The organism is Timaviella obliquedivisa GSE-PSE-MK23-08B, from assembly GCA_019358855.1.
GTDB lineage: Bacteria > Cyanobacteriota > Cyanobacteriia > Elainellales > Elainellaceae > Timaviella > Timaviella obliquedivisa.
On record JAHHII010000011.1, the window covers coordinates 1 to 57,671 of the forward strand.

General features: G+C 47.3%; 56 protein-coding genes, 1 other RNA gene, 2 pseudogenes and 1 riboswitch (1 of these 60 running past the window's edge). Of the genes and pseudogenes, 38 read left to right on the forward strand and 21 right to left on the reverse strand.

Annotation, left to right across the window (positions count from 1 at the left end; translation table 11 throughout):
- The 4 genes from KME11_17380 to KME11_17395 form a co-directional block, all read left to right on the forward strand.
- Window positions 1-87, forward strand: an 87-nt coding sequence (locus KME11_17380) for a transposase (GenBank protein ID MBW4516985.1), incomplete at its 5' end; no start/stop codon positions are given.
- A gap of 358 nt (window positions 88-445) precedes the next feature.
- Window positions 446-2,062, forward strand: coding sequence for an NAD(P)/FAD-dependent oxidoreductase (locus KME11_17385; protein ID MBW4516986.1), 1,617 nt, complete (start codon window positions 446-448; stop codon window positions 2,060-2,062).
- Window positions 2,063-2,152: 90 nt separating this feature from the next.
- Complete coding sequence (locus KME11_17390) at window positions 2,153-2,347, forward strand: hypothetical protein (protein ID MBW4516987.1); 195 nt, start codon at window positions 2,153-2,155, stop codon at window positions 2,345-2,347.
- Entirely contained in the window at window positions 2,328-2,609 is a 282-nt protein-coding gene (locus KME11_17395; GenBank protein ID MBW4516988.1) for a ribbon-helix-helix protein, CopG family, read from the forward strand. The genes KME11_17390 and KME11_17395 overlap by 20 nt, the downstream gene beginning before the upstream one ends.
- A 7-nt stretch (window positions 2,610-2,616) precedes the next feature.
- Here KME11_17395 and KME11_17400 read toward each other — a convergent pair whose 3' ends face one another.
- Window positions 2,617-4,455, reverse strand: coding sequence for an AAA family ATPase (locus KME11_17400; GenBank protein MBW4516989.1), 1,839 nt, complete (start codon window positions 4,453-4,455; stop codon window positions 2,617-2,619).
- A 126-nt stretch (window positions 4,456-4,581) separates the two neighbouring features.
- Between KME11_17400 and KME11_17405 the strand changes: the two genes are divergently transcribed.
- From KME11_17405 to KME11_17420, 4 genes are all read left to right on the forward strand, one after another.
- The gene (locus KME11_17405) at window positions 4,582-6,384 is read left to right on the forward strand and encodes an ArsA family ATPase (protein MBW4516990.1); all 1,803 of its coding nucleotides are present in this window, start codon (window positions 4,582-4,584) and stop codon (window positions 6,382-6,384) included.
- A 62-nt stretch (window positions 6,385-6,446) separates the two neighbouring features.
- The gene (locus tag KME11_17410) at window positions 6,447-7,085 is read left to right on the forward strand and encodes a histidine phosphatase family protein (GenBank protein MBW4516991.1); all 639 of its coding nucleotides are present in this window, start codon (window positions 6,447-6,449) and stop codon (window positions 7,083-7,085) included.
- 157 nt (window positions 7,086-7,242) lie between these two features.
- On the forward strand, window positions 7,243-7,662 hold the full coding sequence (locus KME11_17415) for a hypothetical protein (protein MBW4516992.1): 420 nt from the start codon (window positions 7,243-7,245) through the stop codon (window positions 7,660-7,662).
- Between the two features lie 499 nt (window positions 7,663-8,161).
- Entirely contained in the window at window positions 8,162-10,132 is a 1,971-nt protein-coding gene (locus tag KME11_17420) for a hypothetical protein (protein MBW4516993.1), read from the forward strand.
- Window positions 10,133-10,150: 18 nt separating this feature from the next.
- Here KME11_17420 and KME11_17425 read toward each other — a convergent pair whose 3' ends face one another.
- Both KME11_17425 and KME11_17430 read right to left on the reverse strand, forming a co-directional pair.
- On the reverse strand, window positions 10,151-10,519 hold the full coding sequence (locus tag KME11_17425; protein MBW4516994.1) for a VOC family protein: 369 nt from the start codon (window positions 10,517-10,519) through the stop codon (window positions 10,151-10,153).
- Between the two features lie 199 nt (window positions 10,520-10,718).
- Complete coding sequence (locus KME11_17430; protein MBW4516995.1) at window positions 10,719-13,772, reverse strand: ExeM/NucH family extracellular endonuclease; 3,054 nt, start codon at window positions 13,770-13,772, stop codon at window positions 10,719-10,721.
- 587 nt (window positions 13,773-14,359) lie between these two features.
- On the opposite strand from KME11_17430, the gene KME11_17435 reads away from it, so the two are divergent.
- Genes KME11_17435 through cysW form a run of 3 tightly spaced genes read left to right on the forward strand, consistent with a single transcriptional unit; the run spans window position 14,360 to window position 17,198 of the window.
- Window positions 14,360-15,436: a sulfate ABC transporter substrate-binding protein gene (locus KME11_17435; GenBank protein ID MBW4516996.1), complete on the forward strand. Its 1,077-nt coding sequence runs from the start codon at window positions 14,360-14,362 to the stop codon at window positions 15,434-15,436.
- Window positions 15,437-15,463: 27 nt separating this feature from the next.
- Entirely contained in the window at window positions 15,464-16,324 is an 861-nt protein-coding gene (cysT, locus tag KME11_17440) for a sulfate ABC transporter permease subunit CysT (GenBank protein ID MBW4516997.1), read from the forward strand.
- Window positions 16,314-17,198, forward strand: coding sequence for a sulfate ABC transporter permease subunit CysW (gene cysW / locus KME11_17445; GenBank protein MBW4516998.1), 885 nt, complete (start codon window positions 16,314-16,316; stop codon window positions 17,196-17,198). Before cysT ends, cysW begins: the two co-directional genes overlap by 11 nt.
- Window positions 17,199-17,312: 114 nt before the next feature.
- Here the strand turns inward: cysW and KME11_17450 are convergent, their stop codons facing one another.
- From KME11_17450 to KME11_17460, 3 genes are all read right to left on the reverse strand, one after another.
- Window positions 17,313-18,314: a sucrase ferredoxin gene (locus tag KME11_17450; GenBank protein ID MBW4516999.1), complete on the reverse strand. Its 1,002-nt coding sequence runs from the start codon at window positions 18,312-18,314 to the stop codon at window positions 17,313-17,315.
- A 115-nt stretch (window positions 18,315-18,429) separates the two neighbouring features.
- Window positions 18,430-19,524, reverse strand: coding sequence for a glutamate--cysteine ligase (locus tag KME11_17455; protein ID MBW4517000.1), 1,095 nt, complete (start codon window positions 19,522-19,524; stop codon window positions 18,430-18,432).
- A gap of 128 nt (window positions 19,525-19,652) precedes the next feature.
- Complete coding sequence (locus KME11_17460; protein ID MBW4517001.1) at window positions 19,653-19,790, reverse strand: hypothetical protein; 138 nt, start codon at window positions 19,788-19,790, stop codon at window positions 19,653-19,655.
- A gap of 278 nt (window positions 19,791-20,068) precedes the next feature.
- Here KME11_17460 and KME11_17465 point away from each other — a divergent pair, with 278 nt between their 5' ends.
- Complete coding sequence (locus KME11_17465; protein ID MBW4517002.1) at window positions 20,069-20,761, forward strand: histidine phosphatase family protein; 693 nt, start codon at window positions 20,069-20,071, stop codon at window positions 20,759-20,761.
- Window positions 20,762-20,977: 216 nt separating this feature from the next.
- On the opposite strand, the gene KME11_17470 is transcribed toward KME11_17465, so the two are convergent.
- Complete coding sequence (locus tag KME11_17470) at window positions 20,978-22,471, reverse strand: energy transducer TonB (protein ID MBW4517003.1); 1,494 nt, start codon at window positions 22,469-22,471, stop codon at window positions 20,978-20,980.
- 408 nt (window positions 22,472-22,879) lie between these two features.
- Here KME11_17470 and KME11_17475 point away from each other — a divergent pair, with 408 nt between their 5' ends.
- From KME11_17475 to KME11_17495, 5 genes are all read left to right on the forward strand, one after another.
- Window positions 22,880-23,545 (forward strand): MotA/TolQ/ExbB proton channel family protein, encoded by a 666-nt coding sequence (locus KME11_17475; protein ID MBW4517004.1) that lies wholly within the window; start codon window positions 22,880-22,882, stop codon window positions 23,543-23,545.
- Window positions 23,546-23,608: 63 nt separating this feature from the next.
- Window positions 23,609-24,022 carry a biopolymer transporter ExbD gene (locus tag KME11_17480; GenBank protein ID MBW4517005.1) on the forward strand — a complete coding sequence of 138 codons (414 nt, stop codon included), beginning with the start codon at window positions 23,609-23,611 and terminating at the stop codon, window positions 24,020-24,022.
- A complete protein-coding gene (locus KME11_17485) occupies window positions 24,022-25,059 on the forward strand; it encodes an iron ABC transporter permease (protein ID MBW4517006.1) in 1,038 nt (345 codons plus the stop codon). Before KME11_17480 ends, KME11_17485 begins: the two co-directional genes overlap by 1 nt.
- 67 nt (window positions 25,060-25,126) lie before the next feature.
- Window positions 25,127-26,173 (forward strand): iron ABC transporter permease, encoded by a 1,047-nt coding sequence (locus tag KME11_17490; GenBank protein MBW4517007.1) that lies wholly within the window; start codon window positions 25,127-25,129, stop codon window positions 26,171-26,173.
- Window positions 26,174-26,175: 2 nt separating this feature from the next.
- On the forward strand, window positions 26,176-27,027 hold the full coding sequence (locus tag KME11_17495) for an ABC transporter ATP-binding protein (protein ID MBW4517008.1): 852 nt from the start codon (window positions 26,176-26,178) through the stop codon (window positions 27,025-27,027).
- Window positions 27,028-27,245: 218 nt separating this feature from the next.
- Here the strand turns inward: KME11_17495 and KME11_17500 are convergent, their stop codons facing one another.
- Together KME11_17500 and KME11_17505 are read right to left on the reverse strand one after the other, a co-directional pair.
- Window positions 27,246-27,833 carry a hypothetical protein gene (locus KME11_17500; protein MBW4517009.1) on the reverse strand — a complete coding sequence of 196 codons (588 nt, stop codon included), beginning with the start codon at window positions 27,831-27,833 and terminating at the stop codon, window positions 27,246-27,248.
- A gap of 1 nt (window position 27,834) precedes the next feature.
- Window positions 27,835-28,425, reverse strand: coding sequence for a phycobiliprotein lyase (locus tag KME11_17505; GenBank protein ID MBW4517010.1), 591 nt, complete (start codon window positions 28,423-28,425; stop codon window positions 27,835-27,837).
- Between the two features lie 240 nt (window positions 28,426-28,665).
- Here KME11_17505 and KME11_17510 point away from each other — a divergent pair, with 240 nt between their 5' ends.
- The 4 genes and pseudogenes from KME11_17510 to KME11_17525 all read left to right on the forward strand — a co-directional run bounded on the left by KME11_17510 (window position 28,666) and on the right by KME11_17525 (window position 30,554).
- A complete protein-coding gene (locus tag KME11_17510; protein ID MBW4517011.1) occupies window positions 28,666-28,830 on the forward strand; it encodes an NblA/ycf18 family protein in 165 nt (54 codons plus the stop codon).
- 193 nt (window positions 28,831-29,023) lie between these two features.
- Window positions 29,024-29,245: pseudogene (locus KME11_17515) on the forward strand (bleomycin hydrolase).
- 119 nt (window positions 29,246-29,364) lie between these two features.
- Window positions 29,365-29,820, forward strand: a complete 456-nt coding sequence (locus tag KME11_17520; protein ID MBW4517012.1) for a hypothetical protein — start codon at window positions 29,365-29,367, stop codon at window positions 29,818-29,820.
- A 14-nt stretch (window positions 29,821-29,834) separates the two neighbouring features.
- A complete protein-coding gene (locus tag KME11_17525; protein MBW4517013.1) occupies window positions 29,835-30,554 on the forward strand; it encodes a HEAT repeat domain-containing protein in 720 nt (239 codons plus the stop codon).
- Between the two features lie 4 nt (window positions 30,555-30,558).
- Here KME11_17525 and KME11_17530 read toward each other — a convergent pair whose 3' ends face one another.
- Window positions 30,559-31,653: an S-layer homology domain-containing protein gene (locus tag KME11_17530; protein MBW4517014.1), complete on the reverse strand. Its 1,095-nt coding sequence runs from the start codon at window positions 31,651-31,653 to the stop codon at window positions 30,559-30,561.
- Window positions 31,654-31,694: 41 nt separating this feature from the next.
- A complete protein-coding gene (locus KME11_17535) occupies window positions 31,695-33,062 on the reverse strand; it encodes an MATE family efflux transporter (protein MBW4517015.1) in 1,368 nt (455 codons plus the stop codon).
- Window positions 33,063-33,135: 73 nt separating this feature from the next.
- Here KME11_17535 and KME11_17540 point away from each other — a divergent pair, with 73 nt between their 5' ends.
- The 7 genes and pseudogenes from KME11_17540 to KME11_17570 all read left to right on the forward strand — a co-directional run bounded on the left by KME11_17540 (window position 33,136) and on the right by KME11_17570 (window position 40,166).
- Window positions 33,136-33,915 carry a photosystem II S4 domain protein gene (locus KME11_17540; protein MBW4517016.1) on the forward strand — a complete coding sequence of 260 codons (780 nt, stop codon included), beginning with the start codon at window positions 33,136-33,138 and terminating at the stop codon, window positions 33,913-33,915.
- A 1,008-nt stretch (window positions 33,916-34,923) separates the two neighbouring features.
- Window positions 34,924-35,073, forward strand: a pseudogene (locus KME11_17545) (IS1 family transposase).
- A gap of 191 nt (window positions 35,074-35,264) precedes the next feature.
- Window positions 35,265-35,646, forward strand: a transfer-messenger RNA (tmRNA) gene (ssrA, locus tag KME11_17550).
- 91 nt (window positions 35,647-35,737) lie between these two features.
- Window positions 35,738-36,133, forward strand: a complete 396-nt coding sequence (locus KME11_17555; protein ID MBW4517017.1) for a DNA-binding protein — start codon at window positions 35,738-35,740, stop codon at window positions 36,131-36,133.
- A gap of 780 nt (window positions 36,134-36,913) precedes the next feature.
- Complete coding sequence (locus tag KME11_17560; protein MBW4517018.1) at window positions 36,914-38,041, forward strand: DUF4168 domain-containing protein; 1,128 nt, start codon at window positions 36,914-36,916, stop codon at window positions 38,039-38,041.
- A gap of 161 nt (window positions 38,042-38,202) precedes the next feature.
- Window positions 38,203-38,892 (forward strand): response regulator transcription factor, encoded by a 690-nt coding sequence (locus tag KME11_17565; GenBank protein ID MBW4517019.1) that lies wholly within the window; start codon window positions 38,203-38,205, stop codon window positions 38,890-38,892.
- A 44-nt stretch (window positions 38,893-38,936) separates the two neighbouring features.
- On the forward strand, window positions 38,937-40,166 hold the full coding sequence (locus KME11_17570) for a HAMP domain-containing histidine kinase (GenBank protein ID MBW4517020.1): 1,230 nt from the start codon (window positions 38,937-38,939) through the stop codon (window positions 40,164-40,166).
- A gap of 3 nt (window positions 40,167-40,169) precedes the next feature.
- Here KME11_17570 and KME11_17575 read toward each other — a convergent pair whose 3' ends face one another.
- Both KME11_17575 and KME11_17580 read right to left on the reverse strand, forming a co-directional pair.
- Window positions 40,170-40,838, reverse strand: coding sequence for a GAP family protein (locus KME11_17575; GenBank protein MBW4517021.1), 669 nt, complete (start codon window positions 40,836-40,838; stop codon window positions 40,170-40,172).
- 35 nt (window positions 40,839-40,873) lie between these two features.
- Window positions 40,874-41,326 carry a DUF5367 domain-containing protein gene (locus KME11_17580; GenBank protein MBW4517022.1) on the reverse strand — a complete coding sequence of 151 codons (453 nt, stop codon included), beginning with the start codon at window positions 41,324-41,326 and terminating at the stop codon, window positions 40,874-40,876.
- A gap of 103 nt (window positions 41,327-41,429) precedes the next feature.
- Between KME11_17580 and KME11_17585 the strand changes: the two genes are divergently transcribed.
- On the forward strand, window positions 41,430-42,071 hold the full coding sequence (locus KME11_17585) for a TetR/AcrR family transcriptional regulator (protein MBW4517023.1): 642 nt from the start codon (window positions 41,430-41,432) through the stop codon (window positions 42,069-42,071).
- A 121-nt stretch (window positions 42,072-42,192) separates the two neighbouring features.
- Here the strand turns inward: KME11_17585 and KME11_17590 are convergent, their stop codons facing one another.
- Window positions 42,193-43,005, reverse strand: a complete 813-nt coding sequence (locus tag KME11_17590) for a fatty acid desaturase (protein ID MBW4517024.1) — start codon at window positions 43,003-43,005, stop codon at window positions 42,193-42,195.
- The gene (locus KME11_17595) at window positions 42,995-43,474 is read right to left on the reverse strand and encodes a hypothetical protein (GenBank protein ID MBW4517025.1); all 480 of its coding nucleotides are present in this window, start codon (window positions 43,472-43,474) and stop codon (window positions 42,995-42,997) included. The genes KME11_17590 and KME11_17595 overlap by 11 nt, the downstream gene beginning before the upstream one ends.
- A 276-nt stretch (window positions 43,475-43,750) precedes the next feature.
- Window positions 43,751-43,929, reverse strand: a riboswitch (cobalamin riboswitch).
- 97 nt (window positions 43,930-44,026) lie between these two features.
- On the opposite strand from KME11_17595, the gene KME11_17600 reads away from it, so the two are divergent.
- Entirely contained in the window at window positions 44,027-44,680 is a 654-nt protein-coding gene (locus KME11_17600) for a hypothetical protein (protein ID MBW4517026.1), read from the forward strand.
- A 256-nt stretch (window positions 44,681-44,936) separates the two neighbouring features.
- Entirely contained in the window at window positions 44,937-46,190 is a 1,254-nt protein-coding gene (locus KME11_17605; protein ID MBW4517027.1) for a class I SAM-dependent methyltransferase, read from the forward strand.
- A 106-nt stretch (window positions 46,191-46,296) separates the two neighbouring features.
- Here the strand turns inward: KME11_17605 and KME11_17610 are convergent, their stop codons facing one another.
- From KME11_17610 to KME11_17625, 4 genes are all read right to left on the reverse strand, one after another.
- Window positions 46,297-47,118: a cistern family PEP-CTERM protein gene (locus KME11_17610; GenBank protein MBW4517028.1), complete on the reverse strand. Its 822-nt coding sequence runs from the start codon at window positions 47,116-47,118 to the stop codon at window positions 46,297-46,299.
- Window positions 47,119-47,437: 319 nt separating this feature from the next.
- Window positions 47,438-48,916 carry a PQQ-dependent sugar dehydrogenase gene (locus KME11_17615; protein MBW4517029.1) on the reverse strand — a complete coding sequence of 493 codons (1,479 nt, stop codon included), beginning with the start codon at window positions 48,914-48,916 and terminating at the stop codon, window positions 47,438-47,440.
- A gap of 26 nt (window positions 48,917-48,942) precedes the next feature.
- On the reverse strand, window positions 48,943-49,917 hold the full coding sequence (locus tag KME11_17620; protein MBW4517030.1) for a cysteine synthase A: 975 nt from the start codon (window positions 49,915-49,917) through the stop codon (window positions 48,943-48,945).
- 90 nt (window positions 49,918-50,007) lie between these two features.
- Window positions 50,008-50,217, reverse strand: a complete 210-nt coding sequence (locus KME11_17625) for a helix-turn-helix transcriptional regulator (GenBank protein MBW4517031.1) — start codon at window positions 50,215-50,217, stop codon at window positions 50,008-50,010.
- Window positions 50,218-50,451: 234 nt separating this feature from the next.
- On the opposite strand from KME11_17625, the gene KME11_17630 reads away from it, so the two are divergent.
- The 7 genes from KME11_17630 (at window position 50,452) to KME11_17660 (ending at window position 56,583) form a co-directional block, all read left to right on the forward strand.
- The gene (locus KME11_17630) at window positions 50,452-50,661 is read left to right on the forward strand and encodes a hypothetical protein (protein MBW4517032.1); all 210 of its coding nucleotides are present in this window, start codon (window positions 50,452-50,454) and stop codon (window positions 50,659-50,661) included.
- 409 nt (window positions 50,662-51,070) lie between these two features.
- The gene (locus KME11_17635; protein MBW4517033.1) at window positions 51,071-52,153 is read left to right on the forward strand and encodes an amino acid ABC transporter substrate-binding protein; all 1,083 of its coding nucleotides are present in this window, start codon (window positions 51,071-51,073) and stop codon (window positions 52,151-52,153) included.
- 114 nt (window positions 52,154-52,267) lie between these two features.
- Window positions 52,268-53,425, forward strand: coding sequence for an ABC transporter permease subunit (locus KME11_17640; protein ID MBW4517034.1), 1,158 nt, complete (start codon window positions 52,268-52,270; stop codon window positions 53,423-53,425).
- 57 nt (window positions 53,426-53,482) lie between these two features.
- A complete protein-coding gene (locus KME11_17645; protein MBW4517035.1) occupies window positions 53,483-54,694 on the forward strand; it encodes an amino acid ABC transporter permease in 1,212 nt (403 codons plus the stop codon).
- A gap of 102 nt (window positions 54,695-54,796) precedes the next feature.
- The gene (locus KME11_17650) at window positions 54,797-55,552 is read left to right on the forward strand and encodes an amino acid ABC transporter ATP-binding protein (GenBank protein MBW4517036.1); all 756 of its coding nucleotides are present in this window, start codon (window positions 54,797-54,799) and stop codon (window positions 55,550-55,552) included.
- A gap of 87 nt (window positions 55,553-55,639) precedes the next feature.
- The gene (locus KME11_17655) at window positions 55,640-56,038 is read left to right on the forward strand and encodes a hypothetical protein (protein ID MBW4517037.1); all 399 of its coding nucleotides are present in this window, start codon (window positions 55,640-55,642) and stop codon (window positions 56,036-56,038) included.
- 104 nt (window positions 56,039-56,142) lie between these two features.
- On the forward strand, window positions 56,143-56,583 hold the full coding sequence (locus KME11_17660) for a dTDP-4-dehydrorhamnose 3,5-epimerase (protein ID MBW4517038.1): 441 nt from the start codon (window positions 56,143-56,145) through the stop codon (window positions 56,581-56,583).
- A gap of 15 nt (window positions 56,584-56,598) precedes the next feature.
- On the opposite strand, the gene KME11_17665 is transcribed toward KME11_17660, so the two are convergent.
- Together KME11_17665 and argH are read right to left on the reverse strand one after the other, a co-directional pair.
- Window positions 56,599-57,324 (reverse strand): hypothetical protein, encoded by a 726-nt coding sequence (locus tag KME11_17665; protein MBW4517039.1) that lies wholly within the window; start codon window positions 57,322-57,324, stop codon window positions 56,599-56,601.
- 67 nt (window positions 57,325-57,391) lie between these two features.
- Window positions 57,392-57,671, reverse strand: the 3' end of a protein-coding gene (gene argH / locus KME11_17670) for an argininosuccinate lyase (protein ID MBW4517040.1). 1,106 nt of this gene lie beyond the right edge of the window; the window shows 280 of its 1,386 coding nt (coding positions 1,107-1,386); its start codon lies beyond the right edge, outside the window; the stop codon is at window positions 57,392-57,394.

Genomic DNA, 57,671 nt, shown 5'->3' on the forward strand with positions numbered 1-57,671 from the left:
AACAAAGATTATGAACACCTTCCGCAGACCTCAGAGACTCTGATCTATCTGGCGATGATCCGGATTATGGTGAGGCGATTGGCGTAAAATCTGACTTGCCATAACTTTTCAAACATCCTCTAAGGCTCGATTATAAGTAGGAATGACAATTGAAAGTAGCTTATTCATAGGTAAGTGAGTTTTTCTTCAAGGCACTTGAACTTTGACAAAAGTCTGAACAATAGCCAACTAGCAACATTCGTGAGCTATCTCTCAACAGATTACGGACTTGAACTATTCAGATCCCTGGAATTCCTGCTATCTTCACGGATTTTTATGAAAAAAGGCAATTTTATGAAGCCTTTTCTAGAGAATTAAATTGTTCCGGACAGAGTTGAAGCAAGACTAGACAGAATTGATTAAGATGTAATTCCTATCAACTTCCGCGTGTCCAGGATACAGAGTTATGTTACGCATCGCTGAAATAAAACTACCCCTCGACCATGCTGAAGATGCCCTTAAAACCGCAATTCTCCAAAAGTTAAATATCCCACCCGAAGAACTGCTTCACTACTCCATTTTTAAGCGTAGTTATGATGCGCGAAGGCGAGAGCAAATTATTTTGGTCTATATTCTGGATGTAGAAACAACCCGCGATACCCATCATCTGCAACGATTGAGAAAAGATCCCTATGTGATTGCTACACCTGACACGAGCTATCGCACCGTTGCCCAAGCTCCTAGTGGTTTAACGACCCGCCCGATCGTTATTGGGACAGGGCCTTGCGGACTTTTTGCCGGACTAATGTTAGCCAGAATGGGATTTCGACCGATCATTCTTGAACGCGGTAAATCTGTGCGCGATCGCACCGCAGATACGTTTGGCTTTTGGAAGAAAAAAGCGAGCTTCAACCCCGAATCTAACGCTCAGTTTGGTGAAGGCGGCGCGGGCACCTTCTCTGATGGTAAGCTCTATAGCCAAGTTCGTGATTCTCACCATTACGGGCGCAAAGTTCTAACCGAACTGGTTAATGCAGGAGCTAACCCCGAAATTTTATATATTAATAAGCCGCACATTGGCACCTTCAAACTCGTCGGCGTTGTCGAAAAAATGCGTGCCACCATCCAATCATTGGGCGGTGAAATTCGCTTTCAGAGCCGCGTGGTAGATGTGGCGATTGAACAAAGACAAGTGCGAGGAGTCACTCTTGCCAGTGGCGAGTTTATCAGCAGTGATCATGTAATTCTTGCTATAGGTCATAGTGCCAGAGATACGTTCCAAATGCTTCTAGAACGAGGCGTTTATATTGAACCAAAACCATTCTCTGTTGGCTTCCGAGTCGAGCATCCTCAGACGTTAATCGATCGCTGCCGTTTTGGTGAACAAGCTGGTCATCCGGTCTTGGGTTCGGCTGATTATAAACTAGTGCACCACTGTAAGAATGGGCGATCGGTCTATAGTTTTTGTATGTGTCCGGGTGGCTTGGTGGTTGCCGCTGCATCCGAGCCAGGACGACTAGTGACCAATGGCATGAGCCAGTATTCTCGCAACGAACGCAACGCCAACAGCGCCATTGTTGTCGGCATTACCCCCGAAGATTATCCGGGTAGCCCTTTAGCTGGAATCGATTTTCAACGGCGCTTAGAAGAACAGGCTTTTGTATTAGGCGGCAGCAATTATGAAGCACCGGGGCAACTGGTGGGTGACTTTATTGTCAATCGCCCTTCTACAGCATTGGGCAGCGTCAGACCTTCGTATCAACCGGGGGTGAAATTGGGCGATTTGAGCCAGAGCCTACCCGATTATGCGATCGCTGCTATCCGCGAAGCCTTACCTGCATTCGACAAGCAAATCAAAGGCTTTGCCATGGAAGATGCCGTTCTAACTGGTGTGGAAACTCGCACGTCATCGCCCCTTCGCATCAAACGAAAAGAGGATAGACAAAGTGTTAATACCACAGGGCTTTATCCGGCGGGAGAAGGCGCAGGATATGCAGGGGGAATTCTTTCGGCAGGAATTGACGGTATTAAAGTAGCTGAGGCTGTTGCTTTGAGTTTGCTGCAAAGCGCAAGCATTTTGTAGAGGCGAAAGATGTGATTTGACTAGGATAATTACAAAAGTCAGCTTCTTAAGAAAAATAGAGGGCATTATCTTGAAGAAGTTGCTGCTATTTTGGCTGGCGAATATGTAGAGCAGGTAAAACGAGACGACCTAGAACAAGTTATTGCGATCGGGTATTTGGGAAGTAGTCTTTTATCGGTCATTTACGAAGTTCGCTATGATGATGAAGGGGAATACATCTGGTTAATTACCTACTGGAAAAGTACTAAAAGGGAAAGGGAAATTTATGAGCAATATTTCTACTGAAGAACTTGAACAGAAAATTGAAGCAGGGGAAGAAGTCATCGATCGCTATTTCGATTCCACCACTACAAGAATCGGAACACCTCGTTCAATGACTTCACGTAGATTGCAAAACTTTGTAGCAACAAACCTGGAAATGCCTCGTCCAATGCTCAACGAACTTGATCAACTGGCTGAAGAACTCAACATCAGCCGTCAAGCCGTGATCAAAATGATGCTAAGACGTGCCTTGGATGAACATTCTCTTGCTAAGCGAGCCGTTTAAGAAATAATCATTGTCTTATTTTTTGTTCAGAGAGCAGTTGAAAAGCCGTTCCAAAATCATCACTTGTAATTTGAATTGTGCTGGGATCAATTTGTTCTTGGGCACGGTGACGACGAATGGATTCTAGCGCAGCTTGGTTACTCAAAAGTGCCAGGTCTGCTCCATTCCATCCTTCAGTTTTCTCTGCCCATTCTGCTAAATTAACCTCAGCGATCGGGCGGCTCTGATTATGAACTTGCAAGATGGAGAGACGACTGCTAGCATCTGGCAAATCGACCTTGATCTGAAGGTCTAACCGCCCGGCTCGGAGTAATGCAGGATCGAGAGCATCGGGGCGATTGGTAGCTCCTACCAAAAGAACGTTGGTGCAGCCTTGCAGCCCATCCAGTTCGGTGAGCAGTTGCCCCACCACACGATCGCTCACTCCCGAATCTCCTTGAGCGCTGCCGCGTGCCGGAGCCAAGGTGTCAATTTCATCGATAAATATAACGCAAGGAGCGGCTTGTCTTGCTTTAGTAAATAATTCTCGCACTGCCTGTTCTGCTGCACCGACCCAACGGCTCATTAATTCGAGACCATTGACTGCAATAAAGTTTGCCCGTGCCTGGGATGCAACAGCTTTTGCTAGCAGCGTTTTGCCTGTGCCGGGAGGCCCCCAAAGCAGAATGCCGCGTGGCGCTTTTGCTCCCGTTTGTTGATAGAGTTCGGGGTAGAGCAATGCGCCTTCAACGGATTCTTGCAGGGTTTGTTTAATGGTTTCTAACCCCCCAATTTCATCCCAAGTGACTTTAGGCGATTCTATTTCAACCGATCGCAATACCGAAGGCTTTATTTCTTTAACGGCTTGCAATAAATCTGTCTGGGTCAGCGTCATATTTTCAGGAATGGGCAATCGCAAATCGGGCACTTGGCGACGAAGGGCTGAGTAAGCCGCCTTTTGGCAGATGGCTTTAAGGTCAGCGCCTACAAGTCCGACTGCCAGATCGGCGATCGCGCCTAGTTCTACCGATTCATCTAAGGGCATGGCGTGGGAAAGAATCTGGAGAATTTCTAATCTTCCATTGCGATCGGGGACGCGGAACTGCACTTCGCGATCGAATCGACCAGGGCGACGAAGCGCCGGATCAAGGTGGTCGGGGCGATTGGTGGCGGCGAGGACAATGACACCGTTGGTTTTGGCGAATCCATCCATCAGCCCGAGAAGCTGTGCGACTAATCGCTTCTCAACTTCGCCTTCTACTTTGGAGCGATCGGGCGCGAGGCTATCAATTTCGTCAATGAAGATAATACAGGGAGCCGCTTTAGCCGCTTTTTCAAAAATACTGCGGAGACGAGTTTCGGCTTCACCGTAATATTTGCCCATCACTTCGGGCCCCACAATAGCAATGTAATTAACGCCTAATTCTTCAGCAAGCGATCGGGCGGTCAACGTTTTGCCTGTTCCCGGTGGCCCTACTAACAAAACTCCACGAGGCGCCTCTAGTCCTAGCTGGGTTAGTAACTCTGGACGCTTGAGTGGAATTTCGATCGCTTCCCGAAGTTCCTTAAGCACTTCAGATAAGCCGCCCACATCCTTAAGAGAAATTAATGGAGCGCTATCATTAGGGGCTGAGTTGGCAGGGGGTGGTGTGATGATTACGTCATCGTTGGCTGGGGTCGAAGCAGCAGGATTGGGACGAATGCGGCTGGTGCCCAGACCTGAGGGCATTCCACTAGCGCGAGGGATACTGCTCAAGCGGCGAGAATTGATTTGCACATCGGCTTTCAGTTCTCCCTTTTCCATTTTTTCTTCTAAGGCTTTTGCAATTTCTAGAAGCTGCTCAAATCCTTTAAATAAGTCGCTCATGTGTTCTGCCTCGCCCAACACCTTATAGTCATCCCGATTTGGTGGGCATCCTAACGAGCAAGGGCTTTCTTGAGGTTTAATATGAGCCAACTTGATAATTTGCAACTAACTAACTTACAGCTAACTATGTTTAGCGGTAAGGGTGGTGTAGGGAAAACAACTTGTTCTTGTGGATTTGCACGGCACTGGGCGCGGAAATTTCCTGAGAAACAAATTTTGCTAATGTCTACCGATCCGGCGCATTCTTTGGGCGATGTGTTGCAGATGACGGTAGAAGATACGCCGCGTTTGATGGTAGATTTGCCGAATTTGCAGGTTAGGGCGCTAGACTCTCAACGACTGTTGCAAGAATTCAAAATTCGCTATGGTAAAGTGCTAGAGCTTTTGGTAGAGCGGGGTAGCTTTGTCCAAGGCGAAGACCTTAGCCCCATCTGGGATTTGAGCTGGCCTGGGCTGGATGAATTGATGGGGATTTTAGAAATTCAGCGCATCTTGCGAGAACAGGAGGTCGATCGCGTTGTCGTCGATATGGCTCCCAGTGGGCACACGCTAAATTTATTGGGATTAATGGACTTTTTGGATGGTTTCTTGAACGCATTAGATCTGTTTCAAGAGAAGCATCGGGTCATGAGCCAAACCTTCGGAGGCGTGTATCAACCTGATGAAGCAGATGTCTTTTTGCAGGAGATGAAGGCAGATTTGGCGGCAGGACGAGCATTGTTGCAAAATGCAGAACGAGCCGCTTGCTGGGTGGTGGCGATCGCGGAACCCATGAGCTATTTGGAAAGCTGCCGCTTTATTGAGTCTCTCAAGGAACTCAAAATTTTCGTAGGTGGCATCATCGTCAATCGTCTCACTGAACCGACAGAAATTTTAGAAAAATTCTTGGCACTTCCCATTCCCCAAGCTTTAGGCTTACCGCAACAACGTCAAGAACCCGTTGGCTCTCCGGCTCTAGATGCACTCTTTACCCAACTCAAACCCCTTGCGTCTCTACCCATTGCTACCACTATCCAGCCTGTTACCTTCACTAGATTTTCTCCAAACTTTCAAGATTTTATTACTGCTAAACGGCGATTGATCTTGGTAGGTGGTAAAGGCGGGGTCGGTAAGACTACTGTCGCAGGAGCGATCGCTTGGGGCATGGCAGAGCGTCACCCTGAGTGTAAAATTCGTGTTATTTCCATTGATCCGGCGCATTCATTAGGCGATGTTTTATCCACTCAGTTAGAGCATGAGCCGACTCAAATTACTACTAATCTCAGTGCTCAAGAAATCAACGCTAAGCAGGTTCTAGAGCAGTTCCGCGAAGATTATCTGTGGGAACTGGCAGAGATGATGAGCGGGCAATCGGATGATGACTCAATGCAAATTGCCTATACGCCTCAGGCATGGCGACAAATTGTGGCGCAGGCGTTACCGGGAATTGATGAAATGTTGTCGTTGATTACGGTGATGGACTTGCTGGAAAAAGGAGAGCAAGATCTGATTATTTTAGATACGGCACCGACTGGACATTTACTGCGGTTTCTGGAAATGCCAACTGCGTTGGGAGGCTGGCTGGCTTGGATTTTTAAGCTGTGGATTAAATATCAAGATGTGGTGGGGCGGACAGAATTAATGGGAAGATTGCGATCGCTCCGACAACAGGTGATGCAGGCACAAAAGAAGTTGAAAGATGCTCAGCACACCGAATTTATTGGCGTTCTCCAAGCCCAGTCGGCAATTATTGCTGAAGCCGAACGGTTAGGTAAAACGTTGGCAGAGATGGGCATGAGTCAGCGGTATTGGGTGCATAATCGCTTTGAGCCAGGACAAGAAGATTTAAGCCTAATCTTTAAGGTGCAAACCATAGTACGGCTAACAGCGTTGCCTCAGACGCTGCTCCCCTTAGACCAGGTAAAGGCTGCTGCACAGCTTGTATTCTAAAAGATTGTCACCCATTCATTTAATGAGGATAATAATCACGTTCTCTTAGATGAAATCAACTTATGAGCCTAACTCTATATTTCTTACGGCACGGAGAAACAACCTACAGCCGGACAGGTGGATACTGTGGCGCTCTTGATCCTGACTTGACGGATGCAGGACTTCAGATGGCAGAGGCGTTTGCAAATGCTTACCGTACGCTACCCTGGACAGATGTATACGCCAGTCCTATGAAACGGACGATCGCTACAGGTAAACCGCTTTGTGATGCATTAGCGATAGATATGCAATTGCGGGATGGATTAAAAGAGATCGCGTATGGTGAATGGGAAGGAAAAACAAATGAAGACGTGAAACAACACGATAGCGATACCTACATGCGCTGGATGACGGAACCCGCTTGGAACGCACCACCCGGAGGTGAAACAGCCGTTGAAATTGCAAGTCGCGCTTCGTTGGTTATTGCTGAAATTGAAAACAAATACACTGAAGGCAATGTGCTGATCGTGTCGCATAAGGCAACGATTCGGATTATGTTGTGTAGTCTGCTAGGAATTGATTTGGGGCGTTACCGCGATCGCTTGGATATGCCTGCGGCTTCGTTAAGCACTGTAAAATTTAGCAAGTATGGTCCGATGTTGCAGTCATTGGGCGATCGGGCTTATATGGGTGAGCGTTTGCGGAAGCTGCCTGGAACTTAGGGGCTGCGAAAATTTAGAATTGATCTGCAAAAATTTAGAATTGTAAAATGGAGCGAGACTGTATCTGAGATATCAGTTACCCTGAAGTGTTCAGCTACCCTAAAGTGTTCTGACAGCGCTTTTCTACATCACCTTGCCCAATGAAGCACCTTGCCTAATGAAGATCCAACTTGAGCATCGGCAGTCTTCTTGCCCCCAAAAATTGCGCTGCATTGCGTGTCGGCAAATTTTTGCAGTGGGGCGAGTTCGTTCTTTGTTAGTTAATGATGAAGACCGAATTCAAGGAGATCTGTGCTCTAAATGTGTTCGGTTGACCGCTGATGAAATTCGGTTAATTTTGACAGAGCAGGTCTGGTTGATGTTAGAGCAGCCTCAGCTATTTCAACATCAAGTTGAATCGCCTGAAACCTTGGCGCTAGAGTTATTTGAAGTTGCTTTGGAAGACCTTGAAATACCTAGCTCTTATCAGCGGTTGATGAAAACTCTTGAGAGCTATTTGTTTTTTAATCGTGATAACGATAGGAGTATTGGGGCGATCGCAGACTCGACTCAATCTCCCTGGCATCACAATTACTGATGAGTTAGCCTACTGATGAGTTAGCCTTCAATCCGTGAACGAAAAAATTAACAGTTTGAATTTGGGAATTGAGTCATGGATGCGCTACCCATGCGCTTCATCCTTGCATTGCTGACTAAATCTTGGAATCAACCCTCTTAGCAATTTTTGAAGTTGTGGTAATCTTTCCCGTTGGGCAAAGCCATTCAGCAAATTAGCTATCTAAGGTAGCAAAAGATACCTAGAAAAATATCTGTATAAATGTAAAATTTTTAGAAATCCTTAATCAACCAAGGGTGTATGAATTTTGTTCCCAGTGTTTACCTATAAGCAGGTTAATTTTAGTAACTGAGAAAACCTCGGTAATCATAAATTCAGAGTAGAGGATTTGTTTAAAACTCCTGTAAAGCAACTAGGACTTCAGACTGCTCTGAGTCGGTTTCGGGTGTAGGACTAACTAGGGTGTGTCATCTCATATTCCTAAATCTATGTTCCTAAGTTCTGAGCGGAGTAAAAAACCTTGGCATCTATTATTGGCGACGAAACTGACAATATTCTTGTAGGAGGAGCAGAACCCGACACTATCAACGGAAACGGAGGGAATGACACTTTATCGGGTGAAGGAAGCGGCGATCGCCTGGACGGTGGAGACGGAAACGATCGCCTAGATGGTGGCGACGGAAACGACGAACTTTACGGCGGCGCTGGAGATGATGAGCTTTTAGGGAGGGCTGGAAGTGATCAACTTTATGGTGGCATCGGCAACGATAGTTTAAATGGTGGTGAGGGTAATGATGCTCTGGCGGGAGAGTTGGGTCGAGATACTTTAGTCGGTGGCGAGGGCGAGGATCGGTTAAACGGCGGTGAGGGCGATGATACGTTAGAAGGCGGCGAGGGGGTTGATTTCCTCTTTGGTGACAGCGGTAACGACCAACTGTTTGGCGAAGCTGAGGATGACTTTCTATATGGTGGCGAAGGCAATGACACCTTAAGGGGTGATAGCGGCAATGACCAAATTTTTGGCGAAGCCGACAATGATATTCTGGACGGCGGAGCGGGCAATGACTTGTTGTACGGCGGTGAGGGAAACGATCGCCTGGATGGTGGCGCAGGTGATGACGAACTTTATGGAGAAGCTGGAGATGACACGCTTTTAGGCGGAGCAGGGATCGATAAGCTGCGGGGCAGTCTTGGCAACGATAGTCTCAATGGTGGTGACGGCGATGACGATCTGGCGGGTGAGTTTGGCAACGATACGCTGGTCGGTGGTGCAGGCAAGGATCAGTTAAACGGTGGTGAGGGTGATGATACGTTAGAAGGCGACGAGGGCGATGATGCTCTTTTTGGTGAAGCAGGTAACGATATCCTGTCGGGTGGATTGGGCAACGATAGGCTGTTTGGGTCGGATGGCGACGATACTCTGAACGGTAACGATGGCGACGATGAACTCAACGGCAATCAAGGTAACGATATTCTGAATGGCGGTGCAGGGCAGGATGTTCTTCGTACTGGCGAGGGCAATGATATTGCAGAGGGTGGCGATGGCATTGACGAACTGTATGGTGAAGCCGGAAATGATACGCTTTCAGGGGGAGCCGACTCTGACAAGCTATTTGGTAGCAACGGATTTGATGTTCTCAATGGCGGTTCTGGATCTGATGAATTGTACGGTGAGTTTGACAACGACGTTCTTAATGGCGATGCCGGTGACGATTATCTGTATGGTGGCGAGGGTAACGATACGCTGAGTGGCGGCGAGGGCAGCGATCGGCTTTTTGCTGAAGTGGGAGATGATACGCTTTTGGGCGGAACTGGCGCTGATTTTCTGCACGCTGGGGAAGGGAATGATGCGCTTGATGGCGGTGATGGCGATGACCAACTGTTTGGCGAACAGGGGAATGACAGCTTGGTAGGAGGATCAGGAAATGACCTTCTGTATGGCGGCGAAGGCAATGACACCGTGGATGGCAGCGGCGGCGATGATCAGGCGTTTGGTGAGGCGGGGGACGATGTTTTGCGGGGTGGTGCAGGGGGCGATCGCCTGAATGGTGGCGTAGGCGCTGATATCATTTTGGGCGGCAGCGGCAACGATACGTTGGTGGGTAGCAACGGCGATGATATCTTAAATGGCGGTGGGGGCAATGACCGTTTTCTTTATGACACTGAAGTGGCTTTTGTTCTTGGTGACATCGGCTTCGATACTATCCAGGGGTTTCGTTCGGGCAAAGACCGAATTGTTTTAGATAAAACGACCTTTGCAACCGTGAGTAGTAAGGCTCGGAGAGGCTTTAGCAAAACCAATGAGTTTGCGATCGTTCGTAGCAACCTTGCTGCATCTCAAAGTAAGGCGGTTATCGTGTACAACGAGCGCAATGGTAGCCTGTTTTATAATCCTAATAAAGGGCGCATTGGGTTAGGAGAAGGCGGATTGTTTGCCAGGTTGGCAGGTAACCCAGCGATCGCTGCCTCAGATTTTATCATTCAGACGTAATGCAATTCAAACCTGATTTCAACTTCCGATCTCTGTTAATTCAATCACATTTCCGTCAGGATCTTGGGTAAACAAAGCCGCTCGACCGGATGCGCTCATTTCTACGGCGCATCCATGAGACATAAGATGGTTTTGGGCAATTTCTAGATTTTCTACCCCCAGGGCAAGATGGGGATTTCGTCCCATTTTTTCTGAGTTTTGCAACGATTGAAGGAACGTTGAATCTTCGATGAGATGAACTTGAGTAGCACCGATTTGATACCAAGCACCGGGATATTTAAGAATGCGATCGATTTTTGTTAAACCCAACACGGTGCCGTAGAAATACTCTGCCTGTTCAAGGTGGGTGACAAGTATTGCTGTATGGAGATATTGAGTAATTTGCATAGTGCTTAATAGGACAGTGTTTTAGAAAGTGTGGACTGATCAATGGCGATCGTCCTTATTCTAAAACACTGTTGCTCTAGCCTATTGCCACGAAGCACGTTGGTGCACAGTTCTAAGAATTTCCAAGTATCGCCCCAGGACAGGGCGATACTTGGAGGAGTCTCCGGCAAAGGTGCCGCAGGTTTATCCTTTTATTTACCTAGACTGCAACGAAATCGCTCGTAGTAATCGTGTTAGCTCGCACACCGTTGAGGGTTGCTAGCAACTCATTCGTGCCTGTCAAACGAATGAATGTGTTATTGCCGCTTGCCTCGATCGCCAGTTGACCAAATGTTAGACCTCCTGACAGCGCAATTAAATCAGTGTTGTTCTGGAAGTCCAGAATGGTGTCTGAGCCTTCACCCGCCCTTAACACGAAGCGATCGCTACCACTTCCACCACTCAGCGTATCTTGACCCTGACCGCCATCCAGCAAGTCGTCGCCGTTGCCACCATTGAGGATGTCATTGCTGATCTGACCTAGCAGCGTATCATTGCCATTGTTTCCATTGAGGATGTCATTGCCATTGCCACCGCTGAGGATGTCATTGCCGTTGCCGCCGTTCAACTCGTCCCTGCCAGATGTGCCGCTAAGCATATCACTGCCGTTACCACCATTCACCACACGAACAGAACTCATCAGGTTCGCCCCCACCACCACAGGATCGTGATCGGAGGAGCGATAGGGCGTGGGCTGGTAGAGTCCTGCGGGGTTGAATTCCTGGTTGTAGTCTAAGATTCTGGGCTCATCGGCGTTGATGTGCCATTCGGTAGCTCCGGTAATTTGCGCGCTGAGGCTGCTAGTTGTTAAGGCATGATCGAGCCGTCCTGACTGTCCGGCAAAGACGAAAGAATAAGGCTCTGAGATAAATTTGCCGAGTTCATCGACTAATCCGCCATTCCGCAGCACGTCGATCGGGTCTTCTTCGCCATAGGCGTTCAAGTCTCCTAGCACCATGACATCGCTGTCGCCTGTGGTGGTCTTGAGTTCGTTGACGAAACCGAGCAAGGCTTCTGCTTGCTGAACGCGGGTCGCGTTGAATGCGCCTTGTCCATCAAGCTGATCTGCGTCTAACCCGGTGCCCGTACCGCCCTTGGACTTAAAGTGGTTAATGACAGGTGTAAAGGTTTCGCCGTTGGCGTTGAGGGCAAAGGTTTGGGCAACAGGTAAACGGTCATAGACTGCATCTGAATCGCTGAGAGCAGCACCAACTGGGGTAACATTTCCTGGCTTGTAAATAAAGGCGACTTTGATTGCGTCTGTTCCCGTTCCGGTTGCGGGGTCGCGGATGTAGTCGTAGACGTTTGCGCCCAGGGCTGTGTTGAGCCGATCGACCAGTTCAGCGATCGCCGATTGAGCGCCATCACCGTCATTTTCAATTTCAATCAAGCCCACAACATCGGCATTGAGGGCAGCGATCGCGCTGACAATTTTGTCACTTTGGCGCTCAAATTCTGCCGCAGTGTCGGCTCCGCGTGAGGTGGGGAACCCGCCACCCATGCCATCGCCATTGAAGTAGTTTAAGACGTTGAAGCTAGCAACTTTAACATTGCCGCCCACAGGGTCGGGTGCGGCGGTACGGGGATTAGCGTTGACAAACGTGGGTAGGGTGGTGGGCTGCACTCGATAGGTGTTAAACCCGAAGCCCAGTACGCCTGTGAGAGCGGTGACTGTGCTGCCGATGCGCAGGGTGCCGTCTTGCAGGAAGGGCACGATCGCCGGGTTTTGGGTGGTGCTGCCATCATCAAGCAGAATATCGCGCAGGTTATTAGCAGTCTGCTGGGCGGTGACAGCGGCAACGTTGTTTTCGTTGTTTTCGGTTCCGGTGGTGGGAATATCAGTTGGGTCAATAAAGTTGGTGGGGTTAAACAGCCGCCCTTCTGAAGACAGCAACACTTCGCCAAATCGACCCAGGTTGAAGTTTTCGGTGACGGTTAGGACTTCAGGAAAGGTCACTAGCATTCCTTCATAGCGTTCTAGGTCGATCGCCGTGGGTAAATCAATGGCGATCGGGGCGGGAACCGTTGACCCTGAACCCAGGATGCTTAGCCCAGTAATGTTGCCGATTTGGGTTTGACCAAAAGTCTCGGAGACTAATCCGGTGAGGCGTACCGTTTGACCCACACTCACGTCGATACTGTTAGGCGCGAACACAAAAATGCCATCTGAAGTTTCAGCATCGTTATCCCCAACTGCATCTTGGACATAGAATCCGTTCAACCTGCCAGCGCCCTGGAAATCTCCGGTCACAACGGCTTCAAGCGTGACGGTTTGTCCGGCTATTGGACTAGCTGCCCCTTTGCCTTGCACTTCGTAGACTTTGCTCAAGGACACGTCGTTGTCGATAACGTTGACGTTGAGGTTAGGAATGGGGGTTAGCGTATTGGAGTAGGCTGCATCGGCGCTGCTGGCGATCGTGTGGGTAATGATGCCAGGATGCGGGGAGCCTTCTGCGTCTAGATCGTTGACGGCTCGAACGGTGATTGTGCGAGGATTTGCGTCCGTTAAGGTGAGGGTGACGGTACTGAAGAAGTTAACGCCGTCAGCACTAATTTGCGTTTCAGCATCGGCAGCGATCGCCACATTTACTGCTCCACTTGGTGTGGTGTTCAGGACGATCGTGTAGGTATCGGTGGTTTCTCCTTGCTCATTAACGTCGGTGCTGCCCCCTGATTGGGCGATCGTCACGCCTGCCCCCGTCACAGGACTAGCAGCATAGCTTCCTAATCCATCTACGGTATCGGTGGCAAACCCGTCCCATTGCACGCTTGGATCAAACAAGTCGTTGGGATTGGTGTCACCAGTCGTCACGCTGGTTTTACGGCGCAGCGTATTATCTGCGGTGCTCGCTAGCCCAGTGCCCCATTCTGTGCCAGGGTCAAAGCCAATCTGCCCGATCGAATCGATAATGGTGCCGCTAGGGCCGCCCTGCCGTAGCACGATCGCATCATCTCCGTTAAACCAGCCTGCACCGCTGGTCTGGTCTGCCTGTGCCAATATTGCTGCATTGGCGCTGCTTTGGGCTAGCACAAACACATCACCCGCTGCGACTGTGCCTGTTAAGGAAATTGTGAGTCCTGCGGTCGTGGAACCATTGAAATAGTACTGCACTACGTAGTCAGCCAAATTGATCGCTGCACCTGTGCTGTTGAAGATCTCTAGGGCTTTATTGTTGCTGCTGCCCTCAATGTATTCCGAGAAAAATAATGCCATTGAAATCTCCGTAAGAGGTAAAAAGCTTAGGTCAATCGTTCAGATCAAATCGGAGCGATCGCCATTCATCGGGCGATCGCTCACTTGTAAACCAGCGTAGAAAAGCTTTCTGCGCTGGTTGCATGATCACAATTGGGTTTAGGAAATCAAAGTTATGCTATTCCAGAGGGCTAGAAGTTTAAGTGACTGCATTAGCCTGACAAGGATAAGTAGTCTGGTTTTGATTGAATAGACAAAGACGCACCGAGATTCCAGGTTAGTGACCCTGCTCAGCCTGGGCGATCGCAGATTAGGCGAAGAATTTACGCTCAATGGATTTTACTCAGGCTTTGCTAACGGCACCAATCTCTACACCATGCCATAGGGATATTAAGAAATTAATATCCCTGGTTTAATAATGCATATTTCACTGACCTAAAAAGACCGCTCAAAACCACCTGAGATGACCTTGTGTTTGAGCTATTCATTATAAAATACGGCATCTTGGTCGGGATACTGTACTTTTATCACGAAATAAGCTTAACTATATAGTTACAATCCGGCATCTTGACCAACTTACTGGAGTTTCAGTAAAGGAGCAATCGACAATGAAAAAACTGAAGTTTCGTCCACTCAACAAATTTTTGGCACTGCTTTTAGTGGGTGTGGGTTTAACACTGGGAATTGCAGCTTGCACTGGCTCCAGCACTACCACAAGTTCGCCAGCCGCAGGATCTACCGCTGCAAAAGAGCCTGTTGAACTGACTTTCGTCTCTTTTGCAGTTACCCAAGCAGCATACGAAAAGATCGTGCCGCTGTTCGCTGAAAAGTGGAAACAAGAGCATAATCAAGAAGTTTCCTTCAATCAAAGCTACGGAGGATCTGGCTCTCAAACCCGCGCCGTAATTGATGGATTGGAAGCCGATGTCGTGGCGCTAGCGCTGGCGCTAGATACCGAAAAGATTGAGAAAGCTAAATTAATTGAACCCGGCTGGGAAAAAGAAGCTCCCAATGACAGCATTGTTACCAAGTCGGTCGCAGTGCTAGTCACCCGCGAAGGTAATCCCAAAAATATTAAAAGCTGGGCAGACTTGAGCCGCCCCGATGTTAAAGTCATCACTGCTAATCCCAAGACTTCTGGAGGTGCCCGCTGGAACTTCCTGGCACTGTGGGGAGCCATTAGCCAAACGGGTGGAGATGCTGCTAAAGCTGAAGCGTTCACCACCAACGTCTTTAAGAACGTACCCATTTTGCCTAAAGATGCCCGTGAAGCCACAGATGTATTCTTTAAGCAAGGACAAGGCGATGTGTTGATTAATTATGAAAATGAAGTGCTGCTGGCAAAACAGAGAGGGGAAATACTGCCCTTTGTCATTCCTGATCCTAATATTTCTATCGACAACCCGATCGCCGTCGTCGATGCCAATGTCGATAAGCATGGTACCCGTGAAGTAGCGGAGGCTTTTGTGCAGTTTCTATTTACACCAGAAGCACAGAGAGAATTTGCTAAAGCGGGTTTTCGCGCGGTAGACGAGGGCGTAGTGAAGGACTCTATCAAAGATTTTCCTACCATTAAAAACCTGTTCACTATCACTGATTTGGGCGGTTGGGATCAGGTGCAGAAAGCGTACTTTGACGATGGTGCAATCTTTGACAAGATTCAGGCACAGGCTGGTAAATCTTAAACTCTTCCACTGATGTAGTTAAATTTTATGTCAATTTTATCTTCCTCTTCTCGTTCACGATCGCATCGCAAAAATCCTTTAACTCAGTTGATTGACTTGTCAATTCCGTGGAAAGTAACCTGGGTTTATCTCACGATCATGTTGTTTCTACCCATGGTTGCTTTGTTCTTAAAAGCAGCGACTCTCAGCCCTACTGAGATTTGGAAGGTAGCAACTAGTCCAACTGCCCTTTCTGCTTACAATGTTACCTTTGTGACTGCGTTCATCGCAGCCTCTATTAATGGCGTTATGGGTGTGGCGGTTGCCTGGGTGTTGGTGCGCTATGAGTTTCCTTTTCGCAAAATTTTGGATGCAGCGATCGACTTACCCTTTGCCCTACCCACTGCTGTTGCAGGCTTAACCATTGCCACAGTTTACAGCGAGAATGGCTGGATTGGTTCGCTGTTGGCTCCTTTGGGCATTAAAGTTGCGTTCACTCGTTTAGGGGTGGGAGTCGCGATGCTGTTCATCTCTCTACCTTTTGTAGTCCGTACGGTGCAGCCTGTTTTACAAGGAATAGAAGACGATGTTGAAGAAGCAGCGTGGTGCCTGGGGGCATCTCGATGGGAAACATTTTGGAAGGTGGTTTTGCCCCCTTTGATGCCTGCGGTGCTAACAGGCGTGGCGCTAGGGTTTGCCCGTGCAGTGGGTGAGTATGGTTCGGTAGTGTTGGTGGCAGCAAATGTGCCTTTCCAAGACCTGATTGCACCTGTGCTTATTTTTCAGCGCTTAGAGCAATATGACTACGCCGGAGCAACGGTAATTGGTGTCGTTATGCTGCTAGTTTCTTTGGTAGTTTTGTTAGGTATTAATCTCTTGCAAGCTTGGGGAAGACGCTATGACGGCTAATTTGCAACCAGATTTTGGGGTAAATCCATTGCCTCCTGCGCCTACACAAACTGGCAAAAGAGAAGCATCGCCTTGGGCAAAGAACGGGTTGATTGCAGTTGTTGTCTTTTATCTGCTGTTGTTGCTATTCGTACCCGCAGTGAGTTTATTTGTCCAAGCTTTTAGCAACGGAATTGAAGGATTTCTAGATACTCTGACCGATCGCGCGTTTTTATCTGCGGTGCGCTTAACGTTATTAATGGCAGTGGTAACGGTACCGCTCAATGCAGTATTTGGACTTTGTGCGGCTTGGGCGATCGCCCGTAACAAGTTCCCTGGACGAGCATTGCTGATTAGTATTCTTGACTTGCCCTTTTCCATTTCACCCGTTGTGGCTGGGTTAATGATTGTGTTGCTCTATGGGCGTAACGGCTGGTTTGGGCCTTGGCTGCAAGCGGCAGATATCAAAGTTCTTTTCGCACTTCCAGGAATGCTATTAGCAACTGCCTTTGTCACCTTGCCATTTGTTGCCAGGGAAGTAATTCCCACTCTAGAAGAAATTGGTTCTGATCAAGAAGAAGCAGCAAAAATTTTGGGCGCAAATGATTGGCAAACTTTTTGGAGAGTAACGCTGCCTTCAATTCGTTGGAGTTTGCTCTACGGCATTATTCTGACAAATGCTAGAGCCATGGGTGAATTTGGGGCGATCGTCGTGGTATCAGGCAGCATTGCTGGTAAAACACAGACGCTACCCCTGTTTGTGGAAGATGCGTACAAGCAATATAACACCCAGTCTGCTTATAGTGCGGCGGTGTTATTAGCAGGGTTGGCGGTAGTAACGCTGGTATTGAAAGAGATTATGGAACGTAAAACCCAAATCAAAGATGCTAAGTAGTGTTTCTTGCCAAAAAGATCGATCTTTCTAGCAAGAGTTCAATCAGACTTAGCAAACTTTGACTATTGCCTGAGTTGAAATATTGAAATAATGGTATTGCCAATGTGTACCGAACTAATTTCTTGAAGATAACGAGTTGTCAATAGCTAGGGAACTTTGACGACATTGCAGCGATTTGACTCTATAGATAACCGGCTCTAATGCCTGATTACTATCGCAAGAACTCTTGAGACAAATTGTTTTCTCCAAATCCCGAATCATTTCTACTTCATAATGATAGAGCAATCCATCGGGTTGCTCGACCCAAAGTTCTGCCTGAATTTCTCCGTTTGCACTCTTTTTTAGCAACCGATGAGAAATCTTATAGTCAAACCACTGCCAGCCATGATGTTGAATTAATTCATTCTCTAATGGCTGCAACCACTGCGGTAAAATACTCCATCCTCGGTAAACCAAATTGAGGCTTTGCAGGTCACCCGATCGCATCAGAATTGATCGGAGTGCCGATTGGTTAAGCCTGCCGTAGTAGCGACCTTCTGGCAGATCAATCAACGTAGGTGCAAACCGATGTCCACCAAAATGGCTTGTTTTCCACAAATGAACGTTCGAGTAACCCAATTGAGCAACGGTGGCGATCGCTTCTCGGTAAAACGGCAACCCATATTTAGCACAGCATTTATCGTGGCTACCATGAACGCAAACTAACAAGTCACGCCTGTCCCGATTAAGCGAGGCACTCAGGGTTAGTTGACCCGCTAAGTAGCGCTGAATCAGGGGCGCTACTTGGTCGAGATGATCTACAGTGTGTTCCCTGCATCGGTATCCTTGGCAAAAATTACCGAGTTGTTGTTCGTAAATCAATATTTGCGGGCGTAATACTGGTGGACAAGCGGAGTTTTCCGATCGTGCCACCAATAAAAAGCGAATGGGTAACCTAGATTGTCTGACAGATTCGATGCGATCGCGGAGGTTTTGGGGAATTAGCTTAGACTCAAACGCATTAGGTGTCCAAGGTAAAGGACACTCAATCAAAATATAGGTTTGACAGGGTGGAGCGCTCCCAATCAGGTCTTCTCCTGCCTCACTCGAAGCCTCTGCACAAAAGAATGGGTTCATCGCGTTTAGCTTACAAATAAGATGACATCATGATGCGCTCCTCTCTTAAAACCAATCACCTTGCATTAAACCAGACGTTAAAAGTTCTTTCTCAATCTCTTGAGATGCAATCGCGCTAATAAGTTTGCTGAAGCGCTTGTTCTATCGTTCCTAACTGTTGAAATGCCCGAATTAGCCGATTAGCTAGCGTTTCTCGCCGTTCCAAAATCATGTGTAACCGTTGTAGTAAATGAATATCTGGATCATTCGCAAGAGCAACCTCAGCCGCCTGTAAAATCTGGCTAGCATTCAGCCAAATCGTTTCATTTTCAAATCCTTGATGTGCCGAAAGTTGATGTAGATTCATATCAGGAACGGTAGCGCGTCCGGGCAGGGAGCGATCTAAAACGAGCCCTTTCAGCAAGGCTAAAAGTGCTTCATAAATTCCAAAATCATCGCAGCTATCAAATGCCTTAAACTCAATCCTACCAACCTCTGCTGGAAGGCGAGCAATTTTTGTTAAGGAAGGATTACTATCAATGAGGTCTGCTGTTTTTTTTAAGAACACCATTGCCGCTGGTCTTACTCCAGTCCGCATATGGGTACGAACCGATAAACCCTGCCAAAGTTTACCTTGATAAAACGGCGAACTGAAACTAAATGGCACAAGATAAGGACTGTAGAAGGTGAGCTTTCTGCCCCTATCAATGACTTGTTCAGGGCTTAACCCTACCATGGAAATATTTAGATCAGGGCCATAAGTCAGCATGGGAATATTGGCGGTTTGTTTTTCGGGGGAAGCTTGTCTTCTCTGAACTTCGTAAGGGTTGAGTGGTGGCGTGGGTTCATAAGCCGTATGGTAAGGATTGAAGCTGGTAAGAACGGGGACAAAGCCATACTGTGCCGCGACTTGACGCAGCAGTACAAAACTTTCGGATAGCTCGACGATCGCCCCTTGAATAGTTGGATGAATCGTTGTTCTGATTTCGATGCCTTTGGGCGCGCAATCCACGACTTTTTCAGAGTCATTAAATCGTTCAAACCCTTCGATATACCACCTCTTTTTTTTAATTCCAGCATCGCCAATGCGAAGCTGAGCATAGTCATCAGGATAGAACGGCAGCTGCTCAATAATTTGATTTAATGCTGCAAATGAAGTGCAAGAAAAATCAGCAAATTGCCCCTGATCATTAAAAAACGCGACCTCGTGTTCAATGCCAAAAGAAAACATGGATTTTCCCCCCTCATAAAATGACCCTGATTACAAACGACTAAACTTGTACAAACAGCATTACACTAATGGGACTACTTTCAATAAGGGTAAGCGATCGCTGAGCCAACAGGCAGTTTAAATGGCTCTTAGTTCTGCGTCCTTTCAATCACTAGCTCACCGCCCTCATAGGTTATCGGATCGCTCAGAAATCGGGTTATCGAAGCGTCCGATCGCATCAGCGGATTTTGCATCAGAGCATTATCGATGTGGGTACCATACGCCATAAATCAAAACCTAATCAATGTAACTTTTGGATCAAACAAAGGCACAATAGCATTATAGTATTTGAGATAGATGATAAAGATTTGCATCTGTCATCATAATCAAAAATGGTCGAGAAAGAAATAGTCCAGAAAGCATGGTGCTTCAATCAGGATCATGTATCGCCATTTTTAAATCAAATCCCGTAGAAGATTTGTATCAGTCAAATAGAGGTAAAACTGTGAAGAGTAGAATTAAAATTTGGGCAGGTGTAGGAGCTTATATCTTGGCTAGCGGCGCTATGACACTGTCCTCAGTAACGGTTTCGGCTGAGCCAATGCCCGCAGACTCAGCCCAAATGTTAATTAGCCAGCAAACGCCTGCTCTACCACCCACCGCACCGTCTGGCGGTGAGGGTGGTGAAGGCGGTGAAGGTGAAGCACCTGCATTTCAAGACAAACTCAGCGGTGAAGCTTTGACGAATGCCCTTAAAAAAGGAGGCTACGTCATTTACTTCAGACACGCTCAAACCGAGAAAGACTACGCTGACCAAATTAATGCCAAGATAGGCGATTGTTCAACCCAACGAATGCTAAGTGCTGTCGGTTGGGAACAAGCACGAACCATTGGGAAAGGGTTTGAATCTTTGCAAATTCCGGTAGGTGAAGTTTATTCCAGCGAGTATTGCCGGGCTTGGCAAACGGCTGATTTAGCCTTTGGTCGCTACGAAACGAGACCTGAGCTTAATTTCTTGCCTTTTGAAGAATACACAGATGCCCAAGTTGCCCAGATGAAGGAAACAGTCATGCCTCTATTAGCAGCAACACCTGAACCAGGAAAAAATACTGTGATTGTAGGTCATGATGACTTACTGGAAGCTGCCATTGGCATCTATCCAGAGCCTCAAGGCATTGCCTATATCCTCAAGCCCGATGGTCGGGGCGGTGTTGAGGTGATCGCAAATGTGCTTGTAGAAGAATGGGAAACGCTGTAGCTCTGACGCTACAAAAGACAAAACTTCTCTCTGTCCATAACATCAGAGAGAAGTTCTGCTGTAATGCTCTATTTATAACTATTTATAACGGGTTTACTAGAATTTAACAGGCGATCGCCACTTCCAGTTCAATAGGCTGTACCTTATCAACGACGGCTTCTCTGGTAGTTCAAAATTCATAATGATTGGGTACCCCTGCTAAGGCATATCCCTTAACTATGGTGTGACGGGCGGCAAGGACTCTGCAGGTGGCGCAGCAGGCTCTGGCTCATAGACGGGCTCTGGTTCTACATAATCGGGTTCTACAGGGGCAGGTTCAGGGGGCGCTTCGTAAGCGGGTTCGGGTGGCACATAATCAGGTTCGGGAGAGACAGGAACAGTGGAAGCAGGTTCGGGCAACGGTTCTGGTAGAGGTTCTGGTAGAGGTTCTGGTAGAGGTTCCGGAACAACCACTGGTGCAGTAGAAGGGAGAGGAGCTTCTACCGGGGTTTCTGAGGGTGCTGCCGGAGTTACAAGGTTGGGTGTAGGAGTTGCAGAATTAGATGGCGCGCTGTCAGATGGTATGCTCTGAGGCTCCGATTCTAGAATCGATTCCGCAGCAGTATTAGCAGGAGTAGGTTCATCGGCAATAGGGGCAGGCGGCGCAATGTCTACAGCTCGGCGATCGCCCCGTTCTTCTGCCTGTTGGTTAAAGTCAGAACCATCGATCGTCATGTCAACGCTGAGTACGGTGCTGCCTGCTCCACCGCTATCATTTAAACGATATTTCTCGCGTACCGTTTCTAGCACTGCTTCGTCCAATACAGTATGTCCGCTAGAATCTACCAATGTAGCGCCAACGACATTACCGTTCTCGTCATAGTCCACTAGCACCTTGACAGTACCTTCCAAATCTTCCCTTAGTGCTTCTTCAGGGTAATCCACGTCTGGACAGTTGCGGCAGGCAATTCGGCGACCCTCACCCTGATCGCGGTTAGTTTCTGGTGTACCGCTATCAGACCCGCGATCGGTGCCTGTCCTAGAACCTTCTCCTGATCCCGACCCTTCGCTTGTTCCCTCACCTGCTCCTTCACCTTCGCCAGATCCCGTGCCGTTCCCTGGAGGTAGACCAGGAGTGCCAACGGCAGCAGTATCACTTGCCTCACTTGTGCCAGAGCCTGCATTTTGCTGCTGGGTGGCTTCCCGCTCACGGCGAAGCTGCTCTAATAAATCTCTAATATTTCGCTGGGGTGCAGGTGACGGTATGGGTGACGGTACAACAGGGTTTTCTGCGGCTGCTTCCGCCTGTTCTGTAGGTTCTGGAGAAGGTATAGTGTTGGGTTCTTCTGGCTGAGGCGATGGCTCCACGAGCGGTTCGGCAACGGCAACAGGCTGGGGCGGTACAATATCCGGCTGAATTGGCTCTGGTAAGGTAACTGCTTCTACGGGGGCTGGCGCAGATGATCCCCCACCCGCATCGCTTCCCGCTAAAACTTCGGTTTCTTCCTCCAATTGCTCTAACGGTTCTTCAACTTCCGGCTCTTCCGAATCGGTGACCACGATCGCAATTTCTTCTGGCGCTGGTTCGTCGGCAGTCCAAAGCGATTTTAAGTTCAACGGCAGTAACCCGGCATGAAGCACCAAGGACGCAAATAAAGTACGGCTTAAAAGCACCTTCAGCGCCTTTCGCTCTTGTTCTCGCTTTTGGTCTGCAAATTCTGGAAGAGACATTTTGCCAAGGAGGGGTAAACTATGTCTTAATCTATCAGCTATTGCAACTATTAAGCAGCTACGGGGTTAAGTCTATGACATCAAAATCAGAATGAGATGACCAAATACTCAAAAGGCATAGTACTCGAAGCCTTGATAGAATGACTACTAGCCTCGTCTAAAGCAAACCTTCACCAGCATTCCAGTGCCTCCTAAGCCAGAAGACTATAGACCTTTCAGAGGAACCGTAGATAGTTATTTTTTATATAACTTATTGATAGAGTCTTGCAACACTGTAGAATAATACGATCGCTCGAATGCTGGCTATTTACGGCTTGCTTTCTCAGATTAAGCAACACTTGGTTGGGTAGGCAGCGAATCATAGCCAGGGTATTTGGGTTGAGTAACACTACATTTAAAGGTTCGCTTATGTTCCTGACTGATTTGTTTGCCGCAGGTGGGATCGTCATGTATCCCCTGCTAGGGTTTTCAATTTTAGCGATCGCCTTAATTATTGAGCGCTGCCTTTTTTGGTCAAAGGTCAACCGTCAGCAGCGACGGATTGTGCGCGATGTATTAGCAGATTATCAAAACGGTTCTGACAACGTTCTGCCCAAGCTTAAGCAAAACAGCGACTTACCTATCGCCCGCATCTTTATGGAAGCCTTGGAAATGGACTATGCGCCGCCACAAGCCTTTCACAATTTTCTTGAAGGTGCCATTCAAGCCGAGTTACCGCTGTTACGTCGATTCAACACAGTTTTTGATACGATTGTTGCGGCTTCCCCGCTCTTAGGTTTGCTGGGAACAGTCACAGGCTTGATTCAATCATTTGCCAACCTCGACTTAGGCAGCGTGGGGCAAGAAGGCACTGCTAGAGTGACAGGCGGGATCAGTGAAGCTTTAATTTCGACTGCGACAGGTTTAATTGTGGCATTAGTAGTTCTGATGTTTTCCAATGTCTTCCGGGGCTTTTATCGTCGCCAGTTGGCGTTGATTCAAGAATATACTAATCAGTTAGAAGCGCTACATTTTTGTCGATATCAAGAAAGACGGACAGAAAATTCTGCTGAACTGATAAGAGTAGGAGAGTAGGAAAAACTCTAATTCTCTCAGTCTTGTCTTCTCCCGATCCTCTACTTTCTCTAGCTAAAAACTATGACCATCCGCGACGAAGATCTTGACTTACCACCCCAGATTAACATCGTGCCCATGATCGATGTGATCTTTGCGATTCTGACCTTTTTCATTATGGCGACGCTATTTTTAACCCGCTCGGAAGGGTTACCCGTCAATTTGCCTAACGCCGAAACTTCTACGCAGACTAACGCTAAGCAAAAAAGAGTGACGGTGACGATTGATGAACAAGGCAAACTGTTTCTCGATCGCAAATCCATTACTGCTCAAGACTTGAAAACTAGCATTCAATCTGCAAAAGGAAATCAAGATAAAGTATTGGTCGTAATCAATGCCGATCGCACCGTCAATCATGGTCAGGTGATTGAAGTGATGGATCAAGTGAGAACGATCGAAGGAGCAACATTAGGAATAGCGACGCGACGACCGAAATAATGAATACATCTCAGTCTTCTTTGCAGCAATCACTTTTATCTAAGCGATCGCACTCTTTCCGGCTGCTGGGGTTAATAGTCGGCGTTTTGCTATTGGTCGTTTGTTCCATAGTAAGCCTTACTTTAGGTGCCGCAGATATCACCCCCAGTGTGGTTTGGAGAGCACTATTTGCCTTTGATGGTTCCACCAATCATTTGATTATCACAACGGTTCGCCTGCCCCGCATTCTGATTGCCTTGGCAGTGGGCGCAGCATTGGCAGTTGCCGGGTCATTAATGCAAGGACTGACTCGGAATGCCTTAGCAGATCCCGGTATTTTAGGAATTAGTGCCGGAGCCGCTTTCGCTGTGGTCGGCAGCACCTTTTTCTTCGGCAGTCTATCTGTCCAATCTTATACTTGGGTTGCCTTCGCAGGAGGAGCGATCGCCGCTGTTGTGGTCTATGTCTTGGGTTCGGTCGGACGCAGTGGCATGACTCCCCTCAAGCTAATTTTGGCAGGTGCTGTACTGTCATATTTAATGTCAGCCCTAACCACAGGAATTTTAATTCTTAGCCAACGCACCCTAGATGAAATTCGCTTTTGGTTAGCTGGATCGGTGGCAGGGCGCGACTTAGACAGTTTGGTGCAAGTGTTGCCTTACATCGTCGTCGGTTTAATGATCGCCTTCAGCTTGGGTAAACAAATCACGGCATTAACTCTAGGAGAAGATGTTGCTAAAGGGCTGGGGTTACGAACCGGATGGGTTAAAGCGATCGCCTCTGTTGTGGTTGTCCTGTTAGCAGGCAGCGCCGTGTCTCTAGCAGGCCCGATCGGATTTGTTGGCTTAGTCGTTCCTCACATCGTCCGGTTTTGGGTCGGTGTCGATTATCGTTGGATACTTCCCTACGCAGCAATTTGGGGGGCGATGTTGCTCTCTCTAGCAGATTTAGCGGCTCGTTTAATCATTAAACCGCAAGAACTTCCGGTGGGCATCATGACCGCTTTGGTGGGTGCGCCGTTCTTTATTTACTTAGCAAGGCGGAAAATTAAGTCATAAGTTCCAGGTTTTTAACGATATTTTTGAGAAGTTTTTGAGAAGTTTCTGATCAGTTTTTGAAAAAACAATGGCAAACAGTTGGCTGGTAATTCGGACTCAAAAATCCCTGCTCTCAATGCGGCTCGATCGCCGCGTTCCTTGGGTTTTGTTAGGTCTAATCATGATGACACTGGTGGTGATGATTATTAGCATTGGCTATGGAGAATATCCCATTCCACCGCTAGATGTGATTAAAACAATTTTAGGATTACAAACTAATAATCCTGATTACAATTTTGTGATTCATACCCTCCGATTGCCGCGAGTCATTACTGCATTCCTAGTAGGAACTGCTTTAGCGATCGCCGGAACGATCATGCAAGGGTTAACTCGTAATCCATTAGCGGCTCCCGAAATTGTCGGCGTAGAAGCGGGAGCAGGATTAGTGGCGGTGGCAATGATTGTGCTATTTCCGTCTGTGCCTATTTTATTTTTACCGATTGCGGCGTTCATGGGAGCGTTCGTTGCAGCCCTGCTAGTTTATCTGCTGGCATGGGAGAATGGCAGTTCCCCAATTCGTTTAATTCTAGTGGGCATCGGAGTGGGAGCGATCGCCTCTGCGTTCACCAGCCTGATGATTACCTTTGGTGAGATTAGCGATGTCAGTCAGGCGTTAGTCTGGTTAGCCGGAAGCGTTTATGGACGCAGTTGGGAACACATTCAAGCGTTGCTGCCGTGGCTAATTGTGTTTATTCCAGCATCCTTACTTCTGGCGCGAGAATTAAATACGTTAAACCTGGGAGATGATGTAGCGCGGGGCTTGGGTAGCCGGGTGGAATGGCAGCGAGGCTTGTTATTAATCACCTGTGTAGCTCTCGCTGGAGCTAGTGTGGCGACCGCTGGCACCATTGGTTTTGTCGGGTTAATGGCTCCTCATTTAGCGCGTCAACTGGTGGGCAATGCTCATGAAGGGTTAGTCCCAACTTCAGCCTTAGCGGGTGGTCTGATTGTCTCATTCGCCGATTTATTAGGGCGATCGCTATTTGCCCCGATCGAACTGCCCTGTGGTGTGGTGACAGCCGCTGTGGGTGCGCCTTATTTTCTCTATCTGCTCTATCGCAACCGTAATGCTTGAATATGAATATCATCACTCCTACCAGTTCTGAACCTGCCTTAACGACTCGGAAGCTCACACTCGCGTATGACCAGGCGATCGTGATCAACGATCTGGATCTAGCCATTCCATCAGGGAAAATTACCGCTTTAGTTGGCTCTAATGGTTGCGGTAAATCTACGTTGCTAAGAGGATTAGCGCGACTGCTCAAGCCTGTTAAAGGAACAGTTTATCTCGACAGCGCTTCCATCTTTAAACTATCTACCAAAGAAGTTGCAAAACGATTAGGAATGCTGCCTCAAAGCCCCGTTGCGCCCGAAGGATTGACCGTGAGAGAGTTAGTGGCACAAGGACGATATCCGCATCAAGGTTTGCTTCAGCAATGGTCGAAAGAGGATGAACGTTTCACCGAACAAGCCCTGGCAATTACGGATATGACAGAGTTGGCAGAGCGCCCCCTGGATAGTCTTTCGGGAGGTCAGCGGCAACGAGCTTGGATTGCCATGACGTTGGCGCAAAACACAGCCATTCTGTTGCTAGATGAACCGACAACTTTTTTGGATCTGGCGCATCAAATCGAGATTCTGGATTTGCTCTATGACCTGAATCAGGATGAGGGACGAACGATCGTGATGGTGTTGCATGACCTGAATCAAGCCTGTCGCTATGCCGATCAGTTGATCGCTGTGAAGGAAGGAACGATTTACGCACAAGGTAATCCAGCGGATGTGATGACTGAAACAATGGTGCGAGAGGTCTTTGGTTTAGAGAGCCGCATTGTTCAAGATCCCGTTGCCGGAACGCCGATGTGTGTGCCAATTAGCCGCAAATCGAAAGTTATACCTCAGCCAAATAAACAAAAACCAGCAAGATGACAATTACACTTTCTCAGCATAATTATCGGGCACTGTTTCAGGAAAGTATAGAGGAAAATACCTGCAGTATTGATCTATGCGATATTACCTGAAATGTCCTGAACAAAGACGATGTGCATGGGGTGAAATGCTGGCGCGATCGCTCGAAATGCTGACCCCTCGATCTGTAATTCGGCAAGTTTGATACGGCTCCCAATTATAGTTCGCAGAGAAGTACTTTAACCCGTTGCTTCTTTAAAGATGTAGTAATCTGTAACGCTCGATCGCCACTCGCTCTCTCCTCGCCAGAACGCCAGTGGGTCTGATGTCGAGCGGTAAGGGGGATAAATACGTAAACGATTTTCTGTAGCAGGAGGACTAGCAATCGCTAGTCCCAAACATAAGTGTCCTAGCGATCGGGCAAACTCCGAATGATGTCCTGGAGAACCCGCGTATGCATGGGCATATTCATGAGCAACCAATGATAGCCAATCTTGCGGCACTACCCGTCCGACATCAACCAGAAGGGTAATAGGCGTAGTGCTGAGGTTACACAATCCATCAACACCAAAACGACTTGCTAACGGAACTGCAAAGATTTGAATAGTGGGTTGATCGGTAGTGTGAACGCAATGATGACATGCTTGGAGACAGTATTGGAGCGATGCATTGACCTGATCAATGCGATCGCCGATCCAAGTACAAATAGGCGAGCGCCGATCTAGGTCAAACATCAGATCCACCATTTCTGGATCAAGTGCCAGACCACGCATCACATACAGGTAATCTAACCCGCGAGCAAAAGAATCAGAGCTATAAAGCTGCAATTTACCAACCTAAGAAGGAAAAAGATTCGCTGGGTTCAGCCGCTTCCGATGCAACCGGAGCGCCGTCGGCATCCGTAATCCGAAACTCGGTGCAGAAAGTAGCCGTGCTAAAGCCTCCAAACCGTTTTACTGTACTGGTTCGCACCCGCAAGCTAGGATCGGCAAATGAAAACCGTTCGACCGAACTCATGGTTTCGTATTCAGTGACTAGGACTAAGGCATCATCGTCATCCATGTGATACTGACCCGCAACTGGGACAACTTCAGCATAGCCTCGCTCTCGTAACAAGGTTCCTCGACGACGATCGCTTCCTTCAGGCACCAAAGCGAACACTGTCGTCCCTTCGTGGTTTTCGTCTTCCTTGTCCCAACCCATCGACCCTTGCCAAGCGACGTAAGCGCCACCGATCGCCAAGCTTGGATCAACCTCATGAATCCGACAAATTTCAATCACTTGAGGATCATTGGCACCCAAAGCTTGCACCTGAATTTCAGACTCACCCATTTCCGATCGCCTAAAAGCAAGATGATGAGTGGTTCGCTGCGATCGCCACTTACCTGTACTAACCTGGAAAAACTCCATTGCGTCCATACGCGACTCCATAACGCCAGACCATTTACTGCTTATACTATAAAGCTTCCCTAGAGCTAACGCTCTCATAGATCCCTGGCTTTTTCAAGCCAGCAGAGATTAACCACCTGCTAGCCTTTAAGGTTCATTCGGACGTGTATATAACCAACCACTTGTCAAGCAGGTGTTACTTTTGTTAACATGCCTATAGCAAGAAAGCCTGTAGCAAAAAGCGTCGCAATTCTCTGGAGAGTAAGCAAAATGGAAATTCCAGGATTAAGCATAGAGCAGCAGTTCAACCTCAAAGTTTACGAAGAGCAGGTAAAATTGTTGAGCACAGAGCAAGCGCAGACCTTTTTGCTAGAAGTCATGCGTCAACTCATGGTGAAAGAGAATGTGATCAAGCAGTTATTGAAGCAGTCCTAAAAGAATCAAGAAGATTCTTAAAAGCTGAGCATAATCCCCTAGTCAGAACTGCGCTGACTAGGGGCTGTTTTTTATGGTAAGGATTATTGCTTAGTTTCTCATAACCGAGACTGGATAGACCTTCTCTTTCTAGATTCAATAGTGTCTTGTCAACCAAACAAGGAAGTATCTTTTAACAACGAAGGAGAGCGAAATGCTTGACGCTTTTTCTAGATCTGTAGTCTCGGCAGATGCCAGCACTTCTGCTTGAAGCAGTGCTGATATTAATACCCTTAAGGGTTTTGTTGCTGAAGGTAATCGTCGCTTGGACGCAGTAAATGCGATCGCCAGCAACGCTAGCTGCATGGTTTCCGATGCAGTTGCCGGAATGATTTGCGAAACCCAAGGCTTGATTCAAACTGGCGGTAGTTGTTTTGCTCAGTGGAGTTGAACGATGACCCAGAGTCCCCTTGTTTTATGGAAGGATTATTTAGTTAAGCTTACAACTGGCTAGAGCAGGTATGATCAACCCAGTTTCTTTTCTCAAAGTCAGTCATGACAACTTCTAACGAACAAATTCAAGCTACTCTAAGCGAGCATTCTAAAGCGATCGCTCGCCATGAAAACCGATTTATAGTTCATGAGTCAGCAATAGCTCACCAAGACGCTATAGGTATTGAAATCCGTCAGAATCTCGCTCGGGCATCCCAAATTCTGGATCAAGTAGCTGCTGGACAAGCTGAAACCCAGCGGCAGATTGCTCTCACGCAAGAGCAGATTACCCTCATGGGAGAGCAGATTGCTCTCACGCAAGAGCAGAGTGCCCGCAATCAAGAGCAGATTACCCTCATGGGAGAGCAGAGCGCTCGTGCTCAAGATCTGAGTGCTCGTACACAAGAAAAGATTAACGTCAACCAAGAGCAGATTGCCATTCTCGCGGCTAGCATTACGGAACTGCGGAACACAGTTTCAGACATGGTTCGGAATCAAGGCGGTACACCTAGCTCATAGCCCAGCGAGCAATTATGGATAAACGATTTCTCAATCTATTTAACTTAACTGAAGAACAGGCGATCGCTCTTTTAGACACGCCTTATGACCAAGTTAGTGAAGATGACTCACGCTACATTGCCACTTCCCATTTAATTAATTTCTCGTCTGAAAACTCGATTCAAGCCTTAATACGTGCTGTTCAACAGACCGATCCAGCCCTAGAAAACCGCATTGTGCGGCGTAAATCGGTTGAAACCTTAGGCAGGCTAGAGGCAAAGCAGGCTTTACCCGTAATTCGGACGTGTTTGACAGACGATGACTGTTACACCGTAGAAAATGCTGTCTGGTCAATTGGAGAAATTGGCACCCAGGATGCCGAAATCTTAGAGGAAGTTGCTCAACTTTTAGAAACTTTTCCTGAAGCCGGAATGCAAGGGCTAAAAATAGCGCTCAATGATGCCAATCCAGTCGTGCATATTGCAGCAACCATGGCGCTCGGCGAAATTGGGGTTCCCTCTTTAGATATTTTAATTGAAGCCTTAGAAACCACTGATAACGTAGGATTGGCAGTTTCACTTGTCAATGCGCTGGCTTCGGTGGGAGACAGCCGTGGGGCTGAGGTATTGACGGCGTTGGTGAATGATGAGTCGGCTGATGCATCCGTGCAGGAGTCGGCAACCAGTGCCTTGTCGCGTTTGGAAATGGTAAGCCAGTACCGACGAAAGCCTCAGTCACAAAACAGGAGGGTATGAGGCGTTAGGGTCCAATTGGATCTGGCTGCAAGCTGGGTTGTGAACTTGGCTGCGAACTTGGCTGCGAACTTGGTTGATTAGATTGCAATGCATCTTTTGCTGACAAACCATCTCCTTGGGCGCCAAAAAACCATAGCACCGCTGCCGCTTCTGCCTGACTCACTGTTTTCTTAGGATTAAATAGCGTCGTGTAGCCAAACGCACGGCGAATGTTAGACAAATCGCCGTTTTGATAATCTGCTAACACCGCCCGGAGAACTTTTGGATCAATTTTGGCAGTATCTTGAAAGCCCCAGCTTTCTTTGACGGTTTCGAGAGTTGCATTGGGAAGCGATCGCTGAGTATCTACCGGAACCTTCCAAAAAATTAAATCTTCGCGGGTTAGCGGTGAGTTAGGACGAAAGTTTACTGCACTACTTTCACCCGAAAGCGCACTCGGAATTAACCCAGCGTTTGCCAAGCCTTGAATCGCTCCAAAATCAGGATCTTTAGAGGGAACATCCTTAAAGGCAGGCTGATCGGTCGATGCGCCCAGACGGATTTTCCGAGCGGGCACGTTGGCATAAATCAAGTTGTTGGCTGCAACTAGCCAGCGGGCATACTCGCGGCGTGTGATTGCGTCGCTAGGTTCAAACCCGTTAGAACTAGTGACTTGCAACGCGCCCAGATTGGTTAAGTCGGTAATGTAAGACTGAAATTCGGTTGGGACTTGGCTGGGGTTAGTCGGTTGGGATGGCGTGGTCGATGGGTTTCCTGAAGGACTTGCAGAACCGTTTGAGGACAGGTTTGCAGGAGGAATTGGTCCAATAAAGTTAGGGTCGCCTGGTTGGGGAACCGGGTTTGCTAGGGAATCATCATTTGTAAAAAGTCTAGGCAGTGCTCCGCTAGTGGAGGGCAACTTTGTTACGGCGCTGGGCGAGGGGCTAGACGTTGCGGACGGTAAACCGATCGCCACCGGATTATCTTTAAGCCGAGGATCGGGTGCAAGCGATCGCCCTACCCTATCTGCCCAAGGAGTGTTTGCACAGGCAGGCAGTAACAGAGCAATGGCAGCGAGGAGAAAAAACTTAGATGGCACGATAAAAGTAGGAATAAACATCACAGACAGAACCTTACATCCGCTCTTCCTTGATTCTAACCCTACCGTATCTGCTCCAATATGCGTAACTGAATCGTACTAAATCGCCAAGTTAGCACTCCCGCAGCAACCGCCAAACCCATCGCCAGTCCCCACCATAGCCCTACTGCCCCCCATCCCAACACCATGCCAAATCCGTAGCCGCTGACTAAACCAATGCCCCAGTAAGCAAATATTCCAATCACCATAGGAATGCGAGTGTCTTTCAATCCCCGCAGCGCGCCAACCGCAATCACCTGGATGCCATCAAAAATTTGGAACATGGCGGCTACGCCCAAAAGCACTTGAGCGAGCTCGACTACGATCGCATTTGCTGGATCTTGAACATCTAAAAATAGTGCCACAATCGGGCGAGGCATTGTCCAAAATAAGATGGCGGTACTACCCATAAAAGCCGCACCCAGAGCGATGCCCACATATCCGGCAAACCGAGCGCCTCGGAGATTATTTTGCCCCACCAATTGCCCAACCCGGACAGTTGTAGCAAACGCAATGCCTAAGGGAATCCGAAAGGTTACGCCTGCGGTTTCTAGGGCAATTTGATGGGCAGCTAAGGGCGCAACGCCAATTTGTCCAATTAGAAACGTGGTGACGGTAAACAATCCCGTTTCGACGAAGGCAATAATACCAATGGGCAAGCCAATGTGAAGTAGTTCTTGAATCATGCCGCGATCGAACTTTGGAAAACCTTGAAAGATGCCGTAAATTCTAAACTGTCGTTGGCTGCGAATATAAAGAGCGATCGCCAAAAACATGCTCCACAAAACGATCGTACTCGACCACCCAATTCCTTCCAAACCCAACGCGGGCAATCCCAATTTGCCATACATCAGCACATCATTGCCCACGATATTCAGGGGCACGCTGCAAAGCGTAATAATAATGACCGAGCGAGGCTTGGAAATCGCTGAAGCGAAGTCTTTTAGAACAGCAAACCCTAAGCCCGGTAAATAGCCCCAAACGATTGCCCGTAAATAAAGTTCGGTCTGCTCCAAAAGCTCTTGCGGCTGCCCCAACGAACTTAACAGCGATCGCATATGCCAAATCAACGCCATGATTGGCAAAGCAACCAAAATCGCCAGCAAAAATCCTTGACGAATCACCTGCCCCACTTTTTGCGGCTGTCCAGCCCCATGCGCCTCAGCCGCGATCGGACTTACTGCTGCCACAATGCCCGAACCAATAATCAGCAAAGCCCCAAAGCTAATTGCACCCAACCCCCCAGCCGCCAATGTTTGGCTGCCCAATTGACCCATCATGGCAGTATCGACAAAAGCGATCGCTGCCTGCGCCATCTGTGCCCCGGCTAGGGGAAGCGCTAAAAACAGAGAAGCGCGAACTTCAGAAATGATTTGAGATCGAATTGACACAACTATTCTTCGCCCTGCTAACGCACAACCCCAAAGTCTCGATAAAATTGAAAAGCATTACACAAACTTATCTATGCTGCCACGCGAAGAACTCCTTAAGGGTGTTGAAAATCGAGAAGCGGTCGTCCGGATCGTCGACCAAGCTGAGCAAGCCCTTAAGACTTGGGACGTTATTGCTTCTGATTTTTTGTCACCTCCAGAATTAGCCGAAGTTCAACAAGTCTTTGCACGACTCACCGAAGTTGAGCTACTGCCCTGGGGTGGATACCCTCAAGCCGAACGCCAGCGAGTGGCGATCGCCCGTTCTGATATTCCCCTAGATACATCCCAAGTGGCAGTCGCAGCCCTCGATATTGCCGGAAACTTTCTCTTCGATCAGGCAACCCACCGAGATTTTTTAGGAGCGCTGTTGGGCACAGGCATTGTGCGTGAAAAAGTCGGCGATGTTATAGTCTTAGGCGAACGCGGGGCACAGGCGATCGTCGTCCCCGAAATGGTGGAATTTTTAGAGCAAAGTCTAACTCAGGTGCGATCGGTGCCCGTAAAAACGCGCCGAATCGATTGGAGTGAGCTAAAGCTGCGTGAACCTAAGAAAAAAGAATTAACGACCACCGAAGCCTCAATGCGTTTAGATGCTGTCGCTTCTGCGGGCTTCGGCATGTCGCGTAGCAAAATGGCAGATCTCATTAACAGCGGCGATGTCCGGGTCAATTGGAAAGATATCACGCAGTCGAGCCATCAGCTTAAGTCTGGCGATTTGGTAGCCATTCGAGGCAAAGGTCGGCTAGAAATTGGGGAAGTGGCAGTAACTAGAAAAGAACGCTACCGAGTGCAATTAACTCGGTTCGTTTAAGATAAGCGGCTCTTAACGAGTGAGAGCAGCGCCCTACAATTTTTTGATTCTGCACGGTTGACGATCGCCTAGCTTGCCAGAATGCCAGGAATGGGTAGTTTATGCTTGGTCGAAAATCCTCGTTTGCAGGGATTACGGAAATGGGCTGTAAAAGATTTCAGGAAATACCTGATTTTTTACTTTGAACGGGATGATGCTACTGAAGTTCTGCGAATTCTATAGGCAACGCGAGATATCAATAGTATTTTGGACGGTGAGGTATAGGGCGATCGCCTTGTAGATTGAATTTTGGAGAAGCGATCGCCGTTTGACTCGCTTTACTTTTATAGGGGCGATCGACTTTTTAGAAGAACGCTATGCTAAGTTAACAGTGATAGTGGCAAGGTTGCACAATAGACATTAACACGCAACTGAATAAGAGTACTGCGGCTAAGTTGGCTCATCTTCAGCAAATGACGAATCAAAACCTAGAGGATGCCTGAGAAGTATTAAGGATTCTTGCACTTGCCCCCCAACCCCCCATTCTGGGGGACTTCCGCACCAGTCCTCCTTCAAAGTCCCCCAGAATGGGGGATTTAGGGGGCGGCGTCGGATAGCAATTTAGACTTCTCAGACATCCTCTTAGAAGAAATCCTCCAGCAGGCGATCGACGTGTATTATCAGCAGTTTCAAACACAGTCGAAAACTCCTATAGAAATTTTGCAAGATAACAAATTTGTTGGGTGTATTCAGGCTGAGTCAGATTTATCAGCGAACTATAAACCGCTCGTTCAAAGATTGGTGCAGGAACGGAATGTATATCGATGGAACGATCGCAATTCGTTTGAGAATCAGCACCGAAGCGATCGCTTTGTCCTAACCGCTCTTCTTTCATTAGGAAAGTGCGATCGCTTCGGTGCTGCCTATAATTTTTGGGAACCTTTTGGAATTACCCGGTTCTATACCGATGCTGGGGGAGCATATCAGCGTCATCTCCATCCCGCTTTCCAGACAATAAGCAAAACGCATACTCAAACCATTGAGCGTAAGCATCTCACCTTGCGGAGACGGATTAAACGTTTAGCCCGTAAAACGATTTGTTTTTCCAAGTCCCAGTGGCTGCATGATGCGGTCATTGGACTAGTCATCAATCGTTACAAATTTGGTTTAGATATCTAATCACCTATCCACAGGTCTAGAACACTACCGAATGCCTGACTACCCTCTATGAGCTCATACTGAGATCCCGCAAGCAATTTTTCGAGGTGCCCTTAATTCTTCAAAAATGGCGATCGCCAATCCACCCCCAAGTTTCTAATAACCTTAGCCCCACCTGCTCAAAATGCAGTTATAATGAGTAAACAAAACACGGGGCTGTCACGGTTTCGACGTTTTGGCGAACGTTATTTCGCGATGCAGGTCGAGAGCGGGCTAACTCTCGAAAATCAATGGCTCAAAACACGTACATGCGAACAACATAGTACCCTTTGCTCGTAAAGCAGCTGCGGTTGCCTAAAAACCTCTTATAGGTTCGAGCGTCTACGATCCGACTCCGTTAAGACTGTAGACCAACCCCAACGGATGCTCAAGTTTGGTTCCTTTAGTTGCAAACTTGCTAAGACTCAACTAGAGAATCCCACGTCTGGGACAATAGACGGTTCCCGCCTTGAGGATTAGATAGGCTAAACCTGTGAATGATCGGAGTATTAATACCCAGGGCGGACACGGGTTCGACTCCCGTCAGCTCCATTAATTTAAAGCAAGGTGCGTTAGTAACGCACCTTATTTTTTGACTATTTCTTCCTTTTTGTTGATCTTACAAAATCATTGCTCTAGAAAAGCCATGGAAACTGTTGCTCTCCGCTTCACCCCCCAACAAGACCTCAAGGTGGAATTAGAGGCGTTTGTAGAAAAGCATAGTGTGGAAGCCGCTTGCATTGTGACCTGTGTGGGCAGCCTTACTCAAGCCACTCTGCGGCTGGCAAATCAACCAGAGGGCAAGGTATACGAGAACAGGTTCGAGATTGTTTCGCTAGTAGGAACTTTATCTCGGCATGGCTGCCACTGCCATATGGCGATCGCCGATTCCACTGGATATACGATCGGGGGTCATCTTCTCAAAGGCTGCCTTATCTTCACTACTGCCGAACTCATTATTGGCATTTTGCCCCACCTCAAATTCATCCGCGAGTTGGATAGGGCAACCGGATACCCAGAGTTGAAGATTGAGAAACTTTAGGTCTTTAACTCTTTAATAATATTCACTGTCCCCCAGTACTTTGCTCATGAAAAAGGTGAGCATAGGGTCAATGATATTTTGCTGAAATCCTACTTTTATGCAGAGTAAAGCTTTTATGCGGAGTAAAGTTTGCTTGTTAAGAGAGCGATCGCATTGATGAACTGTCAAAGCGCATCAGTCACAAGAGGTAATTTTTCTTAGTTGATAAAAGTTGATCCACAGAGATAATAGTGAACTAGGAGAGTAACAAAAATTTTCTAACCGTTTAACAGCCAGGATTACAGCTTTACTTAAAGTCTACCTTCACAAAATCTTCACATCTTACCTTTAGTGTAGTTCGAGTTGGCGATTAACCGTAGCTATCTATACTTCGCCTATCTTCAATGGAGGTTCAGTGATGCTTACCAGGTCAAGCTCTGCTCATTAGGCTTACGGCATCAGGAAATCTTTTGGATACAACATTTCCAGATCGCGAAAGTCAAGTTCATCGAAATTTGCTCTTTTGACAACAGACCTTTTAGTCTATCGGCAGCATTTCGCTAGATGCTGTGTGCCTACTGTAAACTACCTGTCTAATCGTCATTCATCTGTAGACTACCGATCGAGATTACCGTCAATTCTTCGTCGATTGTGCAGTAGCTTGCTGCTTCACTGAACCACTCACTCGAACAAAGTCTTACCAGTTTACGAGAGCTTTTTAGGGATTTCATCTCTCTAGAAAATTCAGGTCTATTGGTTTACACAAGACACGAAATTAAACCCAACATTAGGAGTTTCAATATGGTCATGCGCGATCGCTCGAATCTACTCAAAAATATTTTAGTCATGGGCGCTGCGGGTGCCAGCTTTTTAGTTAGCCTCCCAGTCCTATCACAAACTTCTGGCGAATCTACTACTTCTGAAGAAATTGTGATGTCAGCAGAGGGAATGAAAATTTTGTGCGAAGTTACCCCTCTTAATTCGCGTTGCCCAGGTGGAGAGCAACTTGATGCAGTACCATCCATTTCAGAGCCTCGAGAAGCAGCAACTCCTCCATCTTCATTAGAACCCCAGACGATAGAACCTCAAACAACTCCTAGCACCTCTCCCGAGTTTTCAACACCTGGTGAGACAACTCCACCCAGCATTGAGCCTTCCGCCCCAGAGCCTAGCGACAGCATGAGTCCTAGTGACAAGCCTTCAGGCAGTATGGAATATCCAGGCACCACTCCAGGCTCAGCCTCGCCTACTCCTCCAACCCCAAAGCCCCAAAGCTTAACAGCACCTGACACAAACCCGGTTGAAACGACTGCCCCTAGCATGTCTCCTGGTTATCCCTCTAGCAAAGTTGACACAGCGACCAAGGGAGAGGCAGACGGACTCAGAACCGAGGCTCCTGCATCTGCTCAAACTCCTGTGGCACCGAGCGCAACTCCTCCTTCCAATCCTTCCAGTACCCCTAGCCTCTCGCCTACCTCGCCTCAGGCTCCTAGCATTACTCCCGCTTCGCCCCAGAACCCTGGTGCAGCGCCTACAACAGAAACGCCGGCAACGGCTGTCAGTACGGCGGAATTGCAAAAGTTTGCTCAAGTCATTCCGCAGTTGCAAGAGATACAGAAGTCGGCGCAACAGCAAGTTAGCGAAGCCATTGAAGAAGCGGGACTGTCAGAGGATCGGTTTAGAGAACTGTACAACGTCCAGCAATCTCCTACTGCAACTCAGACCAGCACCCCCGCAACTCCTCAAGAGCAACAGGCAGTTCAGCAGGTTGTTTCACAACTTGAGGATATCAAGAGCGAAACTCAAACTCGCAGAGTGCAAGCAGTCGAGTCTCAAGGCTTAGAACTAAATCGGTTCAATGAAATCTTGACTGCCGTGCGTCAAGACTCCGATTTGCAGCAACAGTTGCAGCAGATACTGAGCAACTAGGGTCTTAAGGTTCTAGGGTAGTTTTATTCAGGGGAGAGTAATTTCTGGCAGATGTGTCAAAAAGATCTCTCCCCTAATTGATTATTTTTACGTAAATTAAATACTCTTTCCAGTATCGTAGGATGAGCATCTGCCGTGGCTCATTGTGAAGGAGTAAAGCCATGAAAATTCTACTCGTTGAAGATGATGAACGCATTGCAGACGCGCTGGCAGAAGACCTAACTGATCAGAATTATGTGATTGATGTGGCATACGCAGGAAGTAGCGCTTGGGAACTGGTAGAAGCTTACACCTACGACCTGATTTTGCTAGATGTGATGCTGCCAGATATTGATGGCGTTAGCCTTTGCCGTAAGATTCGATCGCACAATTGCACCATCCCAATTTTAATGCTGACTGCTAGGGATACCGTGGGCGATCGCGTCTTAGGGCTAGATGCCGGAGCGGATGATTACTTGATCAAACCTTTTGATTTAACCGAGTTACTAGCGCGGATTCGTTCATTGCTGCGGCGTAGCGGTGGAGCAGCATTACCCACTATTTATGAGTTAGGTGAATTACGACTTGACCCTAGCAGTTGCGAAGTCTCCTATGGTAAAAAATTCCTAGCCTTAACGCCTAAAGAATATGGGCTGTTGGAATTATTTCTCCGCAACGGACGACGAGTTTTTAGCAGTAGTCAAATCTTAGAGCGGTTGTGGTCACTAGAAGAGCCACCAACCGAAGAAACAGTACGAACTCACATCAAAGGCTTGCGGCACAAGCTCAAAGCAGCAGGTGCGCCGACTGATTTGATTGAAACGGTGCATGGTCTGGGCTATCGGTTGAAGGGGCTGGGGGTTGAAGCTTGATTCGAGACTTTGGTTGGCGGCTCCTGTTGGCTTATTTAACGGTTATGGCGGTTATTTTTGGAGCATCAGCGGCAGCAGTTTATCTCTTTTTTGTCCATAGCCTTTACCAACAGGTCGATAATCGGTTGTTAACGCTAGCACAGTCGGCGGCTCCTAGTCTGACAACCGTTAAGTTAGAGGGCGGCGAGCATTTGGACAATCGAGCAGAAATTCCTTGGCAGGATTTATTTCGGCGGAATCGTCAGAGTTTGAGTTGGTTCAATGAACAAGGCAAGGAGCTTGCTAAACAAGGATCAATTCAGGTTAATTTGCCGCTGCGAGTTGGAATTTTAACGTTACCACGCGATCGCATTCGCACGTTCACAATTCCGGTCTACTCCCGTCAATTAGAGCAGCCCGATTTAAAGTTAGAAGGCTATATTCGTGCCAGTGAATCAATGTCTGAAATTGAGGATGTCATCAATTGGTTGCGCTGGGGTTTTGGCGTGGGCGGCGCAGTTGCACTAGCGTTAACCGGAGTGGGTGGCGTTTGGTTAGTTAACGAGTCACTAAAGCCGACCCGCCAAAGCTTTGAGCAGTTAAAACAGTTTACTGCCGATGCTTCCCATGAGTTACGCAGCCCCCTAACTGCTATTAAAACTTCAATTGATGTAATTTTGAAGCATCCTGAACGCATTCATCCTAAAGATGCTAGAAAGTTATCGGCGATCGCCAGTGCTACAAATCAAATGATTCGGTTAGTGGAAGATCTATTGTTACTAGCGCGATCGACTGCCGTTAATCCGGCATTGTCATCAGTTGAGCTAAAGCCTATCTTACTCGATAAAGTTTTGCACGATTTAATTGCCCTATTGGAGCCTCAAGCCCACTCTCGTAAAATTGCGCTCAAATCAAGTTTGGCTGCTGGACTAACAGTTTTAGGCGATACATCAAAGCTAAATCGGCTGTTTTCTAACCTGTTAGAAAATGCTTTGCAGTACACTCCCCAGGGCGGTACAGTCGCGTTAACTTTGGGACGGGTCAATCGATTTGTAGTTGTCAACATTGAAGATACCGGAATCGGAATTGCGCCGGAGCGTTTGAAGCTAGTGTTTCAACGATTTTGGCGGGCAGACCGGGCACGGTCTTACCGTTTGGGTGGACAAGGGCTAGGACTATCGATCGCCCAGGCGATCGCTCAGCAGCATGACGGCGAGATTACAGTCAGCAGCAAAGAAGGTGTAGGGAGTTGTTTTCGGGTGCGCTTACCTTTAGTGCTGCCTTTAGTGGAGTAGCCCCTACAGGAATGAACGACCGACTATGAATGCAATACAGTCAGCTAAGAGAACAATCCCCACGACTAGCAGCAATACCCGCAGAATTTTAGGAGACCACTTTGTAATAACTTGATTAACCCGCTTCAAAAGTTCAGTACTCCTACTTTGGAATGCAATGTAAATGCCAACCAGACCAATTAGCGGCATCACAAAAACTAAGTTATAAATGACTAGAAATCCTGCAAGATCTAACAAGCTGAGCTTGGCATGAGCAACTCGATCGATCGCAGCCAGATAAGGAAATGCCGTAGGAGCTTCTAAAAATGTGACGCTCATGCCCAGCAAAAAAGTATAAATCGGCTGGAGTGAACGAGGCTTGTTTGAAACTGACTGATTAAAGTCAGAGGATGAATTCAGGGTACAACCTAGATAAAGAAATGTGATACCGAGAGTGAATTGAATAGCATACCCCCACTCACCATAATTCATGAACACCGAATTAATTAATTTGGAAAGCCCCAATGTTGCTAACAAACCCACTGCCCAGTACGTTAAAAAGATGCCAGCAATGAAGGCGATCGATCGAGCCACAGGTTTAGGAGTTGTTAACAAATAAATCTGAAAGGCGGTTGCGGTTGGATTGAAACTATCGATCGCGGCGATCGCGACAAGGTAACTTAAAAGCGTCATTCTAAGAACTCCTCATGCTGGCATCTCATGTACTGCTATAAAGACTGTGGTTTACTGTTGCGGCTAGTCACTAAGCCTGTCACCAGCACGATCGCGTATCCCCACAGGAGCCATGCGCCAAAAGCACCATTGGCAGTCGACAGAATGTTTGGAAAAGCCTGCCTAAACAAATAAGTCGTTACAACATCCAGCAGCATTCCTGGAATTGCCAAATACATAGCAGCCTCTGGGCGTTGATGTGGTGGCACCTTCTGCCATTGAAAAATGACATAAACTAACAGTGGCAGACACGTCAGAGAGAACAAGAAACTACTGATCATGCTCAGATTACTAGCGGGAACAAAAAGGGTATGTCCCCATAGCCGCAATACCACTGTTGCTATCAACCAAATGAGAAAACTCATACCGAAAAAGAACCTGTAGGAGATTCGCTTGTCAAAAAGTTGTCCGTCCGACTTGGCTTCGAGAAGTTGAGAATTCTGTTGCATGGTCGCTTCTCTCATAAGAGTAAAGTAAACTAGAAACGCGAGAATTTTCTCACATTTTCAAGATATGAGGCTTTCCTCGCGTTTGTCAACCTAAATCTGAGCAATGGCTAAACTATCTGATCAAGATCCTCAAGAACCTCGCTGGCGGCTCCCGCAGCAAGCACGAAGCCGAAAGCGGTTTGAGCAAATTTTGGATGCGGCGGCAGAGCTATTTGCTGAAGCTGGATATGACGCTGTGACCGCCGACGATATTGCAGCACGGGCAGATACCTCTGTGGGGGGGCTGTACCGCTTCTTCCCGGATAAATTGGCAATCTTTCATGCTTTAGCCGATCGCTATTTCAACCAATTGCGGGAACTATTTGCAGATCTACATACGAGCGATACCACTTCGCTGCCGCTTGATGATTACATTAATCACTTAATTGATGCCTTTGATCAATTCGTTGCAGCAAACCCTGGATACCGATCTGTCTTTGCTCAGTCTCGTCTTATTTCTAAAGAAATTCTGACGATGGATACTGCTTTTAACCAAGAAATTGTACGGCAGCTAGCAGACTCTTTTGAATTCCGTAATCCTTTACTTGAAGCACGTCAACGAAACTTAATTGCAACAGTGAGTGTTGAAGCCGCAAGTGGACTTGAAATATTTTCGCTGACTGGCGATCGCCACTTTCGTCAACAAGTTTTAGGAGAAACGAAGAAATTGCTGATCATGTATTTAAGACAGTATTTTCCAGACTAAGTACCCTGCTAAATTGCATTAAATGAATTGCATCAAACGAATAATGTTAATAGGATATAGAAAAGGGAAGCAAAAACTGCTCCCCTCTCTTTAAATCGATTAGTTCATTCCTTGACAACGTTTAAGGGGATGCCTCTTTAACATGAGAAACAATTCCCAACTTCTCCAAGCCCCGAATGGTTAGCCAAGTTACATCAATCTCCCACCACTGCAACCCATGCCGAGCAGAATGTTGAAAGGCATGATGGTTATTGTGCCAACCTTCACCGTAAGTTACTAAAGCAACCCACCAGCAATTCGTGGAGCGATCGCCCGTCTCATACGTGCGATATCCCCATTGATGACAAGCACTGTTCACAAAACAAGTGCAGTGGAATCCAAAAAACAATCTGACGAAAGTTCCCCATACGACGAAAGACCAGCCCCCTATCAGGTACAGCCCAACGCCTAACGCAACTTGAAGGAAGATATAGTATTTATGGCAAAACTGATAAAACGGATCAGCGGAAACATCTTGCGTATACTTCGCTAACTCCGTTCGCATCGGCACATCATGCATCAGCCAACTAATGTGGCTCCACCAAAGTCCCTGAGTCGAGTTATGCGGATCTTGCACTTGATCAGAATAACGATGATGCATCCGATGAAACCCAACCCAACCCAGTACACCTCCTTGTCCGGCTAATGAGCCACATAAAATTAAGAAATACTCCAGCCATTTTGGAGCACGAAAGCTACGGTGACTGACCAGCCTATGAAACCCTAACGTAATTCCTAAACCCAACGTAACCCAATGTAAAAAAACTGCTACTCCGACAGCAGCCCAGCTAAAGGTACCTGGTAAAAAAGCGAGCAGTACACCCAAGTGAAGCACAACGGTAGCGGTAATAACGTTCCAGCGAGGGCGCGGTAAATCAAGTATTTCAAGGGTCATTAAGAGAGTTCGGTGATTCCGATAGTAAAGAACAAGGGAAGAATTCTTCCCAGCGATCGCGCACTTGCCGATAACATTCAAGCGGAGACAGATTGGAATTGCGAAACCAGTTCACTTCAACCTGTCGATCTGCATAAATCAACAGCATAACGTCTCGATAGGGATCATAACGTTCAATTGACCGAACCAGAGAAGGGATAGTGCCACTATCGACCCCAAATTCTAGCAAGCCCGACTCAACCGCATACTGAGGAATAAATTGAGTCTTGAATTTCCAAAGATGAAGGTAAGAGACTGGCACAGGAGGCGGTTCAACTTGACACACCACCAAGCCTGTTCCCACACTCTCAAACCCAGACCAGGCATAGTAACCAATCACCGCAGCATTACTGCGAATGAAAGCGTTTTGCCAGCACTCATTCTCTTGCCGACGATCGCCCCGAGCGCGATCGCCAAATCGATGAACCATAATTAACTTCCATAATGAGTTGGAGAGATGGATAAAGTAGATGCGCATCCAAATCGTTTCAGAGAAGCATCTCTTCTGACTTCTCCAAGAGATGGGTCAGCGAACGATTACAGGGAGTCTCTAGCAAAAATGCCTAGAATCCACATTTAAAAACATTAGGTCAAATCAAGAAGTCCTCAGCGCGTCTTGATCGGCGACGACCCAATGACCAACGCGATCGCCGTCTTGCTTTATGGGGTTGCAAAATTTCAGTCTTCATCCGTGCCTCGCAGATGGGTAAGAGGTACATGGATCGGCGGGCATTCTGACTTAGAGAGGCTGACTGGCGCGCTGCTTTGCAGATACCGCAAGGGTCGCCCTCTTCACAGTTGCGGGACAGCGCTGGATTTTCACCAAACTTTCCCCATTACTTCCAATAGATGCTCACCATTGGAACCGATACTCGTACACATAATACGATATGATCGCCCCAACATCACAGCGAAACCAATTCTCGTGACCTTAAGTTTGATTTTTATAGATAGTTTTAGATAACTTTACAAGTTAAACTCTATGAGAAAAATAATTGCTTGCTTTAGCTTAGCCTTAATTCCCTTAATTCTACTTTTATACTTGTCGTCGCCTGTGAATGCTCAATCGTCCTCTGATCTCAGCCCACAATATAGCTTTCTGTTCTGTCGAGCAGACGACAGTGTTATGGAGGCAACGTTCAAGGTTTCTCCAGACGGTATAGACATTCTTGGGTTTCAATATCTTGCTAATCGTCAGCCGTTTGGTTTTAGAGGAACGTTCAACAGTTTTGTTGAGCAGCAGGATTATTTCTCTTTACCTGTAGAGATTAAATCAGACGCCAATCCAGATAATACCCCAGTAACCTTCGTTCCAAGAAGTGGTCCCTCAAATTACATTCAGGATCTACGGATTTATCAGCAGTCTAAGGGTCCTGAAAAGTTTGTTATTGCTGAGATAGATACAGACGGTAATGAACAAAGCTTCCGTGAATTTACGAACTGTGGAGTCAGAAATCTAGCGCTCATCAAGCGATCGATTTCTGAACGTTCTCTTGATGCCTATGACTGCCAGTGTGTACAGACTAGCGGCAATCGAATGGCGCTATCAGTTCCGTTTACCAGCTTAATTGATCAAACAAAGAAATCGTGCAAGTACAGTCGAAGTGGTGGAGAATTAACCTGTAGAAAGCTATAAATAAAGTTCTTGTTTGTACATTCCCATCGCTTAACTAAATACTATTACATCACTTAGCTCTGCTTCGATATCCGTTAAACGCTGAACATTGAAAAAGGTTGAGAGCCTGTCTGCAATCTACACATCGCCGGAAACAACTCCAATGAACGATGGATAAAGTCAAGCTCAAGACCTACTCTAAATCCAACGATAAAGTCAGGTTTCATTAGCCTAGTCGAAACATTTCGCCAAAGTTTTACTTCAAAGGAATCTCACAATGAACCAACTGCCGAGTGGAGAGCACTATCTCTACCAGCTTTTTAGCTCAATTGAATCAGGCGACTTGACCGTGACTAACCCGCAAGGTCAAAAATTTAACTTTGGCACCGCTGGCACTTTGCCCCAAGTCCATCTCAATATCCACAATCCTAAAACCTACGATCGCATTCTGACCTACGGCGCACTCGGTTTTTGTGAAGCCTACATGGAAGGTTGGTGGGATGAAAAAAATGATAATTTAGTCGAACTTATTGGACTGTTTTATCGCAACGGAGTGTACAACAAAGTTAATGCTCAGTTTGCAGTTAAGCTTGCATTCAAAGCCATCACTCAGAGACTTTTAACTCTGCCTACAGTGATTCAAAATAGCCGCAGAAATGTTCAGCATCACTACGATCTAGGCAACGACTTTTACCAACAATTTCTTGACCCAACGCTAACTTACTCCTGCGGCTATCGTTTGCATGAAAGCGACACGCTGGAGCAAATGCAAAACCAAAAGTATGAGCTAATTTGCCGCAAACTGTCACTCCAGCCTGGAGAGTCATTGATTGACATTGGCTGCGGCTGGGGTGGAATGCTGATTTATGCTGCCGAGCATTATGGCATTTTAGGAACAGGCATTACGCTGAGCCTAGAGCAAGAGAAGCTAGCAAAAGCGCGAATTGAGCAAAGAGGCTTGACAGATAAAATCAAAATTGTGCTGGCAGACTATCGAGAGATTCAGGGGCAATACGATAAGTTTGTCAGCATTGGCATGTTTGAGCATGTGGGCAAGGGAAATTTTGGCACCTTCATGCACAAGACAGCAACATTACTGAAACCCGGTGGAGCAGGAATGCTGCATACGATCGGCACAACCAGCAAAGAACGGAATGGAGCCTGGGTTGACAAATATATTTTTCCAGGAGGCTATGCCCCACAGATTCATGAATTAGCCCAAGAGATGATGGCGGCGAAGCTAACTCTTGCCCACTGCGAAAACCTCAAGCCCCATTACGCTGAAACTTTAAAGCTGTGGGCAATGAATTTTACCCAGAATCGCTCAGAAATTGCGGCTCTTTCTCCTACTTATGACGATCGCTTTTTGCGCATGTGGTATCTGTATTTACAGTCGTTTGAGGCTTCTTTTAGGTATGGCGCACTGCATGTTTATCAACTGTTGTTTTATCCAGGAAAGCCCTGGCAGTTAAGCGTACCGCTTGATTTCTCTAAGCCCGTTGAGAAGGTCGGAGCGATCGCTGCTCGATAGCAACTATCCCAATCGGCTTAGTTTAAGAGATTCTGCCTAGAAATGCAAAAAAGGTGCGTTTAATAACGCACCTCTAGGAATAACTCATCAACCTTTTTAGAAATGACTAAGCTTCACAAGTCTCTTGCCTACGCTTCTTTTTGAAGCGGAGAGCCGCTAACCCTGTAATCATCAATGCACCGATTGTCGCAGGTTCAGGAACCTTTCGGGTTGGTGGCGGTGGAGTAACAGGAGGAACAAACAAAATAGATTTACCCGTTCCACTGGTACCTAAGGATGTTCCTGAAATACTTTGGTAGCGTACACCCAAGTTAGATAGCGAGAAACTATTGATTGCACCATTCAGGGTAAGGCTTGCCAGAAAGCTTCCTTGTTGAAACGATCCAGGTAGCGACTGATTGTTGTTCACACCGCCGTTCTGTCCACCCTGACAGGTGTTACCATCGTTGTAACATACATCAATATCCCCAAATTGATTGGGAAGGGATCCATTTAGGTGCCCGTTGGTGAATAAGCCGGAAGAACTCGCGGCAGTTTCTTCTTTATCAGTATTAAATCCCAAACCGGAAACTCTAGAACCAATTGCGCCACTAGACGTGTTTTTAAGCACAATCTCAAACTGAGCAATCGTTTGCGCTACCGTCGTTGTGACAGCGCTTTTCCCTTTGCCTGTCGTAGTGGTGCTTGAAGTGGGAGCAAAGCCCAGAAACTTGAATGTGGCTTCTGAGGTTAAGCCTGAAACAGTTTGAGTGGAAACGTTTCCGTCAAATTTCACAGTGAAAGACTTGTTAAGGTCTTCAGTGCTTACTCCTACAGTGTTATTGGTAAAAGAAAAGGCTGATGCAGAAGAGGCAAACCCAGTTAAACAGATTGAGGCGATCGCCAATCCCGACAATCCAACTGTTAGATTTTTCAATGACTTTGACATAGGTGTTTAGGGTTCCTTATCTAGTAACTTGGGAAACAGGTAGAACATTCTGACTCAGTACTAGACGATGGGTATCGAATAATACTCAGACAATTGTCCCCATACTGACACAAGAACTAACTAACTATATTCTTTTTACAAAAACTTTATCTAGCGTTTGCCTGCCAAGATGATTTCTGACAGATGAGTCAGAAATCAGTAAAGCCAGATCTTGACAAAGGCTTTTGTTTAAGCATTCGACCGAAAGCGTGTCCACAAGAGCCGAGCGATTCGGAACAAATATTTGTTTTTTGAAGGAACTCTTAGTCAGGGACAGACCTTAAGCAACATCGATTCGGTAGATTACGCCCTTATCACTGTCGCTGGAGAAATTCGTCAGATAAAGGTTGTTCTTTTCATCTTGTCCAAAGGTAGAAATGAGATAGGGAGAATCTACAAGCAGTTGATTTTCCCAGGTGCCAGCGGAAGTTTGGCGGAGTCCCCAAACTTTGCCGCTGACAAAATCGCCGTAGACGTAGGTACCTTGCAGCCCAGCGATCGCATTCCCGCGATAAACATAGCCACCTGTAATAGACCGCCCTTCGTCACGGTCATAGACAAAAACCGGGGGCGTTAAGCCTGTTTTGTTAACCACTTTGCTGTCATCAGGATAAGGCGTGTTGCCCTCTAATAAATTCCAGCCGTAGTTCTGTCCGCCAGCGCTGCCGGGTTGAAAGTTAATTTCTTCGTAACGATTTTGCCCAACATCGGCAGTGTAAAGGTTCCCAGTAGGCGCATCGATCGAGAAACGCCACGGGTTACGCAATCCTAATGACCAAATTTCATCGCGCACATTATTTTGGGGGTCGCTGGCTGCGCCAAAAGGATTGGTGCTCGGAATGGCATAGGGATTGGCGCTCGGAGATTCCACATCAAGGCGGAGGATTTTGCCTAAAAGGGATTGAGGATTCTGAGCATTGCCATTTGGGTCACCCCCGCCGCCGCCATCGCCTGTTGAAATGTAAAGGTAGTTGTTGGCATCAAAGGCAAGCTGTCCGCCATAGTGGTTTTGAGCACCCGGATGAGGAATGGTGAGCAGAATTTGTTCACTGGCTTCAATGGCATCGTTAGGATTGGTAGCACTAGTTTGGAAACGAGAGATCACGATATCTCCGTTTTTATTGGTGTAGTCTACGTAAAAGCGACGAGTGGTGGAATAACTCAATGGAAAGGCAACACTAGCAAGTCCTTGTTCGCTAGCAGTAGAAACGCGATCGCTAATATCTAAAAAAACTTTAGGTTTGCCGTTCTCAATAATTTGAATTTTGCCTGCTTTCTCCGTTACAAATAGGCGATCGCTGCCATCGCCCGCATTCGTTACAAAAGTGGGTTCTATTAACCCTGTTGCTACTGGAGTTAACTTAATTTTAGGCAGATTGGCAAGAGGAAGGGGGAGAGAGGAAGGGTCGCCGCTCTGGATAGAAGTAGCAGTCAGGATAAGGCGATAACGGGTATTACTTTTGTTAGAGAAACTGCGAACGTAGTAGGTGCCACTGTCCAGGGTACGGTCGATCGCTTCTGACCGTTTGCCCCGCAGCGCCGAGGTTTGCAGAACTTTGCCCTGGCGATCGAGCAGTTGCACATCAGCATTGCGTTTCAGCTTATCCATCACTAGGCTAAAGCGGCTGCGGCTTTTGAGCGTGACTCTGTAGTAATCCTCTGGGTCATTTCCTCCGACCGAGTTTCGTAGAACTTGGCGGCGATCGGACAAATTAATTTTTGTCGCCGTCTTTAGAGTGTTGCCTACATCTTTTGCCATGGTCGTGCCCCAGCGCGTCGTTTCAATTAACCTGGCTTCAACCCTTTTGATTTAAGCCATTCCTGATTAAACAACCTCGACTGATAGCGAGCGCCACCATCGCAAAGGACTGTAACAATAGTGTGTCCTGCACCCATTTGTTTAGCCAAGGCGATCGCCGCACCTACATTAATGCCAACCGAGCCACCCATAAATAAGCCATCCTCTCGCATCAATTGATACACCACCCGCAGTGCCTCGGGGTCATCAATTTGTATGGCATCGTCGATCGGCACCCCTGCCAAATTCGCTGTCACTCGACTATTGCCAATTCCTTCCGTAACAGAACTCCCCTCAGCATGAATTTCTCCAGTTTTCGCATAGCTATATAAGCCGCTGCCCATCGGGTCTGCCAACACGCATTTCACGTTGGGATTTTTCTCCTTAAGCAACAGCGCTACGCCTCCATAGGTTCCCCCAGTTCCAGTAGCCGACACCCAAGCGTCAACCTTGCCTTCAGTTTGCTGCCAAATCTCCATCCCAGTCGTTTCGTAATGCGCTTGTCGGTTGGCAAGGTTATCGAACTGGTTTGCCCATACCGCGTTTTCCATTTCCTCCGCCACTCTGCCCGACAACCGCACATAGTTATTAGGGTCTTTGTAAGGGACTGCCGGAACCGTCCGAACCTCTGCACCCAGCGTTCGCAGCAAGTCAATTTTTTCTTGAGATTGCGTGTCTGGAATAATAATTAGGCACTTGTAGCCCTTAGCATTGCAAATATGGGCTAAGCCAATCCCTGTATTGCCTGCGGTGCCCTCTACAACTGTGCCACCAGGCTTTAGGATTCCTCTTTTTTCTGCATCTTCAATGATGTAAAGAGCAGCCCGATCTTTAACCGAGCCACCCGGATTCAGGAATTCTGCCTTACCTAAAATTTCGCAACCCGTTTCTTCGCTAAAGCTATTTAAACGAATTAGGGGCGTATTGCCCACGGCACCTACAAAACCTTGTCTAATGTCCATATCAATTTCCTGATTTCTGCCCCTGACAAGATTCTAAGGCTTTGTCGGAGTTATGCCCTCATTCATCAGGGGAGATGGCAAAGCACCACGTTAATCTTCTGTTATTTCTACCAAGTCTTCTAAGGTAGCTTCTAAAACACGGGCGATTTTATAGACAATTGATAAGTCAACAGTATTGAGAATGTTTTGAGAGTAGTCCTCGACGGTTGCATATTGAACGCCAGCATAATTGGCGATCTCTTCAAGCGTCCAGCCTTTTGCGTCTGCCAACTCTTGAATTCGTAACTTAACATGACCCATAACGATAGGAAAAGAATAGATGAATTGGGCAGACTCAGATCTATACATTTATAGTCTAGAATGACCGTAGTCATACCGATTGAGTCGCTTAATGTTCTAGGGATTGGTCAAGAAAGCGATCGCTTTGTTAAGTATTTGTAACTGTTATTGTGCTCTTGCCCATAAAACATTGCCTACTGGGATTAGTAGTGTAGAGTAAGTAAATCTAAAGAAATTCTTAAGCCGGAGGTTGTTATGAGTCCCAGTATGCTACGTCAGTTTTGGTCACTCGTTGAAACAATCTATTCGGAAATTCCTTTAGCCCTGGATGACAACAGCCTGATCCAGTGGCTATTGCGACAGATGCGTGCTCGTCGCCTCCTCAATGCCGAGGAAACTGATCTCCTAGTTCACTATATCCACGATCGCCTGCCTCTAATTCGCGAATTAGAACAGACAGCCTAGCATAGCAAATCTCAGTCTGTCGGGTTTTCATGGCAACGTGTTAATTTAAAATTATTATTAATTCCAACTTAAGAAATCAAACCAAAGGGAGATGCGTAGATGAAAGTTACGTTCCTCCCTTTTTTATTATGTGATGGCAAGATGTGAAGTTTGATACAAAAGAAAGTTAAAAGAAGTGGAATGTTAGGGGAGCCAGAAGAAATCTTTCCAGAAGCTTCTAGTCAACCTTCTGGGTGCTTCCGTTGAATTGTCTTAACAGTCATTTATTTTGGTCGAGTAAATGAACTATATTGCTTAAGCAGATTAGAACAGAAGACTTTTAGGCTTTTCTAGAATGATTCTAGAAGCATTCTTGTTTGAGATAGTGTCCGTTTTAGTTTTATTGGATTGATAAGTGAGTAAAACACCTATGTATAGATGGAGTTCTGTGCTGCTAGCAGCAACCCTTTCAGTAGCGGCACTAGCGGGCTGTACAACAGCTCCGACGGGCATATCTGGTTCGCCCGCTGCTGATGCACCCGCAGCTGCGGGTGCACCCAGTCGCTTAGACACCATTATTTCTCGGGGCAAATTAATCTGTGGGGTAGAAGGAACTATCCCAGGATTCAGCTTTGTAGACTCCAATGGTCAGTACACAGGCTTAGACGTAGATGTTTGTAAAGCCGTCGCCGCTGCTATCTTTGGTGACCCCGAAAAAGTTGAATATCGCAACTTAGATTCCACTGCTCGCTTCCCGGCTGTGACTAGCGGCGAAGTCGATATGCTGGCGCGTAACACGACTTGGACGGCTAGCCGCGATGCTGCAGGCGGTAACGGCTTAGAATTCGCGCCGACAACTTTCTTTGATGGGCAAGGCTTGATGGCGACCACAGCGAGCGGCATCAAATCTTTCAAAGATCTAGACGGCAAAGCAGTTTGTGTCGAAACTGGAACCACGACCGAATTGAACCTGGCAAGCCGCGCAACTGAAGCTGGCATTAAGGTTAATGAAGTGAAATTCCAAGATTCAAACGCGAACTTCGCGGCGTATCAAGAAGGGCGCTGCGAAGCAATTACAACCGATCGCTCTCAACTAGCAGCAAAGCGGACTTCTCTTCCGAACCCAGCAGATAATATTTTGTTGGAAGACGTTCTTTCTAAAGAACCCTTGGGCCCTGTTACTGTCAATGGCGATTCACGCTGGTTTGATGTCGTTAAATGGGTGACCTACGGGCTCTTCCAAGCCGAAGAGTTTGGGATCACTCAAGCCAACGTAGAACAGAAAGTGAACGATAACAGCCCTGATGTCAAGCTCTTCTTAGGCGGAGAGAAGGATTTAGGCAAACAGTTAGGCTTGCCGAACGATTACATGGTTAATGTCATCAAGGCAGTCGGGAACTACGGCGAAATTTACGAGCGCAATATTGGTTCTGGCTCTGCCCTGAAAATCGATCGGGGCTTAAACAACCTCTGGACTGAGGGCGGCTTGATGTATTCTCCCCCATTCCGCTAAAGCGGCAGAGACGTTTTAATAGAGCGTCTCTTTCAATCCTGCGAGAGACGTTCTCAGCGAACGTCTCTCTGCTCTGACTCAAAGACAAGAAAGGTAATTGGCAGGAGCCGACCTATGGATGGCAGCGAAAAGGTTCCTATTTGGCGAGATGAGCGCTATGTGCAAATTGCGTTTCAGGCGATCGTATTGCTCATTATTATTGCTGTGGCGCATCTCTGTTTCAGCAATATGCTTAACAACCTGAAACAGCAAGGACGACAGTTTAATTTTGGGTTTTTGCTCAGTCAGTCAGGTTTTAATATTGGAGAAACGCTGGTTCCTTATGACACCACATCTCCTTACTACTGGGCGTTTTTTGTTAGTTTTTTGAATGCCTTGCGCTTAATCTTGGTAGGGATTGTCGCTACGACGGTGCTGGGCGTTGTTGCCGGGATTGCCAGCTTTTCAGATAACTGGCTGCTGCGCAAATTAAATTTGGTTTATGTCGAAGTGGTTCGCAACACGCCGCTTTTACTTCAGTTATTTGTTTGGTATTTTGCAGTATTTTTTGGGTTTTCAGATAAAGGTAAAACCTCCCAGCTACCCGGTTCAATTTTTGTCAGTAAGAAGGGAATTGTGATTCCTTGGCCAGCAAGTTCGCCATTGCTAGGCATTTTGTTAGGAATTTTGCTAGCAGGAGCGATCGCAGCATATTTTATTTGGAAGCGCCGCATCACCCGCATGGAAGAGCAGGGCGCATCGGGTCAGCAAGAGCAACTTATTTTACTTAGTATGGCGACGGTAGGTCTTTTAGTGGTGCTGTTTGGGCTGGGCTGGGAAATGCCCAGAATGGCAGAAGGCAACGTCGAAGGCGGCTTACGAGTGTCGGTAGAGTACGGGGCAATGTTATTTGGGCTCGTGTTTTACACAGGCGCTTTCATTGCCGAAATTGTGCGGGCAGGCATTCAATCAGTCTCTAAGGGACAGTGGGAGGCTGCTCGGGCTTTGGGGTTGCCGACCAGTTCGGCGATGCGGTTGGTGGTTTTTCCCCAAGCGCTACGAGTGATTTTGCCTTCGTTGAGCAGTCAGTACATCAATCTGGCAAAGAACTCTAGCTTGGCGTTGGCGATCGGTTATCCCGAAATTTTTGCGACGGCTCAAACGACGCTAAACCAGTCAGGACGACCCGTTGAGGTAATTCTGCTGATCATGGCGATTTACTTATCCATCACTCTATTTATTTCATTGGTGATGAACACCTTAAACCGTTTGGTGCAGTTTAGAGAACGGTAAACCCTTAACCTGATCCAGTTCTAGGTCTTAGATTTAGTTTTGAGAGTAATTGCTGCCATGACAACTGCCCATCCTTCAACTGCTTCACCACCGCCTATTGCTCAAGTAGGGGCGATCGCCTGGGTTCGCAAAAACTTATTTAGCAACTGGTTCAACACCCTGCTTACTCTCGTTTTGGTGCTAGTGCTGAGTAGAACCTTGCTAGGGTTTTTGTCCTGGGCAACGACACAAGCCAAATGGCAGTTAATTCCAGCCAACTTGTCATTGTTTTTTATTGGGCGCTATCCCGTGGGTCAAATGTGGCGTATTTGGAGCGTTTTAGCTCTAATCGCGGCTCTAGGGGGATTTAGCTGGGGAGTGTTATCCCGCAATGTGCCTCGACTCTTTAGCCGGACGACGCTGATTCTGTTTGGATTAGTGGCAGCGATCGCCGTTCTTATGCCTACCCCTGTACCGTTCCGAATTTTGCTATTGGCGATCGAGGGTTTAGTGCTGGCAACCACCTGGGGCGGACGCATTGCCGGACACCGTATTCCCAAGCTGGGACAATGGCTGGCTTTTGCCTGGTCGTTCTCCTTTCTAATCGTCTGGTGGCTGATTGCTGGTGGTCTAGGACTAACGCCCGTAGGAACCAGCAACTGGGGTGGCTTAATGCTGACTGTGTTCATGGCTGTAGTCAGCATCTTGTTGTGCTTTCCCCTAGGAATTTTGCTGGCATTGGGGCGACAGAGTAGCTTGCCTGTCATTCGCGGACTTTCAGTAGCGTTTATTGAGGTGGTGCGGGGCGTGCCGCTCATTGCCCTACTTTTTGTGGGTTCTAATATGATTCCGCTATTTTTGCCCCCTAGCATCCGCCCTAACTTGGTCGTTCGAGCCATCATTGGCTTAACGCTGTTTAGCTCGGCATATCTAGCAGAAAATGTCCGAGGCGGCTTACAGTCAATTCCAAGAGGGCAGTCGGAGGCAGCCAACGCATTGGGCTTGAATCCGGGGCTAACTACAGCACTCATTGTTTTGCCTCAAGCACTCAAGGTTTCGATTCCGGCAATGGTGGGTCAGTTTATTAGTTTGCTGCAAGACACAACCCTGGTTTCAATTTTAGGGTTGTTTGACCTGCTAGGCATTAGCCGCACAGTTTTGGCTAACCCACAGTTTATTGGACGTTATGCAGAGGCGTACATTTTCATTGGCATTATTTACTGGGTTTTTTGTTATGCCATGTCTGTAGGCAGTCGTCAGATTGAAAAGCAGTTGAATACAGAGCATTAAAAATACAGAGCATCAAAAGTACAGAGCATTGAATGAGAGCACTAATCATAGAGCACTAACATAGGGAGAATGAGTAGGATGACACAGATGCAAACAGACGAGATGGCAAATGGTGCAGTGGGGTCAGAGGCAGTCATTGTTGCCGACAACGTGGAGAAGTGGTACGACAATAATTTCCATGTTCTACGCGGAGTTAGCCTGACGGTGACTAAGGGTGAAGTCGTGGTTGTCATGGGCCCGTCTGGGTCAGGAAAATCTACTTTTATCCGCACGTTCAATGCATTAGAACGTTACCAAAAAGGCAGCATTACCATTGATGGCATTCTTCTGTCCCATGACCTCAAAAATATTGAAACCATTCGGCGTGAAGTGGGCATGGTGTTTCAACAGTTTAATCTGTTCCCCCACTTATCAGTGTTGCAGAATGTGATGTTGGCTCCCATTTGGGTGAGGCGATGGCCCAAAGCAAAGGCTGAAGCAGAAGCGCTACGGCTGCTAGACCGAGTAGGAATTCTGGAGCAGGCGAAAAAGTTTCCGGGGCAATTGTCGGGCGGACAGCAACAGCGTGTGGCGATCGCTCGTGCTTTAGCAATGCAGCCCAAAATCATGTTATTTGATGAACCCACTTCAGCGCTTGACCCTGAAATGGTGCGGGAAGTGCTAGACGTAATGAGAACACTAGCAGGTTCGGGCATGACTATGGTCTGCGTCACTCACGAAGTGGGGTTTGCTCGCGAAGTTGCCGATCGCGTCGTGTTTATGGATAGCGGTTTGTTGGTAGAGCAAGCCACGCCCGATAATTTTTTCAACCATCCTAAAGAAGAAAGAACTCAAAAATTTCTGTCACAGATTCTCTAGAAAGGTAATCATAGATCTATTTGCTGATAGATCTCGACAGGAATCGCCCCTATGACCACCGATCGCTCTCCCTCGTCTAATCAATCGATTACCGATCGCCTCAACCTCAAAAACCTTCGTCTCGCGCTGCTGCGGCTGCATAAGCTCTTGCTTGATGGTGAACGTCGTGCTTACGAGCAAACGCATGGGCGCGTTAGCCCTAACGAGTTATTGCGCCTAGTGATGCATGACGAATGGTTCGACTGGCTTCATCCTATTTCTCGGTTAGTGGTTGAAATTGATGACTTGCTCAAAGCCGAAGAGGTAGAGATCTTAACCCACGCAAATGGCTTAGTACTTCAGGCTAAAACGTTGCTCAACCCTTCAGAAGCAGGCAACCTCTTTGAGCAGAAATACTACACTGCAATTCAGCGAGAACCAGACGTGGTGTTAGCTCACGCTAGCTTGATGGAGTTTTTAGAAAATATTGTTCAGAAGCCGTCTTAAGTTAGCAGCACTAAGCTAGCGAAGGACTGTTGCTTTTGTCACACTTCTTTATACTTGACCAACGTACAATTGTATGTATCAAGATGCGTATTGAGGTGTTTGATATGGCTCTGATCAGTCGCGTTGAAATTCGTTTGTTAGATTCGATTAAGGGCGGCATGGTTGAATTCTATACGCCTCAGTCTAGTCATGAAACGGTGCTAGCACAAGTTCCGGCACACATGGTTGATGATTTGTTTGTCCATCATTTTCAAACCGATCAACTCTTAGTCGTCCGGGGTAGCATGGTGCTAGTGGTGTTGCAAAATCGCCAGTATCAATACATTCCTTTAAGCGATCGCCATCCCACTGTCGTCACCATTCCCCCCGGAGTTCCCCACGGAGCCATCAACCTCAACTCAGAACCTTGCGTCTTAGTCAACGCTGTTCTCCGTCACGGGGCTGCTCATGCCAAAGACTATCGACCGCTTAAAAAGCCTTTCCCTTACGACCTGGCTAAAGCAGAGGCTCTGTTGCTAGAGGTAGAAGCGCCTTTGAGTGCTTAGATTGAACCCTTTTGCTTAGTAAAGGACAGGTCGGCGATCGAAAGACTCAGTCGCAATCCGAACGTAAGCAGACACCCATTTGAAGAGGTTAGCCGTTTTGAAAGGAATGGAAACTTTGCTGAACAAAATTACAGCAAATAGCTCTCCTGAGGGCATCATCCCCCCAAACCCCAAAACTGACTGGACTTGATAAGGAATGACAAACTCCTTTTGGGCAGGGATATAGGGACTGCCTAATGCTTCAGGGACATAAAAGACATTAAAAGCCTTGTGAGGCACCTCTGTAATTAAAGTGGGGGTGGGTTCAATGACTGCGCTCACTTCTAATCCAAACTGCTGAATCAACTGCAAGATCATGGGCGCACGATTGACAAACTCTTGGTCAATGAGCGGGATGGCGCGATGTCCTGTCGATTCATGCCTCACATTCCATTGAGGCTCGTCACCCGCAGTTGCTAGCAAAGTCAGGCATTTAGTATTTCGCTGAATCGATCGCCCCTTAAGAATTCCTTTGGCTGATTCCTGTAGTTCTGCACTCAGATCTTTGTAAGGATAAGTCTTAAAGAAACGAACCAAAGTGCAGGCTTGTTTGCCCGTACTTCGATCCGTCAAATTTTCATAGAGATAACGAACAATCCGGTTCGCTGTTTCTTCCATGCTTTTGGATTGCTCGTCCATGTTGCGGAGGGTGACCGCACACCGACACATGTCATCTTTAGTAAACGTGGCTAGGTTGTACATTTCGGTGATTCGCGAGTAGCGCCTCTAGATAGAATTGTCGGAAAATCAGCCGCACCCCATCTTGGATCTAAAACCGCTGTTTCGCCACTGCGATCGCCGCTCTGACTTGCTCAAACCCTGTTCCACCATAGCTGTTTCGGGCAGCAACTACTTGTCGAGGGGCGATCGCCTCGTAAATATCAAGCTCAAACGCAGGATGAATTGCTTTCCACTCCTCCAAGCTCAAATCCTTCAGCAGTTTTCCAGCCGCCAAAGAAGTCTTAACCACTTTACCAACCATGTTATATGCTTCCCGGAAGGGTACACCTTTTGCAGCTAAATAGTCTGCGACATCCGTGGCATTAGAA

Coding starts and splice junctions, on each gene's coding strand:
- KME11_17555 (MBW4517017.1), top strand. CDS start 35,738: ATGGAAACTGTTGCTCTCCGCTTCACCCCCCAACAAGACCTCAAGGTG.
- KME11_17640 (MBW4517034.1), top strand. CDS start 52,268: ATGGATGGCAGCGAAAAGGTTCCTATTTGGCGAGATGAGCGCTATGTG.
- cysT (MBW4516997.1), top strand. CDS start 15,464: ATGTCAATTTTATCTTCCTCTTCTCGTTCACGATCGCATCGCAAAAAT.
- KME11_17530 (MBW4517014.1), bottom strand. CDS start 31,653: ATGTTTATTCCTACTTTTATCGTGCCATCTAAGTTTTTTCTCCTCGCT.
- KME11_17475 (MBW4517004.1), top strand. CDS start 22,880: ATGTTCCTGACTGATTTGTTTGCCGCAGGTGGGATCGTCATGTATCCC.
- KME11_17650 (MBW4517036.1), top strand. CDS start 54,797: ATGGCAAATGGTGCAGTGGGGTCAGAGGCAGTCATTGTTGCCGACAAC.
- KME11_17520 (MBW4517012.1), top strand. CDS start 29,365: ATGACAACTTCTAACGAACAAATTCAAGCTACTCTAAGCGAGCATTCT.
- KME11_17485 (MBW4517006.1), top strand. CDS start 24,022: ATGAATACATCTCAGTCTTCTTTGCAGCAATCACTTTTATCTAAGCGA.
- KME11_17480 (MBW4517005.1), top strand. CDS start 23,609: ATGACCATCCGCGACGAAGATCTTGACTTACCACCCCAGATTAACATC.
- KME11_17495 (MBW4517008.1), top strand. CDS start 26,176: ATGAATATCATCACTCCTACCAGTTCTGAACCTGCCTTAACGACTCGG.
- KME11_17465 (MBW4517002.1), top strand. CDS start 20,069: ATGACACTGTCCTCAGTAACGGTTTCGGCTGAGCCAATGCCCGCAGAC.
- KME11_17595 (MBW4517025.1), bottom strand. CDS start 43,474: ATGGTTCATCGATTTGGCGATCGCGCTCGGGGCGATCGTCGGCAAGAG.
- KME11_17415 (MBW4516992.1), top strand. CDS start 7,243: ATGAAGATCCAACTTGAGCATCGGCAGTCTTCTTGCCCCCAAAAATTG.
- KME11_17590 (MBW4517024.1), bottom strand. CDS start 43,005: ATGACCCTTGAAATACTTGATTTACCGCGCCCTCGCTGGAACGTTATT.
- KME11_17510 (MBW4517011.1), top strand. CDS start 28,666: ATGGAAATTCCAGGATTAAGCATAGAGCAGCAGTTCAACCTCAAAGTT.
- KME11_17455 (MBW4517000.1), bottom strand. CDS start 19,524: ATGTTTTCTTTTGGCATTGAACACGAGGTCGCGTTTTTTAATGATCAG.
- KME11_17385 (MBW4516986.1), top strand. CDS start 446: ATGTTACGCATCGCTGAAATAAAACTACCCCTCGACCATGCTGAAGAT.
- KME11_17635 (MBW4517033.1), top strand. CDS start 51,071: ATGTATAGATGGAGTTCTGTGCTGCTAGCAGCAACCCTTTCAGTAGCG.
- KME11_17450 (MBW4516999.1), bottom strand. CDS start 18,314: ATGAACCCATTCTTTTGTGCAGAGGCTTCGAGTGAGGCAGGAGAAGAC.
- KME11_17490 (MBW4517007.1), top strand. CDS start 25,127: ATGGCAAACAGTTGGCTGGTAATTCGGACTCAAAAATCCCTGCTCTCA.
- KME11_17615 (MBW4517029.1), bottom strand. CDS start 48,916: ATGGCAAAAGATGTAGGCAACACTCTAAAGACGGCGACAAAAATTAAT.
- KME11_17570 (MBW4517020.1), top strand. CDS start 38,937: ATGGCGGTTATTTTTGGAGCATCAGCGGCAGCAGTTTATCTCTTTTTT.
- KME11_17540 (MBW4517016.1), top strand. CDS start 33,136: ATGCTGCCACGCGAAGAACTCCTTAAGGGTGTTGAAAATCGAGAAGCG.
- KME11_17400 (MBW4516989.1), bottom strand. CDS start 4,455: ATGAGCGACTTATTTAAAGGATTTGAGCAGCTTCTAGAAATTGCAAAA.
- KME11_17460 (MBW4517001.1), bottom strand. CDS start 19,790: ATGGCGTATGGTACCCACATCGATAATGCTCTGATGCAAAATCCGCTG.
- KME11_17660 (MBW4517038.1), top strand. CDS start 56,143: ATGGCTCTGATCAGTCGCGTTGAAATTCGTTTGTTAGATTCGATTAAG.
- cysW (MBW4516998.1), top strand. CDS start 16,314: ATGACGGCTAATTTGCAACCAGATTTTGGGGTAAATCCATTGCCTCCT.
- KME11_17410 (MBW4516991.1), top strand. CDS start 6,447: ATGAGCCTAACTCTATATTTCTTACGGCACGGAGAAACAACCTACAGC.
- KME11_17395 (MBW4516988.1), top strand. CDS start 2,328: ATGAGCAATATTTCTACTGAAGAACTTGAACAGAAAATTGAAGCAGGG.
- KME11_17620 (MBW4517030.1), bottom strand. CDS start 49,917: ATGGACATTAGACAAGGTTTTGTAGGTGCCGTGGGCAATACGCCCCTA.
- KME11_17630 (MBW4517032.1), top strand. CDS start 50,452: ATGAGTCCCAGTATGCTACGTCAGTTTTGGTCACTCGTTGAAACAATC.
- KME11_17605 (MBW4517027.1), top strand. CDS start 44,937: ATGAACCAACTGCCGAGTGGAGAGCACTATCTCTACCAGCTTTTTAGC.
- KME11_17405 (MBW4516990.1), top strand. CDS start 4,582: ATGTTTAGCGGTAAGGGTGGTGTAGGGAAAACAACTTGTTCTTGTGGA.
- KME11_17665 (MBW4517039.1), bottom strand. CDS start 57,324: ATGTACAACCTAGCCACGTTTACTAAAGATGACATGTGTCGGTGTGCG.
- KME11_17600 (MBW4517026.1), top strand. CDS start 44,027: ATGAGAAAAATAATTGCTTGCTTTAGCTTAGCCTTAATTCCCTTAATT.
- KME11_17580 (MBW4517022.1), bottom strand. CDS start 41,326: ATGCAACAGAATTCTCAACTTCTCGAAGCCAAGTCGGACGGACAACTT.
- KME11_17525 (MBW4517013.1), top strand. CDS start 29,835: ATGGATAAACGATTTCTCAATCTATTTAACTTAACTGAAGAACAGGCG.
- KME11_17610 (MBW4517028.1), bottom strand. CDS start 47,118: ATGTCAAAGTCATTGAAAAATCTAACAGTTGGATTGTCGGGATTGGCG.
- KME11_17565 (MBW4517019.1), top strand. CDS start 38,203: ATGAAAATTCTACTCGTTGAAGATGATGAACGCATTGCAGACGCGCTG.
- KME11_17505 (MBW4517010.1), bottom strand. CDS start 28,425: ATGGACGCAATGGAGTTTTTCCAGGTTAGTACAGGTAAGTGGCGATCG.
- KME11_17585 (MBW4517023.1), top strand. CDS start 41,430: ATGGCTAAACTATCTGATCAAGATCCTCAAGAACCTCGCTGGCGGCTC.
- KME11_17575 (MBW4517021.1), bottom strand. CDS start 40,838: ATGACGCTTTTAAGTTACCTTGTCGCGATCGCCGCGATCGATAGTTTC.
- KME11_17560 (MBW4517018.1), top strand. CDS start 36,914: ATGGTCATGCGCGATCGCTCGAATCTACTCAAAAATATTTTAGTCATG.
- KME11_17435 (MBW4516996.1), top strand. CDS start 14,360: ATGAAAAAACTGAAGTTTCGTCCACTCAACAAATTTTTGGCACTGCTT.
- KME11_17470 (MBW4517003.1), bottom strand. CDS start 22,471: ATGTCTCTTCCAGAATTTGCAGACCAAAAGCGAGAACAAGAGCGAAAG.
- KME11_17625 (MBW4517031.1), bottom strand. CDS start 50,217: ATGGGTCATGTTAAGTTACGAATTCAAGAGTTGGCAGACGCAAAAGGC.
- KME11_17430 (MBW4516995.1), bottom strand. CDS start 13,772: ATGGCATTATTTTTCTCGGAATACATTGAGGGCAGCAGCAACAATAAA.
- KME11_17425 (MBW4516994.1), bottom strand. CDS start 10,519: ATGCAAATTACTCAATATCTCCATACAGCAATACTTGTCACCCACCTT.
- KME11_17645 (MBW4517035.1), top strand. CDS start 53,483: ATGACAACTGCCCATCCTTCAACTGCTTCACCACCGCCTATTGCTCAA.